Source organism: Methylobacterium haplocladii (assembly GCF_007992175.1).
GTDB classification, from domain to species: domain Bacteria; phylum Pseudomonadota; class Alphaproteobacteria; order Rhizobiales; family Beijerinckiaceae; genus Methylobacterium; species Methylobacterium haplocladii.
Genome location: NZ_BJZT01000025.1, coordinates 55,725 through 111,224, shown reverse-complemented (window position 1 = coordinate 111,224; position 55,500 = coordinate 55,725). Strand labels below are relative to the sequence as shown.

Annotated in this window: 56 protein-coding genes, 1 tRNA gene and 2 pseudogenes (1 of these 59 cut by a window edge); 37 read left to right on the top strand and 22 right to left on the bottom strand. The window is 66.3% G+C overall.

The genetic code is table 11. The annotated features are described in order from the left end of the window. Positions 1-55, bottom strand: the start of a protein-coding gene (locus MHA02_RS12125; protein ID WP_147078909.1) for a helix-turn-helix domain-containing protein. It extends 143 nt beyond the left edge of the window; the window shows 55 of its 198 coding nt (coding positions 1-55); it begins with the start codon at positions 53-55; the stop codon falls past the left edge of the window. Positions 56-165: 110 nt separating this feature from the next. Here MHA02_RS12125 and MHA02_RS12120 point away from each other — a divergent pair, with 110 nt between their 5' ends. The 3 genes from MHA02_RS12120 to MHA02_RS12110 all read left to right on the top strand — a co-directional run bounded on the left by MHA02_RS12120 (position 166) and on the right by MHA02_RS12110 (position 2,032). Beyond that, the gene (locus MHA02_RS12120) at positions 166-675 is read left to right on the top strand and encodes a hypothetical protein (protein WP_147078907.1); all 510 of its coding nucleotides are present in this window, start codon (positions 166-168) and stop codon (positions 673-675) included. Between the two features lie 31 nt (positions 676-706). After that, the gene (locus MHA02_RS12115) at positions 707-1,864 is read left to right on the top strand and encodes a tyrosine-type recombinase/integrase (RefSeq protein WP_147078905.1); all 1,158 of its coding nucleotides are present in this window, start codon (positions 707-709) and stop codon (positions 1,862-1,864) included. Positions 1,865-1,942: 78 nt separating this feature from the next. Then, positions 1,943-2,032: transfer RNA gene (locus tag MHA02_RS12110), tRNA-Ser, on the top strand. A 381-nt stretch (positions 2,033-2,413) separates the two neighbouring features. Here the strand turns inward: MHA02_RS12110 and MHA02_RS12105 are convergent. The 3 genes and pseudogenes from MHA02_RS12105 to MHA02_RS12095 form a co-directional block, all read right to left on the bottom strand. Continuing rightward, entirely contained in the window at positions 2,414-2,665 is a 252-nt protein-coding gene (locus MHA02_RS12105) for a hypothetical protein (protein ID WP_147078903.1), read from the bottom strand. 200 nt (positions 2,666-2,865) lie between these two features. Then, complete coding sequence (locus tag MHA02_RS12100; RefSeq protein WP_147078901.1) at positions 2,866-3,237, bottom strand: hypothetical protein; 372 nt, start codon at positions 3,235-3,237, stop codon at positions 2,866-2,868. A 151-nt stretch (positions 3,238-3,388) separates the two neighbouring features. Beyond that, positions 3,389-3,523 (bottom strand): annotated as a pseudogene (locus MHA02_RS12095) (IS3 family transposase); the annotation flags it as partial. A 146-nt stretch (positions 3,524-3,669) separates the two neighbouring features. Between MHA02_RS12095 and MHA02_RS12090 the strand changes: the two are divergent. The 13 genes from MHA02_RS12090 (at position 3,670) to MHA02_RS12030 (ending at position 13,171) form a co-directional block, all read left to right on the top strand. Continuing rightward, on the top strand, positions 3,670-4,401 hold the full coding sequence (locus MHA02_RS12090; protein ID WP_147078900.1) for a response regulator: 732 nt from the start codon (positions 3,670-3,672) through the stop codon (positions 4,399-4,401). Beyond that, complete coding sequence (locus MHA02_RS12085) at positions 4,401-5,774, top strand: ATP-binding protein (protein WP_147078963.1); 1,374 nt, start codon at positions 4,401-4,403, stop codon at positions 5,772-5,774. The genes MHA02_RS12090 and MHA02_RS12085 overlap by 1 nt, the downstream gene beginning before the upstream one ends. A gap of 155 nt (positions 5,775-5,929) precedes the next feature. Continuing rightward, positions 5,930-6,193: a GCG_CRPN prefix-to-repeats domain-containing protein gene (locus MHA02_RS12080; protein ID WP_147078961.1), complete on the top strand. Its 264-nt coding sequence runs from the start codon at positions 5,930-5,932 to the stop codon at positions 6,191-6,193. A gap of 63 nt (positions 6,194-6,256) precedes the next feature. Beyond that, on the top strand, positions 6,257-6,562 hold the full coding sequence (locus MHA02_RS12075) for a GCG_CRPN prefix-to-repeats domain-containing protein (protein WP_147078898.1): 306 nt from the start codon (positions 6,257-6,259) through the stop codon (positions 6,560-6,562). Between the two features lie 462 nt (positions 6,563-7,024). After that, positions 7,025-8,482, top strand: a complete 1,458-nt coding sequence (locus MHA02_RS12070; RefSeq protein ID WP_147078896.1) for a helix-turn-helix transcriptional regulator — start codon at positions 7,025-7,027, stop codon at positions 8,480-8,482. Between the two features lie 98 nt (positions 8,483-8,580). Further along, the gene (locus MHA02_RS12065; protein WP_147078894.1) at positions 8,581-8,742 is read left to right on the top strand and encodes a CsbD family protein; all 162 of its coding nucleotides are present in this window, start codon (positions 8,581-8,583) and stop codon (positions 8,740-8,742) included. Positions 8,743-8,794: 52 nt separating this feature from the next. After that, the gene (locus MHA02_RS12060) at positions 8,795-9,226 is read left to right on the top strand and encodes a CsbD family protein (RefSeq protein WP_147078959.1); all 432 of its coding nucleotides are present in this window, start codon (positions 8,795-8,797) and stop codon (positions 9,224-9,226) included. 40 nt (positions 9,227-9,266) lie between these two features. Beyond that, the gene (locus MHA02_RS12055) at positions 9,267-10,193 is read left to right on the top strand and encodes a PhnA-like protein (protein ID WP_147078892.1); all 927 of its coding nucleotides are present in this window, start codon (positions 9,267-9,269) and stop codon (positions 10,191-10,193) included. Between the two features lie 87 nt (positions 10,194-10,280). After that, positions 10,281-10,484, top strand: coding sequence for a CsbD family protein (locus MHA02_RS12050; RefSeq protein WP_147078889.1), 204 nt, complete (start codon positions 10,281-10,283; stop codon positions 10,482-10,484). A 73-nt stretch (positions 10,485-10,557) separates the two neighbouring features. Beyond that, the gene (locus MHA02_RS12045; RefSeq protein WP_147078887.1) at positions 10,558-10,941 is read left to right on the top strand and encodes a CsbD family protein; all 384 of its coding nucleotides are present in this window, start codon (positions 10,558-10,560) and stop codon (positions 10,939-10,941) included. 208 nt (positions 10,942-11,149) lie between these two features. Then, positions 11,150-11,623 carry a YidB family protein gene (locus MHA02_RS12040; RefSeq protein ID WP_147078885.1) on the top strand — a complete coding sequence of 158 codons (474 nt, stop codon included), beginning with the start codon at positions 11,150-11,152 and terminating at the stop codon, positions 11,621-11,623. 72 nt (positions 11,624-11,695) lie between these two features. Beyond that, entirely contained in the window at positions 11,696-12,007 is a 312-nt protein-coding gene (locus MHA02_RS12035) for a hypothetical protein (protein ID WP_147078883.1), read from the top strand. Positions 12,008-12,040: 33 nt separating this feature from the next. Further along, complete coding sequence (locus tag MHA02_RS12030; RefSeq protein ID WP_147078881.1) at positions 12,041-13,171, top strand: coiled-coil domain-containing protein; 1,131 nt, start codon at positions 12,041-12,043, stop codon at positions 13,169-13,171. Between the two features lie 190 nt (positions 13,172-13,361). Here the strand turns inward: MHA02_RS12030 and MHA02_RS12025 are convergent, their stop codons facing one another. The 3 genes from MHA02_RS12025 to mgtE form a co-directional block, all read right to left on the bottom strand. Further along, complete coding sequence (locus MHA02_RS12025) at positions 13,362-13,802, bottom strand: DUF1489 family protein (protein WP_147078879.1); 441 nt, start codon at positions 13,800-13,802, stop codon at positions 13,362-13,364. A 35-nt stretch (positions 13,803-13,837) separates the two neighbouring features. Continuing rightward, the gene (locus tag MHA02_RS12020; protein WP_147078877.1) at positions 13,838-14,638 is read right to left on the bottom strand and encodes a hypothetical protein; all 801 of its coding nucleotides are present in this window, start codon (positions 14,636-14,638) and stop codon (positions 13,838-13,840) included. 100 nt (positions 14,639-14,738) lie between these two features. After that, the gene (mgtE, locus tag MHA02_RS12015) at positions 14,739-16,109 is read right to left on the bottom strand and encodes a magnesium transporter (RefSeq protein WP_147078876.1); all 1,371 of its coding nucleotides are present in this window, start codon (positions 16,107-16,109) and stop codon (positions 14,739-14,741) included. A 413-nt stretch (positions 16,110-16,522) separates the two neighbouring features. Here mgtE and MHA02_RS12010 point away from each other — a divergent pair, with 413 nt between their 5' ends. The 7 genes from MHA02_RS12010 (at position 16,523) to MHA02_RS11975 (ending at position 26,254) form a co-directional block, all read left to right on the top strand. Continuing rightward, a complete protein-coding gene (locus MHA02_RS12010; RefSeq protein WP_147078957.1) occupies positions 16,523-18,808 on the top strand; it encodes an AAA family ATPase in 2,286 nt (761 codons plus the stop codon). Continuing rightward, complete coding sequence (locus tag MHA02_RS12005) at positions 18,745-20,709, top strand: UvrD-helicase domain-containing protein (protein ID WP_306424478.1); 1,965 nt, start codon at positions 18,745-18,747, stop codon at positions 20,707-20,709. Before MHA02_RS12010 ends, MHA02_RS12005 begins: the two co-directional genes overlap by 64 nt. Before the next feature lie 110 nt (positions 20,710-20,819). Next, complete coding sequence (locus tag MHA02_RS12000) at positions 20,820-22,016, top strand: MFS transporter (RefSeq protein WP_147078872.1); 1,197 nt, start codon at positions 20,820-20,822, stop codon at positions 22,014-22,016. A gap of 154 nt (positions 22,017-22,170) precedes the next feature. Continuing rightward, positions 22,171-23,295: an ABC transporter permease gene (locus MHA02_RS11995; RefSeq protein WP_373866685.1), complete on the top strand. Its 1,125-nt coding sequence runs from the start codon at positions 22,171-22,173 to the stop codon at positions 23,293-23,295. Positions 23,296-23,429: 134 nt separating this feature from the next. Then, positions 23,430-24,203 carry an ABC transporter ATP-binding protein gene (locus tag MHA02_RS11990; protein ID WP_373318352.1) on the top strand — a complete coding sequence of 258 codons (774 nt, stop codon included), beginning with the start codon at positions 23,430-23,432 and terminating at the stop codon, positions 24,201-24,203. A 226-nt stretch (positions 24,204-24,429) separates the two neighbouring features. Continuing rightward, positions 24,430-25,512 (top strand): MlaD family protein, encoded by a 1,083-nt coding sequence (locus MHA02_RS11980; protein ID WP_147078868.1) that lies wholly within the window; start codon positions 24,430-24,432, stop codon positions 25,510-25,512. 205 nt (positions 25,513-25,717) lie between these two features. After that, on the top strand, positions 25,718-26,254 hold the full coding sequence (locus MHA02_RS11975; RefSeq protein ID WP_238180276.1) for an ABC-type transport auxiliary lipoprotein family protein: 537 nt from the start codon (positions 25,718-25,720) through the stop codon (positions 26,252-26,254). Positions 26,255-26,537: 283 nt separating this feature from the next. On the opposite strand, the gene MHA02_RS11970 is transcribed toward MHA02_RS11975, so the two are convergent. From MHA02_RS11970 to MHA02_RS11955, 4 genes are all read right to left on the bottom strand, one after another. Further along, positions 26,538-26,762, bottom strand: a complete 225-nt coding sequence (locus tag MHA02_RS11970; protein WP_147078867.1) for a hypothetical protein — start codon at positions 26,760-26,762, stop codon at positions 26,538-26,540. Between the two features lie 95 nt (positions 26,763-26,857). Next, the gene (locus tag MHA02_RS11965) at positions 26,858-27,481 is read right to left on the bottom strand and encodes a helix-turn-helix domain-containing protein (RefSeq protein WP_147078865.1); all 624 of its coding nucleotides are present in this window, start codon (positions 27,479-27,481) and stop codon (positions 26,858-26,860) included. A 100-nt stretch (positions 27,482-27,581) separates the two neighbouring features. Further along, positions 27,582-28,394 carry a bifunctional hydroxymethylpyrimidine kinase/phosphomethylpyrimidine kinase gene (gene thiD / locus MHA02_RS11960; RefSeq protein ID WP_147078863.1) on the bottom strand — a complete coding sequence of 271 codons (813 nt, stop codon included), beginning with the start codon at positions 28,392-28,394 and terminating at the stop codon, positions 27,582-27,584. An 11-nt stretch (positions 28,395-28,405) separates the two neighbouring features. Further along, positions 28,406-29,119: a thiamine phosphate synthase gene (locus tag MHA02_RS11955; RefSeq protein WP_147078862.1), complete on the bottom strand. Its 714-nt coding sequence runs from the start codon at positions 29,117-29,119 to the stop codon at positions 28,406-28,408. A gap of 459 nt (positions 29,120-29,578) precedes the next feature. Here MHA02_RS11955 and MHA02_RS11950 point away from each other — a divergent pair, with 459 nt between their 5' ends. From MHA02_RS11950 to MHA02_RS11925, 5 genes and pseudogenes are all read left to right on the top strand, one after another. Then, positions 29,579-30,418, top strand: coding sequence for a hypothetical protein (locus MHA02_RS11950; protein ID WP_147078861.1), 840 nt, complete (start codon positions 29,579-29,581; stop codon positions 30,416-30,418). Then, positions 30,405-30,908 carry a hypothetical protein gene (locus tag MHA02_RS11945; RefSeq protein WP_147078860.1) on the top strand — a complete coding sequence of 168 codons (504 nt, stop codon included), beginning with the start codon at positions 30,405-30,407 and terminating at the stop codon, positions 30,906-30,908. Before MHA02_RS11950 ends, MHA02_RS11945 begins: the two co-directional genes overlap by 14 nt. An 11-nt stretch (positions 30,909-30,919) precedes the next feature. After that, a pseudogene (locus MHA02_RS11940) lies at positions 30,920-31,880 on the top strand (transposase). Positions 31,881-32,028: 148 nt separating this feature from the next. Beyond that, positions 32,029-32,361 (top strand): hypothetical protein, encoded by a 333-nt coding sequence (locus MHA02_RS11935; RefSeq protein ID WP_147078859.1) that lies wholly within the window; start codon positions 32,029-32,031, stop codon positions 32,359-32,361. A 1,151-nt stretch (positions 32,362-33,512) separates the two neighbouring features. After that, positions 33,513-34,508, top strand: coding sequence for an NUDIX hydrolase (locus tag MHA02_RS11925; RefSeq protein ID WP_147078857.1), 996 nt, complete (start codon positions 33,513-33,515; stop codon positions 34,506-34,508). A gap of 7 nt (positions 34,509-34,515) precedes the next feature. Here the strand turns inward: MHA02_RS11925 and MHA02_RS11920 are convergent, their stop codons facing one another. Next, positions 34,516-35,016 (bottom strand): Ros/MucR family transcriptional regulator, encoded by a 501-nt coding sequence (locus MHA02_RS11920; protein WP_147078856.1) that lies wholly within the window; start codon positions 35,014-35,016, stop codon positions 34,516-34,518. A 495-nt stretch (positions 35,017-35,511) separates the two neighbouring features. Beyond that, positions 35,512-36,462, bottom strand: a complete 951-nt coding sequence (gene argC / locus MHA02_RS11915; RefSeq protein ID WP_147078855.1) for an N-acetyl-gamma-glutamyl-phosphate reductase — start codon at positions 36,460-36,462, stop codon at positions 35,512-35,514. A 162-nt stretch (positions 36,463-36,624) separates the two neighbouring features. Here argC and MHA02_RS11910 point away from each other — a divergent pair, with 162 nt between their 5' ends. Together MHA02_RS11910 and MHA02_RS11900 are read left to right on the top strand one after the other, a co-directional pair. Continuing rightward, the gene (locus tag MHA02_RS11910) at positions 36,625-37,134 is read left to right on the top strand and encodes a hypothetical protein (RefSeq protein WP_147078854.1); all 510 of its coding nucleotides are present in this window, start codon (positions 36,625-36,627) and stop codon (positions 37,132-37,134) included. Positions 37,135-37,543: 409 nt separating this feature from the next. After that, positions 37,544-38,095 carry a GDSL-type esterase/lipase family protein gene (locus MHA02_RS11900; RefSeq protein WP_147078853.1) on the top strand — a complete coding sequence of 184 codons (552 nt, stop codon included), beginning with the start codon at positions 37,544-37,546 and terminating at the stop codon, positions 38,093-38,095. A gap of 97 nt (positions 38,096-38,192) precedes the next feature. On the opposite strand, the gene MHA02_RS11895 is transcribed toward MHA02_RS11900, so the two are convergent. Continuing rightward, a complete protein-coding gene (locus MHA02_RS11895) occupies positions 38,193-38,444 on the bottom strand; it encodes a hypothetical protein (protein ID WP_147078852.1) in 252 nt (83 codons plus the stop codon). A 353-nt stretch (positions 38,445-38,797) separates the two neighbouring features. On the opposite strand from MHA02_RS11895, the gene MHA02_RS11890 reads away from it, so the two are divergent. Then, a complete protein-coding gene (locus tag MHA02_RS11890; protein WP_147078851.1) occupies positions 38,798-39,481 on the top strand; it encodes a putative 2OG-Fe(II) oxygenase in 684 nt (227 codons plus the stop codon). Between the two features lie 315 nt (positions 39,482-39,796). On the opposite strand, the gene MHA02_RS11885 is transcribed toward MHA02_RS11890, so the two are convergent. Beyond that, positions 39,797-40,480 (bottom strand): GntR family transcriptional regulator, encoded by a 684-nt coding sequence (locus tag MHA02_RS11885; RefSeq protein ID WP_147078850.1) that lies wholly within the window; start codon positions 40,478-40,480, stop codon positions 39,797-39,799. Positions 40,481-40,832: 352 nt separating this feature from the next. Here MHA02_RS11885 and frc (MHA02_RS11880) point away from each other — a divergent pair, with 352 nt between their 5' ends. Continuing rightward, positions 40,833-42,113, top strand: coding sequence for a formyl-CoA transferase (frc, locus tag MHA02_RS11880; RefSeq protein WP_147078849.1), 1,281 nt, complete (start codon positions 40,833-40,835; stop codon positions 42,111-42,113). A 132-nt stretch (positions 42,114-42,245) separates the two neighbouring features. Beyond that, positions 42,246-42,410: a hypothetical protein gene (locus MHA02_RS22160; RefSeq protein ID WP_170249195.1), complete on the top strand. Its 165-nt coding sequence runs from the start codon at positions 42,246-42,248 to the stop codon at positions 42,408-42,410. Between the two features lie 14 nt (positions 42,411-42,424). Here the strand turns inward: MHA02_RS22160 and MHA02_RS22155 are convergent, their stop codons facing one another. The 4 genes from MHA02_RS22155 to MHA02_RS11865 form a co-directional block, all read right to left on the bottom strand. After that, positions 42,425-42,583: a hypothetical protein gene (locus MHA02_RS22155; RefSeq protein ID WP_170249185.1), complete on the bottom strand. Its 159-nt coding sequence runs from the start codon at positions 42,581-42,583 to the stop codon at positions 42,425-42,427. Between the two features lie 452 nt (positions 42,584-43,035). Next, on the bottom strand, positions 43,036-44,808 hold the full coding sequence (locus MHA02_RS11875; protein WP_147078848.1) for a DEAD/DEAH box helicase family protein: 1,773 nt from the start codon (positions 44,806-44,808) through the stop codon (positions 43,036-43,038). A gap of 25 nt (positions 44,809-44,833) precedes the next feature. After that, positions 44,834-45,115 carry a hypothetical protein gene (locus tag MHA02_RS11870; RefSeq protein ID WP_147078847.1) on the bottom strand — a complete coding sequence of 94 codons (282 nt, stop codon included), beginning with the start codon at positions 45,113-45,115 and terminating at the stop codon, positions 44,834-44,836. 127 nt (positions 45,116-45,242) lie between these two features. Continuing rightward, complete coding sequence (locus MHA02_RS11865) at positions 45,243-45,593, bottom strand: CBS domain-containing protein (RefSeq protein ID WP_147078846.1); 351 nt, start codon at positions 45,591-45,593, stop codon at positions 45,243-45,245. Between the two features lie 434 nt (positions 45,594-46,027). On the opposite strand from MHA02_RS11865, the gene oxlT (MHA02_RS11860) reads away from it, so the two are divergent. The 4 genes from oxlT (MHA02_RS11860) (at position 46,028) to MHA02_RS11845 (ending at position 52,009) form a co-directional block, all read left to right on the top strand. After that, positions 46,028-47,311, top strand: a complete 1,284-nt coding sequence (gene oxlT, locus MHA02_RS11860; protein ID WP_147078845.1) for an oxalate/formate MFS antiporter — start codon at positions 46,028-46,030, stop codon at positions 47,309-47,311. Positions 47,312-47,588: 277 nt separating this feature from the next. Next, positions 47,589-48,917, top strand: a complete 1,329-nt coding sequence (gene oxlT / locus MHA02_RS11855; RefSeq protein ID WP_147078844.1) for an oxalate/formate MFS antiporter — start codon at positions 47,589-47,591, stop codon at positions 48,915-48,917. A 174-nt stretch (positions 48,918-49,091) separates the two neighbouring features. Further along, complete coding sequence (gene oxc, locus MHA02_RS11850; protein ID WP_147078843.1) at positions 49,092-50,855, top strand: oxalyl-CoA decarboxylase; 1,764 nt, start codon at positions 49,092-49,094, stop codon at positions 50,853-50,855. Between the two features lie 458 nt (positions 50,856-51,313). After that, entirely contained in the window at positions 51,314-52,009 is a 696-nt protein-coding gene (locus MHA02_RS11845; protein WP_147078842.1) for an alpha/beta hydrolase, read from the top strand. Between the two features lie 4 nt (positions 52,010-52,013). Here MHA02_RS11845 and MHA02_RS11840 read toward each other — a convergent pair whose 3' ends face one another. The 3 genes from MHA02_RS11840 to MHA02_RS11830 form a co-directional block, all read right to left on the bottom strand. Continuing rightward, positions 52,014-53,201 carry an HPP family protein gene (locus tag MHA02_RS11840; RefSeq protein ID WP_147078949.1) on the bottom strand — a complete coding sequence of 396 codons (1,188 nt, stop codon included), beginning with the start codon at positions 53,199-53,201 and terminating at the stop codon, positions 52,014-52,016. Positions 53,202-53,583: 382 nt separating this feature from the next. Further along, complete coding sequence (gene frc / locus MHA02_RS11835; protein ID WP_147078841.1) at positions 53,584-54,834, bottom strand: formyl-CoA transferase; 1,251 nt, start codon at positions 54,832-54,834, stop codon at positions 53,584-53,586. 107 nt (positions 54,835-54,941) lie between these two features. Beyond that, complete coding sequence (locus MHA02_RS11830; RefSeq protein WP_147078947.1) at positions 54,942-55,385, bottom strand: PAS domain-containing protein; 444 nt, start codon at positions 55,383-55,385, stop codon at positions 54,942-54,944. Positions 55,386-55,500: the final 115 nt, after the last annotated feature.

Genomic DNA, 55,500 nt, shown 5'->3' with positions numbered 1-55,500 from the left:
GGCGCCGCCCAGCCTCCTCGACGGTGATGGTCCGGCACTCGCTGGAACCACTCATGGCACCACTCCTTTTGTGAATTTGATTTGCATCAGAAAACTAGGGGGGATCGAGAGGCTTGTAAAGATATCTGATGCGATTTAGGATCACAAAATACCAGAGAGGTTGAAATGAGCGAGCAGGAAGCACCCAAGAAGCGCGGCCGTCCGGCCAAATTTGCTGGTGAACGGACCCGTGGGCCACTTACCGTCCGCCTTCGCGACGAGGTCCGCAGCGATCTCGAACGTGGTGCTGTACAGAACGGCCGCTCGCTTTCTGAGGAGATCGAGACGCGGATGGAGATCTCGCTGGCGCAAAAGAACCAGCTGCGTTTTGAGTGGGGCAACGATGTCTTTCGGATTGCTACCGCAATGGCGGCAAGTCTTTCAGGAATTGAAGACTGGGCGGGTAAGCGGTGGGATGAAGACGAGCAGGCCTACGAGCTCTTCAAGGCCACTACGTGTGAGATCATCAAGAACTATAGGGATCACGTCTTGAAGCGTCAGCGCGCGGTGCCACACGGCAACATGGCGTCCATGTCGCATGACGAGCTAGCTCAAGTCTTCGCAGCCCGCGGGGGGCTCGGCCCCCCTCCGCCCAAGCGGGCGCCAGTCGAAATCGTCGTGATCGACGAGGACTGACTGTTCCAGCTATTTTATTTGGAGAGACACGATGAAGGGTCACATCCGCGAGCGCACGACCGGCAGTTGGGCGATCATCCTCGATCGGCGCGACGACGAGACCGGCAAGCGCAAGCGGAAGTGGCACTCCTTCAAAGGGACCAAGCGCGAGGCGCAGAAGGAGTGCGCCCGCCTCATCACGTCGATGCAGGGCGGCGACTACGTCGAGCCAGCCAAGGAGACGCTGGCTCAGTTCCTCGACCGTTGGCTGGAGCACATCCGATCGCAGGTCTCGCCGCGCAGCCACGAGCGCTACACTGAGATCGCTCGGAAGAACCTCGTCCCCCTGCTGGGTGGCGCGGTCCTCACCAAGCTCCGGCCCGAGCAAATCTCTGCGGCCTATGGCAAGGCACTCGTCAGTGGGCGCAGGGATGGCACTGGGGGGCTCGCGCCCCGGACCGTGCATCACATGCATCGGATCCTGCGGCAAGCGCTCGGCCAAGCCGTGAAGTGGTCCATCCTCGCCCGCAATCCGGCCGATGCCGTCGACCCGCCGAAGGTCGAACGCCAGAAGATGCGTGCCCTCGACGCGACCGAGTCGGCGATATTGTTCGCGCACTTCCGACCGACACGCGTCTTCGTTCCGGTGGTCCTGGGCGTCCTGTGTGGTCTCCGGCGGGGCGAGGTTACAGCGCTCAAATGGCGCTTGGTCGATTGGACCACGGGCCATCTGGAGATCGTCGAGAGTACCGAACAGACCAGGAAGGGTACGCGATCGAAGGAGACCAAGAGCGGTCGCGCGCGTCGCGTCGCCCTCCCCTCTTTCGCGCTGGAGGAATTGCGCACGCACCGAGTCCGCCAAGCCGAGGAGCTGCTGAAGCTCGGAGTGCGGGCGACCACAGACGATTACGTTTACGCGCAGGCTGATGGCGCGCCAGTTCAGCCGAACAGCCTCACCCACGAGTTCACGCGCATCCTGGCCCGATCGACCGGGCTGCCGCGGATCCGCTTTCACGACCTGCGGCACAGCCACGCGACGCAGATGCTGGCTGGCGGAGTGCACCCGAAGATCGCGCAGGAGCGGCTGGGGCACTCCAGCATCGCCATTACCCTCGATCTGTACTCCCACGTGCTGCCGGGGATGCAGGAGGACGCCGCAGCGAAGGTTGACGCTGCCCTCCGCGCAGCCATAGGTAAGGCCGCCGGATGAAATGGTAGCAAAACGGTAGCAAAAGCGGGTTTCGGCCCCCTGCCCTATCGGTAAGAAGCTCAATTTCACCAATGGCTTGGAAGGGTGGCCGAGTGGTTTAAGGCAGCGGTCTTGAAAACCGCCGTGGGGGCAACTCCACCGTGGGTTCGAATCCCACCCCTTCCGCCAACGCTTCGCTAAATGGTTGATCTGCCACTAATCTCGTCGAGATCAATGGCTTGCGACTTAGCGACTGCTACACACGGGTGTACGCAGGGAGCATGAAGGACGTGGGCCGCCATACCTATCTCGCGCGCCGCAAGGGCAGCGCCAACTAGCAGTTTCGAGCCAGGGTCCCCCTCGATCTCGTTGCCGATTTTGGTAAGCGAGAGATCACCAAGAGCTCGGAACTGCTGATCATGCGGAGGCTAAGAGGCGAGTACGTGACGAAGCAGATGCGTTCGACAAGCAGTGTTGCGCGCTGCGTGATCGGGCTGTGGTCCGCACCTCCTCAATCGTCAGCTTTCGACCCGCCTATCCCATCCGAGCCTTGCCGGCTGCGCAGCGTGTTCAGCCTTTAACCTTCATCGTCAGCGGCTCGCCCGACCGCACTTTGGTAGCAACGGCCTCGAGCATGGCCGCCAACTGCTGGTCGCCCACTTCGATACGCAAGGCTTGCAGCGCGACGAACAGCATCCCGGAGGCCGCGGGCATGCGGCCATTGCCTTCGGCGGCTGCAGCCAACGAGGCTCGCCACTGATCCATCATGGCGTTCCAGGCGGCTTCATCGCCTTTCGACATCTCCGTCTTCACGTCGGTCACCGCGGCATCCCCTAGTTCGATCCGAGTCGGCTCGGGCACATGGATCGGTGGCTTTCGGCAAAAACGCCAATTTGCTCGTGTCTCGTGTCGGAGAGTAGCGAGGTCCCGAACCGGTTTGTTCAAAAATTCGGCACCCCTCGCCCCTCTACTACCGACATCGTCAGAATGCTCTCGGCCGAGCCGGAGCTGGATCTTGCCTTCTATCGTTCCATAGACACGCGATCGCCGGGATCTCCATAACCCAGGCGCGCGGCTTCGCGGTTCACGATGCCGAAGCGCAGCACTGCCTGCTCGAGATAGTCGACAGCGTCTACGAGGTGACGGCGCGCGCTTTCGAGCTCTCGGGCGTCGGCGTCCGGTGGCGTCTCGGCCAAGTTCACGGCGGCGATCAGCACGCGGTCGCGCTCGTCTTCGATGCGTCGGTCACGCTCGACGTGCCCTCGCACATCGGCATCGAAGGCCTCGATGACCTTCCAAGGCAACTCGTCCTTTTTGGTCGAAGCGGGATACGCGGCTGCTAGACGGCGCCCCTTGCTCGCCGCGGCACGGACGATTTCGGCAAGTTTGCTCACGGGTGCCTTGCCTGTTGCTGCTGATCAGGGGTGCGGCCTGATATAGGGCCCATCGCTGTGGGCGACCGCGCACGCCCGGTGCTCGCACTGAAGGTCCGCATGTCGGGAGATCGGTGCATCGTGTTCACTCGTGCTGACCGAGACACGGCTATTCCTTACGCCAGCGATAGTCGCTTTGATCGGAGATCTCGGCCTCCTTGCAAGCCAGCGCCGAACTCTTGCCCTGTGCCGTCTGAACCGCGATCTGGCGCAGCTTCAGCACCCCCGTCTTCTGACTTCGCTTCATGTCCAGCTCCTTCGGTCCTGGCTGATCCTCTCGATCAGCCCGGACCAGAGCCAGCCGGTCGGGTCAGATGTTTCCTCGGATGTAACGTTTTGTGACAACGGCCTTTTCCACGTTGCCCGGGCCGTCCGGCCTCGTATGTTCGGGGTATGAGCGACTGCCCGACCATCGTCATCGTCGAGGATGACGGAGACATCCGCACCCAGCTCGCGAACTACCTGGAGGGCGAGGGCTTTCGCGTGGTCGGCCTCGACGGAGGGGCGAGCCTCGACCGGCATCTGTCGTCCGGCCCGGCCCCGGACCTGATCGTGCTGGACTGGATGCTGCCGGGCGAGGACGGCCTGTCCATCTGCCGGCGACTGCGTGAGGGGGGCGGGCCGCCCATCGTCATGCTCACGGCCAAGGACGAGGACATCGACCGGGTGCTCGGATTGGAGATGGGTGCGGACGACTACGTCTCGAAGCCCTTCAACCCGCGGGTGCTGCTCGCCCGCATCCGTGCAGTCCTGCGCCGCGCCCAGGGTCATGGCCTCCCTGCGGCCGACGCCGAGCCGGAGACGCTCGCCGTGGCCGACCTCGTGGTCGACCTCGCGGCGCGTCGCGTGACGACTGGGGAACCGGCCGCCGAGGTCTCGCTCACGAGCGCCGAGTACGATCTGCTGCACTGCTTCGTCACGCGCCCGCAGCGGGTGCTCTCGCGCGAGCAGCTCCTCGACTGGACACGGGGCCGCATGGCCGACGCCTTCGACCGCACCATCGACGTGCAGGTCAGCCGATTGCGGCACAAGCTCGATGCCGCAGGCAGTACTGCCGCTGCATTGCTCAAGACCGTTCGCAACGCCGGCTACATCCTCGCCGCGCCGGTGAGGCCGGCGCCGTGATGGCCCGCATCGGGCTGCTGGGGCGGATCATGCTGCTTCTGCTGGGGGCGCTCTCCCTTCTGGTTCTCGCCACCGTCGCCGTGGACACGTGGCAGCGTCGACAGGAGCGCTCGCCCTACGCCACGCGCTTCCCGCGCCTCGACCAAGCCGCGAGCATCATGACCCTCCTGCGCGATGCGGATCCGGCGCAGCGGCCGGCCATCCTGAAGGCGGTCAGTGGCGAGGCGTTGAAGGCGGAGATTGCCGATGCGCGACGGCCCGAGACCGGTCTGATCCGCGAGCCGCGTCTGGAGGCACGCCTTCGTCGGCTGACGGGGGATGCGGGGGACCGGGTCCGCGCCTTCACCGATGCCGAGATGCTCCATCGCGGGGTCGATCCGGCGAACGTCGCGGAGGCCGATCGACGACGCCCCCTGGGCCGGCTCGCGGCCGCGACTTACGACCTTCCGGACGGCCGTACGCTCGTCGTTTCCGCCATCGAGCGACACCACTCGCTGATGCCGTGGCTGCTCGGCCGGCCGTTGAGCCTGTGGGTGGCCGTGCTCGGCGCGATCGTCGCCGGATTGGTCCTCGTCGGCGCCCGTCACGAACTCGCACCGCTGCGCCGCCTGACCGCGGCGGTGACCCGCTTCGACGGGCGCGGCCTCGAACCCGTCGTGGACCCGCACGGCGCCCCCGAGATCCAGCGGCTCGCCCGCGCGGTGCAGGACATGCAGGAGCGCATCGTCGGACTCCTCGGCGAGCGCTCGCTGCTGATCGGCGCCATCTCGCACGACCTCAAGACCTACCTGACCCGCCTGCGGCTGCGAGCCGAGGGCGTGTCGGAACCGGAGCGCCGGGACAAGCTGGTCGAGGATCTCGATGCGATGACCGCCTTGATCGAGACGTCCCTCGGCTTCGCCCGGGGCACCGCGGTGGAGGTGGGCCGGACGGCGGTCGACCTCGGCGACCTCGTTGCCGTCGAGGTCGCCGAGCATGCCGCGTTGGGTGCCGACATCCGTCTGACCGGCGAGGACGTGCAGGACGCCGTGGTGGCCGGCGACGCCGTCGCCCTGCGGCGGGTCGTCGCCAACCTGATCGGGAATGCCGTCAAGTTCGGGCGGTCCACGGTGTCCGTCGCCGTGAGCCGGACCGGCACGGTGTGCCAGGTGATGGTCGAGGACGACGGTCCGGGCATCCCGGAGCAGGAGCGCACGGCCGTGTTCAGCCCGTTCTATCGCATCGAGCAATCCCGGAACCGCCGGACCGGCGGCACTGGCCTCGGCCTCGCCATCGCTCGCCAGATCGCCGAGGCACACGGGGGTACCGTCGTGGCTAACGTGGGCTCGCTTGGCGGCGCCCGTCTCGTGCTGACCTTGCAGGCTATCGCCTGACGGCGTCGCTTGGGCGCGACCTCCCGTTACAAAACGTTACGCCGACGCATCCGTCCGTCACATCTGGGAGGCAAGCGGGGACGAACCTGCCCTCATCGGCCGCGGCGCCGGGAACCGGCACCGAGACCGCCATGAGAACCCAGAAGGATTCCACCATGCCGAAGAGTCTCGCCACGTTCGCCGTCCTGGCTGGCCTCGCGGTCCCGGCCTCGGCGTCGCCGCTGACCCAGGATGCCGTGTCCGACGGATCGGATGGCGCGCAGATCATCCAGGTCTACGGCGGCTGCGGCCCGTACGCCCATCGCGGCCCCTACGGCGGTTGCCGGACCGGCGGGCAGTGGGGCGGCTACGTCCGCGGCGTTTCCTGCCCGGCCGGTTTCCACATCGGACCCTACGGCCGCCGCTGCTGGCCGAACTGAGCCCTCCCACCCCTTTCCCCAATTCCGCGTCCGGTCGCGCGCCGGACGCCCTTGGAGGCGAACATGATCCGTAAGATCGTCCTACCCCTCGCCCTCGCCGCGGGGCTCCTCACCGCCGGATCGGCCGCCGAGGCCCGGGACGGCTGCGGCCTCGGCTTCCACCGAGGCTTCTACGGCTGGTGTCGGCCGAACCTCGGCTACCGTCCGTACGCCTACGGCCCCGCGTACCGTCACTTCGGCTACCGCCGTTGGGGAGGCCCCCGCTGGCACTACGGCTACCGTTACGGCTGGCATCGCCGCTTCGCTTGGCACGGCGGGGGGCATCGCTGGGGCGGCTTTCGGCATGCGGGCTGGCATCATCGCTGGTGACGCGTCCCGCGTAGCGCCGGGGCCACCACGTCCCCGCGGCCTCGCACGCGTTAGGCAACCCCGCCGGAGACCGCGCATGGCTCCCGCCGACGGGACGGCATCGCCGCGGTTCGGCCGGCGTGACGCGATCGCCGGATCGGCACTCGGTCTTTCCGCCGCCGGCGTCGCCGCCCTGGCGACGATGGGGCGCGGGACGCCGGGGTCGTCCACGTCAGTGACCCGACCCGACCCGACCCTGGCCGGTCCGCTCGGCGATGTCCGGGTGAGATCGCCCGAGGCGTCCCCACCCTCGATGCGGCGTCAGCCTCCATGTCGTACCCGTCCTTGGGCGCAGGGGGCGAAGGATCGGGACCACAACCGTAGTGCGTAGCCACTAGGTTCATTTCAGCTGGGCCGGAACTTGTTTGCGCACAACCCGTTCATGGTGCGTCGCCGCATCGGGGACGAGGAGCGGCAACACCCGTGACGGCCACCGTCGACAGGCACGAACTCCGGCAGATCATCGCCGGCCTCAGCGAGGGCGTGATCCTGGTCGAACCGGATCAGTCCATTGCCTATGCAAACCAAGCTGCGCTGACGATGCACGGGGCTGCGTCGCTCAGCGATCTCGGCGAAACCGTCGATGCCTACCGCGCGCGCTTCGCCCTGCGCTACCGCAACAACCATGCGCCGAACCACTACCCGATCGAGCGCGTCGTCTCCGGCGAGTCCTTCCACGACGTCATCGTCGAGGTGAAGCGCACCGATCAGCCGGATGTCGACTTCGTTCACTCCCTCCGCAGCCTCGTGGCTCTGGATCACGGCGGCCAGCCGAGCTGCCTCGCCCTGATCCTCAAGGATGTCTCGGACCAGTTCGAGGCCGAGGAACGCTTCGAGAAGACCTTCAACGCCAATCCCGCACCGGCGGTGATCACGCGGCTCTCGGACCTGCGACACGTCAAGGTCAATGTCGGCTTTCTGGAAATGACCGGTTACACCCGCGACGCCGTGCTCGGGCGCAGCGTCTACGAGGTCGACGTCCTCGCCGGCGCCAGGAGCCGTGAGCTTGCGGTCTCTCGGCTTAACGAGGGCGGCACCATCCCGCAAATGGAGGCGTGCCTGGATCTGCCGGAAGGCGGAACCCGCTTCGTGATCGTGGCCGGCCAGCCGATGGATCTCGGCGACGAGCCCTGCATGCTCTTCACCTTCGCGGACCTCGAACTGCGCCGGAAGGCCGAGACGGCCCTTCGCCAGAGCGAGGAGCGCTTCGCAACGGCGTTCCGGCTCACGCCGGTGCCGACGATCCTGGCCCGCGCCGATGGCTTCGTCATCACCGGGATCAACGAGGCGTTCACCCGCGTCTTCGGGTCCGGCGAGGACAAGGTCGTTGGGCGGACACCTGAGGAAATCGGCCTCTGGGTCGAGGATGCAGCCCGCAAGAAATTCGAGGGCACGGTGAGCCGGACCGGCTTCGTGCTCGGGTTGGAGACCTGCCTGCGGCACGAGAATGGGACTGCGCTGGATTGCTTGGTCTCGGCCGAGCGGGTCGAGATCGGCGAGGAAACCTTCGCGCTCCTGGTCCTGCAGGACATCACCGAGCGGAAGCGGTCCGAACGGGACCTGTTCGCCGCCATCGAGGCGGTGATGGCCGATACATCCTGGTTCAGTCGTGGCCTGATCGAGAAACTCGCCAACCTGCGCCATCCGACCAGCGACGGGGACGACACGGCCAAGCCGAGCCTTACCCTGCGGGAGCGGCAGATCCTCGATCTGATCTGCTCCGGCCTCGACGACGAGGCGATCTCGAAAAGGCTCGGGGTCAGTCGCAACACAGTCCGCAACCATTCCGCAGCGCTCTACCGCAAGCTCGACGTTCACAAGCGTGCCGATGCCATCGTCTGGGGACGCGAGAATGGCTTCCCCACGAGCAAATTTCGCTGATTTTACTAGGACACTAGTGCAACTGTATTATTGAACCTCGCGCTTCGGATGCCACTTGAGGGCCGGCGAACCTTTCGCCCAGGAACTCAGAGACATCCATGAGCGATCAGTCCGCCAAGACGTCCACCGAGCAGCTCAAGGGCTCGGTGAAGGATGCCATCGGAAAGCTGACCGGCGACATCCGGGTGCAGGCCGAGGGCAAGGCGCAGAAGCAATCACCGAAGTTCGACGGGAAGCCCGGGACCGCGCATCGGTCGTAGCCCGGGTCGATCGGCGCACACGCACGAAACAGCATTGAACTGGACGAACGACATGGTCGATACGGATAGGGTAACGGGCGCCGTCAAGGAGCTTGCCGGCAAGGCGCGGGGCGCGGTGGGCGACCTCGTAGGCTCCGACAGGGACTCGGTCGAGGGTCGCGCCCGCCAGGCGCAGGGCACGGCGGAGCGGGTCTACGGCGAGGGCAAGGATGCCGTTCGCCAGACGGCAAATCGCGCCGCCGACGTCGGCGAGGATGTTCGCGACAATGCCGAGCGCTACTACGCCCGAGCCGAAGACTCCGTCCGCAACGCGGCCGACGAGGCGTACCACTATGCCGAGGACGCCTACGACAACAGCGGCCGCTACCTGAGCCAGGGCCGCCGCGCCGTGGCCCATCAGGTCGAAGAAAGCCCGCTGACCTCGCTTCTGATCGCCGGCGCCGTCGGCCTCGGCATCGGCCTCCTCATCAATTCCCGTCGCTAAGTCCCTTCGCCGTCGCGAAGCGTTTTCCCGGAGTACAACCGTGTCTTCTTCTCCCAGCATCGTCGCAGCACCCTCCGCTGCCACCACCGTCCACCTGCATCAGGTCTCGTGGGGCGCCATCTTCGCCGGCGCCGTGATCGCCCTGGTGGCCCAGGTCATCCTGAACATGGTCGGCGTCGGCATCGGCCTGTCGACCGTCGGCGGTCCGGCCGCCGACAACCCCGCCGCCTCGACCCTGTCGCTCGGCGCCGGCCTCTGGTTCGTGATCTCCGGCATCGTCGCGGCGCTCGTCGGCGGCATCCTCGCCGGACGCCTCTCGGGCAAGGCCAGCGGCAACAGCGCCGGCTCGCACGGCCTCGTGTCGTGGGCGGTGTCCACGCTCGTGGTGCTCTATCTGCTGACCTCGGCGGTCGGCGGCATCGTCGGCGGTGCCTTCAGCGGCGTGACCAGCACGCTCGGCGGCGCCGGCAACCTGATCGGCGGGACGGTGCAGACCGCCGCCCAGGCAGCCGCCCCGTCGCTGTCCAAGATCTCGAACCCGCTCGACGGTATCGAGCAGTCGGTCCGCCAGCAGAGCGCCGGCCAGGACCCGCAGGCGGCCAAGGACGCGGCCGTCGCCGCGATCCGCGCTGTCTTCTCGGGTGACCCGGCCCAGAAGGCCCAGGCCGAGAACCGCGCCGCCGACGCCCTCGCCAAGGCCCAGGGCATCCCGGTCGATCAGGCCAAGGCCCAGATCCAGGACTACGAGAAGCAGTACGAAGTCGCCGTCGCCGACGCCAAGAAGAAGGCGATTGCCGCCGCCGAAGCCACCCGCAGCGCCGCCACCCAGGCCGCCCTCTACGGTGCCCTCGCTCTGATCCTCGGCGCGCTGGCCGGCTTCCTCGGTGGCCGCCTCGGTGCCCCGAAGCTCGCCACGCTCGGCACCGCGGGCAACACCGGCACGACCTACGACACCCGTCGCGCCTGATCGCCATTCGGCCCCGGTTCGCCGGGGCCGATCCTCACCGGTCGGGTACGGCCGGTTCCCCTGAACCCTCGGACAGGAGCATTTTCGATGAGCAGCACCACCGACAAGATCAAGGGCCTGGCCAACGAGGCCGCCGGCAACGTCAAGCAGGGCGTCGGCAACGTCACCGGCAACGACAAGCTCGTCGCCGAGGGCAAGGCCCAGGAACTCAAGGGCGAAGCCCAGAAGACGGTCGGCGACGTCAAGGACGGCGCTTCCAACCTGGCCGACAAGGTCAAGAGCAAGATCTGATCCGTTCGACTTCGGGGCGGCCGGCAGGCCGTCCCGCCTCTACCTTTCTCTGCAGTCTCGACAGGAGCGGACCATGAACCGCGACGAATTCCGCGGCGCCAAGCGCCATCTCAAGGGCCGCGCCCAGACCGCCATCGGCGGCCTCACCGGAGATCCCCGCCGCCAGGTCCGCGGTGCGGTCGATCAGGTCGCCGGCGGCGCCCAATACGCCTACGGCCGCGCCCGCGATCGCGCCGAGGACCTGATCGAGGACGGCAGCCACCTCGCTCACGAAGCGCGCCGTCGCGGCGAGCGCATCATCGACGACGGCTCACGCTATGCGCGCCAGGCCCGCGACCGTGGCGAAGCCTACGGCCGTCGGGCCATCTCCCATGCCGATGACAATCGCGGCACCACCTTGGCTGCGGTCGCGGCCATCGCCCTCGCGCTCGGCTGGCTCGTGCGACGCTCGCGTTGATCCTTCCCTGAAACTGAAAGCCTCCCATGCTCCGCAAGCTTCTGACGGCCTTCCTGCTTCCCAAGGTCATCGCCTACGTCAGCCGGCGCTTCGGCGGTGGACGCCGGCCTCGCTGATCGACGGTCGGCGGCGAACGAAAACCGCATCGAAGGCGTTCGACGTCCGACCCTATGAAGTCTCCAACGACGATCACGCCAAGGAACCGACCATGAGCAAGGGCTATCCCTCGATGACCGCGCTGCTGGGCCTGCTGGCCGTGGCCGGCTACCAGAACCGCGACAAGATCGCCGAGCTGCTCAAGGGCGCCGGCGACAAGGCTCACGGCGCCGTTCCGGCCGTTCCGCACACCTCGGGTTCGACGGCGGAAGGGTCGGGTGGGTTGAGCGGCTTGCTCGGTGGCCTGGGCACGGCCGGCGTCGGCGGCCTGATCGCCAGCGGTCTGACGGAACTCGTCGACCACTTCACCAAGGGCGGCCACGGCGAAACCGCCCAGTCCTGGGTCAATCAGGGGGTGAACCGGGACGTTTCCGAGGCGGACCTGGAGAAGGCCATCGGATCGGAGACCCTCGACGGGCTCCAGAAGCAGACCGGCCTGAGCCGCGCCGACATTCTTTTACGCCTGTCGCGTGACCTGCCCTCGGCCATCGAACGTTACGCCCAGGACGGTCGCCAGCCGGCCTGACCAACGGACGAACGGTCGGGGCCCCCGGGTGCCGACCACGTCCGGTCTGTCGATGCGTCAGCGGAGTTTCTCATGACAACCGTCAGGACGCCGATCCATGCCAGTTCCAACGGCGATCGCTGGTTCCTCTGCCATGGCGGCGATCCAGCCGACGTGTTCGTATTCCACGAGCCGAACGAGGCCTCCGGCGGCACGGCGACTCGCATCGGCATCGTGGATTTCCTCTCGACCGATCTCGGTTCACCCGAGCGCCGTGAACTCCTTCGGATGATCGGCACACTGGTCGAAGCCGGGCACGCCTCGCCGGCCAATCGAGACACGGGTCCGGAGCCCGGTGCAGCCGCGGCCGAGCCGACGCCGGGGGAAGCCCTCCCGATCCCCTGACCCGCGCCGCCCCACGCAATCGCAGAGAGCACCATGGCCATCGACTATCGCGCGGAACTTCGCAGACCCCTCCCGTTCAGCCTCGCGGTCATCGCCACGGTGCTTCTGGTCTGGTTGGTGGTCGCTTCCATCGCCGGCTCGCGCCAGCGCAGTGCCCGTGACCATCGCATTCAGGACCTGCAGGCCCGGCAGGCGTCGATCCAGGGCGAGCTCGATCGCCAGGTCTCGACCGCCGGCACCCTGAGCGCGCTGCAGGCGAAGATCGCCACAGCCCAGCAGCAGGACCGCCAAGCTGCCCAGGAAGCGGAGCAGGCCACGGCCCGACTGGCCGCCCTGTCCAAGGAACGGCAGGACTCGGAAGCCAAGGCCTCCAAGGCGAAGGACGCGTCCGAAGCCGAGACGAAGCGCCTCGCCGACCTGCAGTCCCAGGTGACCGAGGCCGAGAAGAAGCTCGCGCCGATGCAGGAGGCCACCGACGCCGCGGAGAAGGCCGCCGTCGCGCGCACCCAGGAACTCGCCGATGTCGGCCGCAGGCTGGAGGAGACCCGGCAGCAGGAGGCGAAGCTGCGGGCCGATCTCTCGACCATGGCACAGGAAGCCACGAGCAAGACCGCCGACCTGGCCAAGGCCGAGGCGAGCCAGCAGAAGGCCCGCGAGGGCTCAGCTGCCGCGCAGAAGGAACTCGTCGATGCGCGGAACGCCGCCGAGGAGGCCGCCAAGCGCCGGTCCGAGGTCGAGCAGGCCGTCGCCGGCCTGTCCGCCAACCGCGAGAAGCTTGCCGCCGAGATCGAGCAGGCCGGGCGTGAGGTCCAGCAGGGTCGTGATGCGCTGGCCGCCACCCAGAAGGAACTGGCCGACGCCCGGGCCGAGCGCGACCGCGTCATCTCCGAGCGCGGCCAGGCCGAGCAGACGCTCCAGAAGCTGGCCGCCGACCGTGACGCCGGGACGGCTGCCCTCGAAGCGCTCCAGAAGCGTCAGACCGACGCCCAGGCCGAGTTGGCCACGCTGGCCGAGAGCCTGGCGGCGCGGAACAAGGAGACGGCGGCACTCGACGAGCGCCTCGCCGCCACCCGGCAGGAACTTGCCGCGGCGCAGGCGAAGCTGGCCGAGATCCGGCAACAGCTGTCGAGTCCGCCCGCTGGTGCAGCGCCCCAGGCAAAATGAACGCGCGACGACGTCGATGGCGGTCTCGATCGCCATCGCCCGAGATCTCGAGCGCGGCGTGACCCCGATCCGACGCTTCGGTGGGCCTGACTTCCGTGCGGAGGGCGGACCCTGTCCCGACAGGCGGGCGAGGTCTGCCCGTCGAAGCGGGCCGACACGGTCCAAACGCACCGCGAGCGGCCCCGCGCCCTCAGATCAGCCCCAGAGCCGCCAGCTCCCGCCGCAGGGCTTCGGGCATCTCGGCGAGGTCGCCGGCGGCGGCGTGGTCGAGGTCCTTCGGGGCGTCGCGCTGGCGGAGGTAGCGCCAGCCCTGGAAGGGGCGGCAGGGGCGCGGCGAGACGGGCTTCACCACCGGGTCGAGCACGAGTTCGCAGCGGCCGATGCCGTCGCTTCCGGTGAAGGGCTCGATGGCGGTAATCGCCTGGCGGCAGAGCAGCGTGCCCTTGATCACCCAGTAGATCGAGCCCCGGCCGGCGATCTCGCGCTTGCGCTTGGGCACCATGCGCGTGGTGTGGACCGTGCGCGGGGTCTGGCCCAGGCGCATCATCTCGGCGCGGTTGTGGGCGATGCGGTCTTCGAGCTCGCCGATCGTGGCGGGGCCGACGCAGAGCTTCAGCAGGTTCAGGGCCATGCCCGCCTATAGCAGGCGGAGCGCCGCCGGCGCGCTCACGAAAACAGCGCGATCTTCTCTTCGATGCTGAGGCTGTCGAGATCGGCGAAGGCCAGGGCGAGGTCGTCGCCACCCCCGGCTTCGGCGGTCACTTTGCGGGGCTGCGGACCGGCTGGCGGCGGCTCCGCCTCGGGCTCGGCCGGCGCGAAGTCGAGTTCGTCCGCCTCGGGCAGGGCGTCCGGGAGCGGGGGCGGCGTTGCGCTCGGCGGCTCGGCGACGGGGGGCGCCTCCCGGCCGAGCAGCGCGGCGATCCGGGTCTCCAGCTCGCGTAGGGTCGCGATGGCGCGGCCGGTGCGCTGGGCCGAGAGGTCCTGGAGCGAGCAGGCCGTGTAGATGGCGATGGCGTGCCGGTCGAGCACGTCGCAGAGCCCCGTATCGGCCCCCTTTTCCCGCAGGCTCCAGGCGGCTTCCTGCATCGCCTCGGCGGCGCCGAGGATCTCGGAGGTGGCCCGCTCGGCGCCCTGAACGAGGGTATCGAGGGTGGCCGGGGCGGCCGGGCTCTCGTGCCCGTCGGGCAGGGTCATGTTCGCGATGTCGTCGCGGGTGCGCGCGATGCTCCCGGCCATGGCGGCGAGGGTTTCGCGCACGGCGTCCGGCGGGGTGAGCACGGCGGCATCGCGGGTGACGACGCTCTCCAGCCGCGCGATCGCCTGCAGCAGCGTGTCGGTGTCGGCGCCGCGGTGGCGGCGGGCGAACTCGGCCAGGAAGCGGCGGCCGCGCTCGGTCTCGGCCACGGCCGCCTCGATGACGTCGTACGCGGAGGCGTCGAACGGACTCTGCGAACCGGAACCCAGCATGACCCCAACGTCCTCGTCGGCCGACGCTCCGCGCACGGATCCGTGACTTCGGCCGAAAGAGCTATGCCGGAACGTCTTTAACGGCGGCTTACGGGGGTGTTCACAGCAGCGTCCCCCGCAGGATGATCGCAGCCACCCCGAAATAGATCACCAGCCCCGAGACGTCGACGAGGGTCGCCACGGCCGGGGCCGAGGCGCTGGCCGGGTCGAAGCCGAGGCGGCGCAGCAGGAAGGGCAGCATCGAGCCGGTCATCGAGCCGAAGGTGACGATGCCGACGAGCGCGGTGCCGACGGTGAGCGCCACGAGCCCCCAATGCGCGCCGTAATCGTGCAGGCCGAGCCATTGCCACGCGGCGATGCGGGCCATGCCCAGCGCCCCGAGGATCGCGCCGAGCGCCAGCCCCGTGGGCAACTCGCGCAGCGCCACGCGCCACCAGTCGCGCAGGCGCACCTCGTCGAGCGCCAGGGCGCGGATGATCAGCGAGGTCGCCTGCGAGCCGGAATTGCCGCCCGAGCTCATGATGAGCGGGATGAACAGGGTGAGCACCAGCGCCTTCTCGAGCTCGTTCTCGAAGCCCTGCATGGCGGAGGCCGTCATCATCTCGCCGAGGAAGAGCACGGCGAGCCAGCCGGCGCGCTTCCTCAGCATCTCGCCGAAGCTGATGCGCAGATAGGGCTCGTCGAGCGCCTCCATGCCGCCGAAGCGCTGGACCTGCTCGGTCTGGCGCTGGACCATGGCGTCGATCACGTCGTCGACGGTGACGATGCCGATCGGGCGCCCGATCCCGTCGACCACGGGCACGGCGAGCAGGTCGTATTTCGAGATCAGCCGGGCCGCGTCGTCGCGGCTCGCGAGCCCTGAGACCGTCACCGGCCGCTTGCCCGGCGCGGCCGCGAGCACGCTCGCCCCCGGCTCGGCCGAGATCAGCCGCCGCAGGGGCACGGCGGTGAGGAGCACGCCGCTCGCGGGGTCGAGCACATAGACCGAATAGACCGTCTCGCGGGTGTGCTCGACCCGGCGGATGTGGTCGAGGGTCTGCCCGACGGTCCAGGTGGCCGGCACGCTGACGAACTCCGTCGTCATGATCGAGCCGGCGCTCTCCTCCGGGTAGGCGAGCAGCGCCCGGATGGTGTCCCGCGTCTCCGGGTCGACCCGCTCCAGGAGGTCGGAGCGCGCCGGCTCCGCCAGCAGGCGAAACACGTCGGCGAGGCGGTCGGCGGCCATGCCGACGAGGAGCGGCCCGGCCCGGTCGCGCGGCAGCGCCTCGACGATCTCGACGACCGCATCGAGCCCGGGCTGGTCGAGCACCTCGACGGCCCGCTCCGGCGGCAGCCCGAGCAGGATCGCCGCTGCCACCTCGGGCCGCTGCGCGTTCAGCGCCTCGACGATGTCGGGCGCGCGCTCGTCCCTGAGCCGGGCCGCGAGCACGGCCGGATCGGTCACCGGATCGATCGTGACGAGGTCGTTCATGGGCTCACCTTGTTGCCGGCCGCCGCGGGCGGCCGGGGTGAGCCGATCCGCGTGGGTCAGGCCCCGGCAGCCGGAGACGGCATGGTCGATCGACTGCGACTGTCGCTGGGCATGATGGGGATGGGTTGCGGACGGGATGCGACGCCGTCGTGACGGCGCGCGCGGGGGGGACGGATGGGCTGATTGGTGGGGGGCGTCAAGCGTGGGTTTGCAGCCCGTCCGGTCCAAACACCCATTTTTACGTCAAGGATCTCACGGGATCAACATTGCTGGCCAAGATAGATAGCGACCCGAGCTTATAGATTGTTTTACCGATGCTAGTCTCTATCTTTTTGCTGACAGGTATGGTTCTCTGTCGGCCGACCTTCAATAGAGATTGTTGGCGCATCTCTAGAAAATTGAAATGCTATTCAATGAAAATAACATGCATCGAAGTTATAAATTTTAGAAAACTCAAATCGACTCATATAGATATCGACGGATCGACCACAATATTTGTAGGAGCCAACAATAGTGGGAAAACGTCTGCTATGGTCGCGTTGAGATATTTTTTGCTTGCGCCTAATAAGCTCTCTTTGCGTGACATAACGATTGCCAACTGGGTTGGAATCGACGCCGTTGGCTCAGCGTGGGAGGCTGAAGAGGACGCTACGTCCTCGCTCGCGGATCAATTGCCGTCAATGGACGTCTGGCTGGACGTTCCGGTCCAAGAAATTCAGCACGTCGTTCATCTGATACCAACGCTTGGATGGAGGGGCGGGGCGCTTGGAGTCCGGTTAGCGTACACATTGATCGATCAGGATAAGCTGAAAGCCGATTATCTGCGAGAGCATGCGGCCGCCGGTCTTATCGTCAAGGCACAATCTGGAACGTCAGACGCTATCAAGGTTTGGCCAAGCTGCCTCACGGAGTTTTTGGAGCGGCGGTTAAACGCGTACGTATCGCTACAAACTTATACTCTTGATCCGGCCGCACGTGTTGCGCCCGTCAAAGGTTTAGCGACGCCCCAACCGCTTCCGCCGACCGCTGTTGCGCTTGGCGCTAATCCGTTCAAAGGGCTTATCAAGATCGACGAGATTGCCGCGCAGCGAGATTTTGCCGACGCTGGCGAACGCGTGGATCGATCTACCGAACGGGCGGGCGAACACCAGCAGAATAGCCGCCGATTTAAGCGCCGGCTATCTGATCAACTGAGATCCTATTACGACCGACACATCGATCCGACTAGAACACCCTCACCCGAAGACTACGACGCGCTTGGAGCAATTCAGAGTGCGGAAAAAAACTTCGACAAGCGGCTGAAGCACGGATTCTCCGCGGCATTTAAAGAACTTGAGGATCTCGGCTATCCGGGTATTGCAAACCCAAAGCTCAAGATAAGTACCATGCTCAAGGCAACGGACGGGCTAAAACATGGCTCTGCCGTGCAATATCAAGTCGGAGACCCTTCAGGAGATGGCACGAAGACCCTGCAACTTCCTGAGGACTATTCTGGTCTTGGCTATCAAAACCTCATTGCGATGATCTTTATGTTAATGAGCTACCGTGACGAGTGGATGCGCGTTGGCAAAGCGAGCCTTGAAGGCGATCTTACAAGAGAAGAGAAGATCGAGCCACTGCACCTTGTCATAGTAGAAGAGCCTGAAGCGCACCTACATGCGCAAGTTCAGCAAGTTTTTATTAAAAAGGCGTATGGCTTGCTCCGCAAGCATAGTGATCTTGGCGCCAACACGACGTTCTCAACCCAGTTAGTGGTCAGCACGCATTCGAGCCATGTCGCGCATGAAGCTGATTTTTCGAGCCTTCGCTATTTCCGGCGACGGCCGGCCGTATCGTTGGCCGAAACTGCAACTACGACTGTTGCAAATCTTTCCTATGTTTTCGGTGAAGGAGACGCCACGCAACGTTTTGTAAAGCGCTACTTAAAAGCGACTCATTGCGATCTATTTTTCGCCGATGGCATTATTTTTGTCGAAGGTCAGGCAGAACGGATTCTCATCCCGCACTTTATCAGGCATCATTTTGAGTCATTGGCGCGCCGATACGTTACGATACTTGACATCGGCGGAGCGCATACACATAAATTCAAAGCTTTGGTTGATGAGCTCGGTCTTGCGACACTAATTATTGCAGATCTTGACGCTTGCGCCTTGTCGCAGACTCCAGGTAAGCCTTCACGCTGGAAAAGTGCAAAACCTACAATCGGCGCGAAGCAGAGAACTACGAATCCAGTGTTAAAAGACTGGCATCCGCAAATGGAAGAGATTGACTCGCTGTGCAGTCTAAATTCGGACGAACATAGCCTTCCAAATGCCGACGGTTACGAGCTTTACGTGGCGTATCAGAAGCCTACAACGGTCACGCTTCCAGGCAAGGGCTCTGATACAGTCATTCCGCGGACATTTGAAGACGCATTGATATTTGAAAATCACGAGGTGACTAAAAAAATTACTGGCTCAGCGGTGGCCGAAAAGATTAAAAATGTCGTCGCAGCTGCGGAAACTGGCGAAAATCTAGCCGACGAGCTGCACGAGCTTCTGAAAAGCGCTGAGAAGGCGGCCTTTGCCATCGACTGTCTGATGATCAATGATGCCAAAGCAATAAAGCCGCCAGCTTATGTGGCCGACGGCCTTAAATGGTTCGAGGCAGCAATCGGGCGAGATCTTATCGAAAGCGACCCTGTGGCGGCTGCAGCATGACATCGATATTACACGAAACTGGCCCAGCGGATACTGACGCTTCAGCCGACATCGAAATCTCCCAATGCCTGGATCCAGCGGCGCCGAGAAGCTTTTTCCTCTACGCAGGTGCTGGTTCAGGCAAAACCCGATCGCTCGACGCGGCACTGCGAACCTTCCGAGAGGCTTACGGGGTAGCTTTTCGCCGGTCTGGTAGAAAGATCGCCGTGATCACCTTTACCAATGCGGCGGCTAAAGAGATTGCTGAGCGCGTCGGCCAAGACCCTCTGTTCCCAATTTCGACGATCCATAGTTTCTGCTGGTCGCTTATAGGCGGGCACGCAGTCGATATCCAGCAGTGGTTGCTCACCAATCTGCCGCTTGACCTGGACGATCTACATGAGAAGCAAAGGAAAGGGCGGGCGGGCAGAGCATCAGAAGATCGTCTTCGGGCAATTACTGCGATTGAGGCTCGCCTCGAATGGCTTAGGGAGCCACGCGCCTTCACTTACAATCCGAACGGCGATAATTTCGGAAAGGACTCCCTCTCGCACACAGAAGTCATCAAGATCGCCTCCGGCTTCATCGCGGACAAGCCTTCGATGCAAGACATTATTGTAGGAAAATACCCCTTCCTGCTGATCGATGAGAGTCAAGACACAAACAAGAACTTAATGGATGCGCTAATCGCTTTGTCTGAAGCGAAAAAGGGCCAGTTCGCAGTTGGGCTGTTTGGCGACGTGATGCAGCGGATCTATCTCGACGGACACCTCGACCTCGCGACGTACGTGCCGGACGACTGGGCTAAGCCCGTTAAGCGAATGAACCACCGGGCTCCAAAGCGTGTGGTGCGCCTCGGAAACGCCCTCAGAGCGGCTTCCGACGGGCAGAGTCAGCTCGCGCGAGAGGATAAGGACGAAGGCTTCGTGCGTTTGTTCGTGATGCCAGCCGATACGAAGAACAAGAACGCGGTTGAGGAAGAGATCCGCTTGCGAATGGCCGAACTCACCGGTGACGAGCAGTGGGGAGAAGCGACCAAGGTTAAGACGCTTACACTCGAACATCACATGGCAGCCTCGCGATGCGGCTTCCAGAAAATGTTTGAAGCGCTGCGACAAAACTCGAAACTGTCGACTGGTCTGATTAGGGGGGATCTGCCGGGCCTGCGCGTCTTCACGGAGGGAGTGTTACCACTTCTAGCGTATCGTCAGGCCGGCGACGAGTTCAACGTCATGTCTCATCTTCGGCGCCTGTCTCCGCTTGTCAGTCGTCAAGCGCTCACGGAGGCAAGCGATAAACAAGATCCACTCGCCGGCGCACGAGATGCGGTCGATGACCTCATGGAGATTGATTTCAAACAGGCTTCGAATTTGCAGGTTTTGGAGCGCGTCGCTAAGACTGGCCTGTTCGATATCCCGTCAAGTTTACAGCCCTTCATTGAACCGGAACAGCTCTCCGTAGTGACGCCACAGGTGGCTTCCGGGGATGACGAGGGAGAGGAGGAAGACGGATCAACTTCGAGTCTTGCCGCTTGGCGTCAGTTTCTGGAGTCGCCCTTCAGCCAGATGGCAGCCTATGCCGAGTATGTTTCTGACAAGGGGCCCTTCGGCACCCACCAAGGCGTGAAGGGCCTCGAATTCGAGCGCGTTTTCGTCATCTTAGATGACAGTGAAGCGCGGGGCTTCCTGTTCTCCTATGAGCGGCTCTTCGGAGCGAAGCTGCCGCCTGCTAGCCGGCGTGCCAGCTCAACCGAGCCCGCGGAATCCAGCGAAGACCGAACACGGCGCCTGCTTTACGTGACGTGCACGCGGACGACCAAAAGCCTTGCACTGGCCGCCTATAGCGAAAACCCCGAGGCACTTGCGCGGGGCGCTGACGCTTGGTTCGAGAAAGATGAGGTCGCTCGGATCGATAATCGCTAGCTAGAGTTCGTCTGAAGACTCTTTGAGTTATCGCCCGCATAGCCCCACCATAGCCAAACCCACCCCCCACGTGCACACCCCCGGCGTCCCCCCGCCGCCCCCGCCCCTCCGTGCCCCCTCCCCCCTCCCCGCCCGCTCCAAGCGGCGAGCCCCCCGCCATCCGGCTCGCCCTGCTCTACACCGTGGTCTTCGTCGAGATCGGCATCGCGATGCCGTTCATGCCGGTCTGGCTGAACGCGCTGCAGCTCGATGCCGGGCTGATCGGCGGGCTGCTGGCGTTGCCGATCGCGATCCGCATCGTGGCCACCGCGCCGCTGATGGGGCTGATCGACCGGGGGGTGAGCGCCCGGGCCCTGCTGCTCGCCGGGAGCCTCGTCCTGGCCGCGACCTACGCGCTGATGCCGGCGGCGGCGGGGCTCGGCTGGGGGCTGCTCGCCGGGCTGATCGCGATCAATGCGGTGGCGGCGGCGCCCCTGGTGCCGAGCATCGACTACCTGACGCTCGCGGCCGTGCGCCGCTCCAAAAAACTCGACTATGCCCGGATCCGGCTCTGCGGCTCGGTGGGCTTTTTGGCGGCGAACCTCGCCGGCGGGGCGATACTCGGGGCGCTGGGCGAGGCCTTCGCCGTGCCGCTGCTGCTGACGGCGCTGGCGCTGGTCGCGGCCGGCGTCGCCTTCGCCAGCCGCGGCGTGGCTCCGGCCGCCGCGCCGCGGCCGCGGAGCGCGGCGCGCCCGCGCCTGCCGCGGGTGCTGTGGCTGGCGATCGGGGCGGGCGCGCTGGTCCAGTCGAGCCACGCCGCGATCTACGCCTTCGGGAGCATCAGCTGGAGCAGCGCCGGGGTGCCGGGGGCCTGGATCGGCGCGCTCTGGGCGATCGGCGTCGCCGCCGAGATCCTCCTGTTCGCGGTGATCGGGCGGCTGCCGGCGCCCTGGCGCTCGCCGTTCCGGCTGCTCGGGCTCGGGGCGGCGGCGGCCCTCGTCCGGGCGCTCGGCATGGCGCTCGCCGGAGACAGCCTGCCCGCCCTCGTCGCCCTGCAGATGCTGCACGGCTTCAGCTTCGGGGCCACCCATTTCGGGGTGATGAACGCGGTCTCGGGCCTGGCGCCGGACGGGGCGCGGGGCCGGGCGCAGGGCACGGTGAGCTCCGCCACCGCCCTGGCCTCGGCGCTCGCAACCCTCGGCTGTGGCGTGGTCTACCGGAGCGCGGGGCCGGCGGCGACCTTCCTGGCGATGGCGCCGCTGGCGCTGACGGGCCTCTGCCTCGTCGGCGTCGCGGCGCGCGCGGCGCGTGGGACAGGGGTGGAATGAGCGGGACGCCGGCGGGGCGTCCCACGCCACGACATGCTTTGGTCACCATGATGCCCTCAGATAGGCACGCCTCCGCGTCCTGCGGGACGGAATCGGAGACCTTCCCGTGCTGATCGAAGCCGGCACAGCCAACCCCGACATGGCCAATTCCGACATGGCCGGTGCCGAAATGGCCGGCGCCGACATGGCCGGCGAGCGCGTGGCCCTGCGCGGCCGCTGGACCGCGGACCAGGGTCCCGCCGTGGAGCGGAGCGCGGCGGCGATCCTGGCGCACGGCGCGGCGCAGCCGGTCCTGATCGACCTCTCCGGCGTGATCCGCCTCGACACCCTCGGCGCCTGGGTGCTGGAGCGGACCCGCGCCGAGATCGAGGCCGCGGGCGGCCGTCTCGCCTATGCCGGGGCGAGCCCGGAGCACCGCATCCTCCTCGGCGAGGTGGCGCTCCGCCCGGCCGATCCGCCGGCCACCGTGCGCGTCGGCCGCGTCGTCGGCGCCCTCGACGCCGTCGGCCGCAGCGTCGTCTCCACCGGCCGCGAGATCCTCGCCGGCCTGTCTTTCCTGGGCGAGGTCATCGCCGCCATCGGCCGGGTGGCGGCGCGGCCCTCGAGCTTCCGTTTCACGGCGCTGATCAATCAGCTCGAGGCCATCGCCTTCCGCGGCGTGCCGATCATCGCACTGATCTCCTTCCTCGTCGGCGGCATCGTCGCGCAGCAGGGCATCATCCAGCTGCAGCGCTTTGGCGCGCAGAGCTTCGTGGTGAACCTGATCGGCATCCTGGTGCTGCGCGAACTCGGCGTGCTGCTCACGTCGATCATGGTGGCCGGCCGCTCCGGCTCGGCCTTCACCGCCGAAATCGGCTCGATGCGCATGCGCGAGGAGGTCGACGCGCTGCGCGTCATGGGCCTCGACCCGATCGAAATCCTGATCGTTCCCCGTATCTTGGCGCTGATGATCGGCCTGCCGATCCTCGCCTTCCTCGCCAACCTCGCGGCGCTGGCCGGCGGCGGCGTCACGGCGCTGATCTACGGCGGCCTGACGGTCGACGGCTTCCTCTCGCGCCTGCAGGCGGCGGTATCCGAGCACCACCTTTGGGTCGGCCTCCTCAAGGCGCCGTTCATGGCGCTGACCATCGGCATCATCGCGACGATCGAGGGCTTCGCGGTGGAGGGCTCCGCCGAGTCCCTCGGACGCCACGTCACCGCCTCAGTCGTCAAGTCAATCTTCATGGTCATCGTGCTTGATGGACTCTTCGCGGTGTTTTTCGCGGCGGTGGAATTCTGAGCGAGTCCAGCACCTTCGCCGGACGGGCCGGCACGACAGCTTCACCCGAGGCTGCCCTCCGGGGCGCCTCGCCGGGATCGGGACACGACTTGACGCTTTCGCCTCGCCAACCGGGCCGGGACGCCATCATCCGCGTGCGCGAGCTCGTGGTGGGATTCGGCGCGCGCGACGTCATGAAGGGGCTCGACCTCGACATCTGGCGCGGCGAGATCTTGGGATTTGTCGGCCCGTCGGGCCAGGGAAAATCCGTTCTGACGCGAACCATCCTGGGTCTCGTCACCAAGCGTTCCGGCACCATCGAGATCTTCGGCGAGAACGTCGACGGGCTGACGCTCGCCCGTCGGCGCGAGCTGGAAAAACGCTGGGGCGTGCTGTTTCAGCAGGGCGCGCTGTTCTCGGGCCTCACCGTCAAGCAGAACATCCAGATGCCGATGCGCGAGCATCTCGACCTCTCGGAGCGCCTGCTCGACGAGTTCGCCCGGCTCAAGATCGAGATGGTCGGCCTCAAGCCGGACGCCGCCGACAAGCTGCCCTCCGAACTCTCCGGCGGCATGATCAAGCGCGCGGCCCTCGCCCGCTCCCTCGCCCTCGATCCCGAAATCCTCTTTCTCGACGAGCCGACCTCCGGCCTCGACCCGATCGGCGCGGGCGAGTTCGACGAGCTCGTCGCCACCCTGAAGCAGACGCTGGGCCTCACCGTCTTCATGGTCACGCACGACCTCGACAGTCTTTACACCGCCTGCGACCGCATCGCGGCTTTGGGCGACGGCAAGATCATCGCCGAGGGTCCGATCGAGGCCATGCTCGAGAGCGATCACCCCTGGCTGCGCTCGTATTTCCACGGCAAGCGCGCGCGGGCGATCGTGCCGAGCCCGGCCAGGCAGAACCGGGGAGCGGTTCATGCGTGAGCGATCATCCACCATGCGCAGAACCCTCTCCCCGCTGCGGGCGAGGGCGGCCCCTGCGTCAGCAGGGGTCGGGAGAAGGGAGCTCCCTGTCCGAAAGAACCTGAGCCGGCCCCTCTCCCGCCTGCTCCGCAGGTACTCTCCCCCTCGGAGTGGGGAGGGTTCGCTTGCAATCCCTGGTGCCGCCGCGCACGGCACGACTGCCGCCCATCGTGAAAAGGCCTGATCGATGGAGACCCGTGCCAACTACGCCCTGATCGGCGCCTTCACCATTGCCGTCGTGCTTGCGGGCTTCGGCTTTGCGTTCTGGCTGCACGGCGGCTCGCGCGGCGATGCAGCCCAAGCGATCCGCATCGTGTTCTCCGGTAGCGTCGGCGGGCTCGCCAAGGGCTCGACCGTGTCGTTCAACGGCATCAAGGTCGGCGAGGCCACCGACGTGCGCCTGCTGCCGCAGGATCCGCGCCGCGTCGTGGCCCTCGTCGAGGTGCTGCCGACGACGCCGTTGCGGGCCGACACCCGCGCCCGGCTCGATTCCGCGATGCTCACAGGCGTCTCGCAGATCTCGCTCTCGGGCGGCAGCGCCGACGCCCCGCCGCTCAAGGCGGGCTCCGGCGATTCCATGCCGACGATCTTCGCCGATTCCAGCGACATACAGGACATGATGGCCGCCGCCCGCCAGATCGCGCAGCGGGCCGACGACATGCTGCAGCGCCTCGACAAGGTCATCGCCGGCAACGAGGGCGCCATTAACCGCACGCTGGCCAACGTCGAGACCTTTTCGAAGACGTTGGCCGATGCCGGCCCGGCGATCGGCTCGCTGGTCAAGGCGATCGACGGCGAGAAGCTCAACCGCGTGATCGACAACGCCGACCGCTTCTCGGCGGCGCTCGCGAATTCCAGCCCGAACATCGAGGCCGGCCTCGGCGACGCCCGCACGATGATGGCCAAGCTCAATGCCTCGGCCGACAAGATCGACGCCGTGCTTGCCGGCGCCCAGGGCTTCCTCGGCTCGGCCTCGGGCCAACAGGGCTCCTCGACCTTTACGGAGATTCGCGAGGCCGCGATTTCGGTGCGCGATGCCGGCAAGGCCTTCCGCCTGCTCTCCGAGAACCTCGACAAGCGCACGGCCAACATCTCGACGAGCGTGACGCGGCTGAGCGGGTCGAGCCGCCGTGAAGTCGAGGCGCTGGCGAGCGATGGGCAGCGTACGCTGAACACGCTGAGCCGCGCCGCCAAGAGCCTGGAGCGCGACCCGTCCCAGGTCATCTTCGGCGGAAAGCCGACGTTGCCGGAATACAACGGTGGACGCTGAATACGACCTGGGCGGGCGAATGTGCCGTCACGCACGGGCACCTGCAGAGCTTTGCCGTAGTTTGAACCCGGTGGGCCACCTTCCGGCCCGGAGATCTGGCGTGTTTCCGCTGATGACGACGGCCTCGACTCCCGGCACAGCCGCGACCCGACGCGCCCTCGCGCGGTTTCGGCCGGCCGGCCTCGCCCTTGCGGCCGTCCTAAGCATGGGTCTGACCGGCTGTGGCGGCGCCACGCCGCTGACCTTCGATCTCGCGGCCCTGCCGGGCAACCCGCGCCCCGGTGGTGCCACCCGCGCCATCGTGGTCGCCGAGCCCATCGGCCTCCAGCCGATGGAGGCCGACCGCATCCTGGTTCGCGAGCCGAACGGATCCCTTTCTTTCGTCGGCGGCGGGCAATGGTCCGACCGGCTGCCTCGCCTGATCCAGACGCGCATCATCCAGAGCCTCGAGAATTCCGGCCGACTGCGCTCGGTCACGCGCCCCGGCGACAAGGTGGTCTCCGACTACCAGCTCGTCAGCGAGATCCGCGAATTCGACATCGCGGCCGGCTCCCGCGAGGCGGTGGTCGACATCTCCGCCAAGATCATCGCCGAGGGCACCGGCAAGGTCGTCAACGCCCGCGTCTTCTCGGCTCGCGTGCCCGTCCCCGCCGTCGACGCCGCCAGCGCCGCCGCCGGCCTCGACGCGGCCCTGCGTCAGGTGCTCGGCGACGTAGTGCGCTGGGTGAACTCCGGCCGCTGATCTTCTTGGGTCGCTGCTGGCGCGTGTCCCTCGCCGGTTGGGAAGGTCCGACGGATGGGCTCGCGGGGCCTTTCCCGGACGCTGGAGAGCCAGCGGGAGGTAATCCACGCAGGGGGCAGCCAGCGAACGAGGGCCGTGTCCGCGGCTCGCACCGACCGGCTCTGACGTTTCGATGCTTCGCGCAGTCGTTATGCCGGCTCCCGGATCGGCTTCCGTTGACGCTCACCCCATCCGGGGAAAGGTGCGTGGGGAACGGGAGCCATGAGCTGAGTTTTCTCAGAACTCACCCCGCCGGTTCGTGCCGGCAGATCATGCAGAGCGCGTCCCAGAGTTCGAAGGCGAGGGCGCCGGCGATGGCCTTGGCGCGGGTCAGCGCTTCCTCATCGTCGGCCGCATCGATCTCGACGACGTTGGCGCCCTGCCCCTCGCGATCGAACACGATGGCCCGGTAGCCGGGGATCCAGCGCCGGGGATCATCGGTCTCGGAGCGTGGAGTGTCGCGCGTCATGCATCTGGCCGGACTGGCGCCGAGCTCGTCGCCGGGAATGCTTCACGCTAGCAAACAGTATGATTTCGTACAATCGAGGGGCTGTCGTGGAGTGCCTATTCCATCACTGCAGCCTTCATGATCACCACCATGGTGGCGCGGCCGGGGGCGTTGCCGATGCAGCGTACGGCGTGCGGGCGGTCGCAGCGGTAGCGCAGGGTCTCGCCGGCGCGTGCCCGAAGGGTCTCGCCCGAGACGTCGACCTCGAAGGCGCCCTCGATCACCGAGAGCGACTCCACCGAGCCGCGCTGATGCGGATCAGAATCGAGTACGCCGCCGGAATCGGCGGTGACGTCGTACCATTGCAACCATTCGACGGTTTTGATCCAGCCGATGATGGCGAGCCTGACCTTGCCGTCCTCGGAGACCAGGATCGGCGTGTCCGCCCGCGAGGTCTTCTCGATAAAAGGCTCCTCGTCGGAGGTGGCGAGCACCCGCTCGATCGAGACGTCGAGGGCCTGGGACAGGCGCCAGATCGTGGCGAGCGTCGGGTTGGTCTCGTTGCGCTCGATCTGGCTGATGATCGACTTCGCTACCCCTGATTGCTCGGCGAGCTCGGACAGTGAGAGGTTATAGGCCTTGCGCAGCCGCTGTATGGTCTTGCCGAGCTGCCCCGACAGCACCTGTGCGCCGAGGTCCCTCGCACGCGCCTTGTCCGGGCTCGTCGCCGTATCCTGCATGGTCCCCGTCCGCCGCAGCCCATCCGGTAATCCGAACGAGCGTTTGGTCCATCAAACGCAAACGGGGGGCGGACGCAACCCGGGAGGGGGGAATCGCGCCCTATCTCCAGAGGGCGTGGAAGTGGTGGACGGGGCCGTGGCCCTGCCCCACCGAGACGCTGTCGGCGGCGCGGATCGCGGCGGTGACGTAGGTCTTCGCGCGCGCGACGGCGTCTGCCAGTTCGAGCCGGCCGGCGAGGCCCGCGGCCACTGCCGCCGAGAGCGTGCAGCCGGTGCCGTGGCTGTTGGTCGAGACGACCCGCGGGGCGGCGAAGCGGCGGAGCGTCCCGTCGGAGACGACGAGATGGTCGACGCTCTCGTCGCCCTCGGCATGACCGCCCTTGATCAGCACGGCCCGCGCCCCGAGCGCCAGGATCTTGCGGGCTTGGGCGACCGCCTCGTTCTCGGTCTTCGCCGCGTCTTCGCCGAGGAGCGCGGCGGCTTCGGGCAGGTTCGGCGTGATGAGCGTGGCGAGCGGCATGAGCGCGTCGCGCAGCGCCGCCACCGCCTCCTCCGAGATCAGCCGGTCGCCGCTCGTGGCGACCATCACCGGATCGAGCACCACCGGCAGGTTTTTCGCATGACGGCGCAGGCCGTCGGCGACGGCGCGGATCGTGGCCGGCTGCGAGAGCATGCCGATCTTCACCGCCGCCACGTCGAGATCGGAAAACACCGAGTCGATCTGCGCGGCGACGAAGTCCGGCGGCACGTCGTGGATGCCCTGCACGCCGCGCGTGTTCTGCGCGGTGAGTGCGGTGATCACGCTGGCGCCGTAGACGCGGAGCGCCGCGAAGGTCTTGAGATCGCCCTGGATGCCCGCGCCGCCGCTCGAATCCGAGCCGGCGATGGTGAGGGCGATCGGGGTCGTGGCCATCGGGCGTTTCCTCAGTTCTTGTTCCCGCGCGCATTGAGCGCCGTATCGATGCGCGCGCGCAAGTCGCGGGCGCATGTCTCGGTGGAGCCCCCCTTGAACAAGGCCGAGATCAGCGCCACGCCATCGGCGCCGGCGGCGATCACTGCGGCGAGGTTGCCGGCATCGATCCCGGCGATGGCGCCGAGCGGAAGCCCCGGCCCGCGGGCGAGGCGGGCGCGGAAGACGAGGCGCTGCAGCCCGTCGAGGCCGATCGGCGCGTCCGGGTTGTCCTTGCTCGTCGTCGCGAACACGCCGCCGATGCAGGCATAGTCCACCGGCAACCGGTAGAGCTCGTCGGCCTGCGCCCCGGTCTTCACCGTGAGTCCGACGATGGCCTTCGGCCCGAGGAGGCGCCGCGCCTCCTCCGGATGCAGGTCGCCCTGGCCGAGATGCACGCCTTCGGTGCCGGCCGCCAGCGCCAGGTCGACCCGGTCGTTGACGAGCAGCGGCACCCTCCCCCCGACCGCCGCGTGGATCGCGCGGATGCGCGCCAGCGCGGCGCGCGCATCGTCCAAGAGCTTGTCGCGGTATTGCAGCAGCGTGCAGCCGCCGGCCACCGCCTGCGCGGCGAGGTCGGCCAGCCGCGCGCCGTCGTCTCCGAGCACGCCGACGTCGAGGAGGCCGTAGAGGCGCAGATCGACCGGGCTCGCGCCGCCCGGACGCGTCCCGCTGGGGCCGCCGATCACGCGCGACCCCGCCGAACCCCGGCGGGCCTGAATGTCGTCATGAGGCGTTCCGTTCGCTCTTTCAGTCCGAATGCGCCGAGAGCGGCCGTGTGGGACGTGCGTCCCGCCCGTCCCAGGCCGTCCCAGGCGGCGTTCTGATTACGCGCAGCGGATCGGTTCGTCGATGATCCGATCCTGTGGCGATCCGCAGGGTCGGCTGCGAGATCTGTGGGGCCGACATGACATGAATGCGGACCCAATCGCGTCCAGGGCGCCCTCCCGGCCTTACGGAGCAAATGCACCAATCGTCATCGTCCATGGAGGCATATAAAATTATACGAGCCGCTTTGTGCCGGCGACTGCCTCCTGCCCTTGTTCACTGCTTGTTCTCGCCATAAATATGCATTGATAGGTAGGCAATGACTCTTCCGCTGCGCCATCTGGTTGTGCAATCTTAGCAATAACCAAAGGGCGGGGAACATGGATAAGAACGTTACAGTGAAGCTGTTTAGGATAGAGCGCGAGAACGATAGCGTGCCGAGGCTCGTCGATGTCTTGAGGCGGATTGATTCTATCCCAGGTTATGTCAATAGAGAGAAGCATATCGCGCCAAATTTTGCGGTGAGACTGGAGCTTCTAGAAGAAGAAAATCAGCATGTAATTTGTTGCGAACTTACGCGAATTCAGTCAACTAACTTGCCATCTGAGGTGACGCCGGCGGGGCGAACGGCCTTGACTACAAGCAATAGGCTCGGGCACAGCGTGGTATTTCGGGTCAACCATCACCTCGGGCTGCTCGGAATGGAGTTCAACAATCGGGTTTGCAGTCCTGGTCGGCTCCTGAATTACCTCCATGAATTTGATTCGACGGCTTCGTATCGGATGCTTCCTGTCGTCAGAGAGGATGCGTGGGAGCGATACAACCAATCGGCCCCCCGTAAGATCGAGGTCAAGGTGGCCAGTCCAACCGACCTTTCCGTGCTTGACGGCGACGGCCGAGCCGTTGGCGAGGCATTCTCTGCGATGGGAGATGCGTACAACGCCCCGCAGATCACCGTTGAGATTTCGATGGGTCATTCACCTGGTCATCTTGGTAGGCGGATCACGGGCGCCGTTCGAGAGCTTCTTTCCAGGTCTGCGAGAGATCAAATTCAGCTTGAAAAACTTAAAGTCTATAATCCTGATTATCCACTTGGGATTGATTTTCTAAGCGAATTGCTTATTTTTCATGAAGAGCTTAATCTTCATGATCGAGATCCAGATGTAAATTTCGCAACAAAAAGGGATTATCTTCGAAGAGTAATGTATGGCAGAGCTTAAAAACAAGAAAAGCTTTTTAGCTTATTTTGAGTCGTGGTCTCCGTTTGTGCTGGCGGCGACTGCCTTCTGTACGCTCATCTTTTTTCGTGTCGAGATTACTCAAGATTTTGTCACCTATAAATTGTCGCTTCCGCAGTTGTATACGGCAATATTTGGCTGGGCTTCCGTAATGACAGGGTTTCAGTTTGGTGTTTACAGTCTGATTTTCAGTAAAACAGACGGATTTATTTCTAGAATAAGCTCAACAAAAGCATTAGAAAAATTCATGTCTTATACTAAGCGCGCTGTAACGCTCGGATTTGCGCTAACTATTTTCGGAATACCGCTGTTAATTATAAATGCTGATATGGACGGTTTGAGTGTTATAATGTATTGTATAGGTACGCTTTATGTTTCCTTGTTTATATACAGTTTTGCCGCCACGGTGCGCGTAGCAAAGCTTTTTGCTATAATGGCAAAAATAAAGACGAAAATATCCTTACCGGCTTAGTCGATCTTGACTTGTCGAACGCCAGTAGCGCTCGGAGCTTAAGCAAAAACTTAGCTGTGAGCTTATCGCACACGAGCTTGTATCGTATATTCGGCTCGCCGAGGATAAGGCGCCAAACCTTCAAGCATCTTCGCTGGCCCAAGACGGATGGCGAGCCCGTGTGACCGCCTTGCGGTTGCCTCGACCACTACGAGATCTCGACCCGCCGTCGCTTCAAGTGTGCCGATTGCGGCAAGCAGTTCAGCGTGACGAGCACGACAATCGTTGCCTCGCGCAAGCTGTCCTTCACAAAGCTCTGCGGCGTTGTCGTCCCTTCGTGAGCGCGGTGAAGAGCCTCTCGGCCCCGATCTCCTCGTCTCCTACAAGATCGCCTTCGTGCTGGCTCGCAAACTGAGCGGCGGCCTTGCGGCTGGGATGAAGAGTTCGGCCTCGACGGCGAGGTCAAGATCGACGGCGCGTACCTCGGGGGGCTCGGTTCGTCCGCGAGAACCGCAAAGACCGCCGCCCTAAGGAGCTTCAGACCGGCGAGCGCTGCATCGTCATCGTCATGCGTTAACGCAAAGGACGCACCCCAACGGTCGTGGCCTCAGCGAGGCCGAGGGCTTCGCCCTAGCCCAGGCCGCGAATGCCAAGGGCTCCAAGTTCTATTCCGACGAGGCGAGTCACTGGGACGCCTTGCGCGCCACGTTCCCCGCCGCCAGCCGCATTACACTCCAACTGCCTACTCAGCTGACGGTGCCAACACCAATCTCGGCGAGAGCTACTTCGCGCGCCTGCGTTGCATGGTGAGCGGACAGCATCACTTTGTCACGGCCTGCTACCTCTACCAATACGCCACCGAGGCCGCAGGGAAGGAGGATCACCGTCGTCTGCCGGAATGGCTCGGCCTTCGCCCGTACCGTGCGCCTCTCCCTCGTCTCGCCCATTGGCCGGGCCTTCAAGGGCTACTGGCAGCGGCATGAGAAGGCTTAGCTTCCGCAGTGCTGATGCCGTGACTGCATAAGCATCCGATTCAGGGCTCACGCGCAGGGAATCCAGCGCATGGTCGCAATGCGATTTATATGGACTCTCAGAGTTGCGGATGCTTTTTAGTCTCCGGAACAAAAATGGGAGGTTATGCATGGCACGGGGCAACGTCAGCGGTTTTCGCCTCGCTACAAACGACATTCCAATCGTGCTCGGGATGATAAAGCGCGGTGATCGCAGGCATGACATTGCTGCTTGGTTTGGAGTCAATCAAGGCAGGATCAAAAGCGCCGAAGATGGGAAGTACGGTTTGCCACCTGCCGCACCTGTCTCAAGTCTTCCTCCTCAAGGAGCGCCAGGTGTGAAGGGTAGAAGGATGAGAGATGCTGCCAATCAAGTCGAATCTCTGCTGAAAAAGGGCGATATTGACGGTGCAAAAACAGCCCTTAAGGCGGCTGGTGCGACCTATGATGCTAACGAGCCTTAGCCGAGCGCGAGGTGACCAAATGGGAGTTGTCGTAGTCCCCTGGACGTTCGAGCTTCCGCCTGCAAGGCGGGACCCACATTAGCCGAGGATGCGCGATGCTTGCTTTTTTTTCCCACACGAGCCACGCGTATCCAGTTGCAGTTGTCGCCTTCGCGTCCAAGCGACCCCTAACCATTGGAACACGCTCGACAAACTGTGCAAAGCGTGACGGTGGATTTAAGAGAAATATTGCCTCGTGTCGCCCTACGCTTTCCAAGAAGACTGTTCTTGCAAGTATGGCTACCCCATGCCTAGCTATATCAAGAGCGCGCAATACGAACTCCTCGGCCAAACGAAACGGCGGATTGGTGATTACCCAATCAGCTCCGTTTTTTTCGTAGGGGTAAGTTAAAAAATCTCGTACATGACTGTATCCGTATGGATAGGCATCCGAAGAGCGGACTTCACGGAAGTATTCAGACAAGACCTTTGCCATATGTCCTGCTCCGCAAGCGGGTTCAAGACATGTCATAGACTTAAGCCTCTCTTTTTCTGGAAGAATATATTCGATAAGGCCTCGCGTGGCCCAGGGCGGCGTAGGAAAATCGTCAGGGCTATTCAATGGCTCAACGCGTTGAGCCATAACAGCGTGCGACGTGTTCTGCATGGGTTCAGCCGATCCGCGAATTAAGCTGACGGTGTAGCGGTAAGGTTAGCAAAACGTTAGCGTGCAGAGGGTATGAGAGGCATCCGAGCCATGTCGGACTCAAATCCTATAAAGAGCGCCTTATGCCTGGTAAACGGCTCCGCTCCTGGCCAATCTGATTTAACTCATCACCGCTTAGAAAGCGGCCATTATCGCGCAAGCTGCTACACCCGCCTCGCTTGCGTCGGCTCATTCTCAACCATCCGCTTGCGCACGCCATCCTTAGAGCGCGAGCGTCCAGAGCTTCGCCTCCCCCTCTTGTTGGCCAACGCCCGTCGAAAGAAAGTGCGTCATAACAAGAACCTGTAGCGATCGCGTCGGCCCCCCCCAATGAAAGACCACCTGCCGTTGACGATGGGGTGCCGGCTGCCGCACTAGCAGCGGAGCGTTTTGGAGGCCGTCCAAAGCGATTCCAGGGCGCGGGCGCTGTCGGCGCTCGCCACCGCGACAGGAGCCCTCCGGCCCCATGACGGGCGCGATCATGAGCGCGGATCCGCGCGCGGTCTCCAGCACCTCCTCGGTCGGCCTCGTGGCGGTGATCGTCGCGGCGACCGACGGCGAGCCGCGCGCGCTCACCGTACCCGTCCCGTCCCAGGCCATGGGCCGCGGGACCGGCCTGCCGGCGGGACCCCTCGTTCCGGAGCACGCCACCCTGGAGCGGGGCCTGCGCGCCTGGGTCGAGCGCCAGACGCAGGCGCGGCTGGGCTATGTCGAGCAGCTCTACACCTTCGGCGACCGCGATCGGAAGGCGGCGGGGCCGGAGGCGGTGCACCTGCTCTCCGTGGCCTACCTCGCCCTGGTGCGCGAGGCGCGGGCCACGGGCGAGGCCGCGCCCGACGCCGACCCGACCTGGCGCAACTGGTACCGCTTCCTGCCCTGGGAGGATTTTCGCGAGGGGCGGCCGCCGGCGCTCGCCGAGATCGAGCCGCGCCTCGCCGCCTGGATCGCGCAGGGGCCGGACGCGAAGCTGCGGCGGCTGCGCGAGGATCGCGTCGGCCTGAACTTCGGCGGCACCTGGAACGAGGAGCGGGTGCTGGAGCGCTACGAGCTGCTGTTCGAGGCCGGGCTGATCCCCGAGGCGAAGGGGCAGGCCGGCGCCGCCATCCCCGCCGACCGGGGCGTCACCGGCCAGCCCATGGCGCTGGACCACCGCCGCGTGCTCGCCACCGCGATCGGGCGCCTGCGCGGCAAGATCAAGTATCGCCCGGTGGTGTTCGAGCTGATGCCGCCGGCCTTCACGCTGCTGCAGCTGCAGAAGACTGTCGAGGCGCTCTCGGGCACCCGCCTGCACAAGCAGAATTTTCGCCGGCTCGTGGCGCAGCAGGGATTGGTAGAGGAGACCGACGGCATCACCAGCGGTGCGGCCGGCCGCCCGGCCCGGCTCGTGCGCTTCCGCCGCGAGGTGCTGCTGGAGCGTCCTGCCCCGGGCGTGCGGCTGACGCCCTCGCGGCGGTCCGTCTGAGGCCGGCTCAGGCGTCCTTCTTCTTGCGCGGGGCGCGCGTCTTCTTGGCGGGCGGCTCTTCGACCGGGGCGGCCTCCGGCGCCGGTGCCGCGCCGGCCTTGCGGCGCTGCTGGCCGAGGCCGAGGGCGCGGGCCAGTTCGGAACGCTGCTCGGAATAGCTCGCGGAGGTCATCGGGTAATCGGGGTTGAGGCCCCACTTCGCGCGGTACTGCTCCGGCGTGAACCCGCGCAAGGTCAGGTGCCGGCGCAGGGTCTTGTAGGGTTTTCCGTCCTCGAAGCTGATCAGGAATTCGTGCGAGATCGAACGCTTGATCTCCTGTGCGGTCGCCTTGGCCGGGGCCGCCTCGGCGGCCAGGGGGGCGGCCGAGACGCTGCAGATCGCCAAGTGTACGTCGCCGAGCAACTTGGCGAGGTCGGCACTCTGCACATGGTTGTTGCTGACATATGCGGACACGATGTCGGCAGTGAGTGTGACGAGTCGGTCCGTTTCGGCGCTGGATTCGCTCATGTGTGACCTGCCATCGCTGTCCGTCGGTATGCTCGATTGGACGGTAGGCTCGGGTCGGCTCATGAGCAAGATCGGTGATTTGTAAAATCAAGCACTCGGATGAAAAACTGCGCTTCGTCTGCTCATATGTTTGGATTTTGCACAACTAGAACCGCCGGTCATGCTCCAAGACAAAGTGTCTACGATAGGTTGAACCGCCTGCCGCACGATGTTGAACGAACAGTGACATCCACGTGCTGCGATTTCGCAATCCGTCGAAATTGCACGGCTTTGCAACATCTTGAGAAGGGTCCGAACCCCACAATGCATGCATGCGCACGGACCGCCCTGCAGGCGCGCCGATGACGGCCGCTCGCGGGCGGTGCAGGCCGTCGCACCGCAGATCGGTGCGGCAACGGCGCGCGACGATATCCTGTGGATTCTACGCAGTTCCTGCGGAGGTTCCGGATGTCTAGCCTTCGGCGGACGTGCGTTGCCGGTTCCGGCGCGTGTTTCTCAGTCGAGACCGAGCATCAGTCCGATGTTCTGCACGGCGGCGCCCGACGCACCCTTGCCGAGATTGTCGAGGCGGGCGACGAGAACGGCCTGAGCATGCTCGCCCGAGCCGAACACCCGGAGTTCGAGCCGGTCGCTGTCGTTGAGGGCCTCGGGCTCGATGCGCTCGCGATGCGCACCCTCGCCGGCTCCGGTCACCACGTCGACGAGGCCGGCGCCGCCGTAATGCGCCAGCAGCGCCGCCTCGAGATCGGTGGCGGAGGGCCGCCCCGGCAGAGTGTCGAGGTGGAGCGGAATGCTCACCAGCATGCCCTGCCGGAAGTTGCCGACGGAGGGGATGAAGATCGGCCGGCGCGTCAGGCCGCTATAGACTTGCGTCTCCGGCAGATGCTTGTGACCGAAGCCGAGCCCGTAGAGCTGGAAGGGCGCCCCCTCCCCGCGTTCATAGCTCTCGATCATCGTGCGGCCGCCGCCGCTATAGCCGCTGACCGCGTTGATGCTGACGGGATGATCGGCCGGGATCAGGCCGGCCGCGATCAGGGGCCGCAACAGGGCGATGGCCCCGGTCGGGTAACAGCCGGGATTGGCCACGCGCTGCGCGGCGCGGATCGCGTCGGCTTGCGCCCTGTCCATCTCCGGAAAGCCGTAGGCCCAGCCGGGCGCGATCCGGTGCGCCGTGCTGGCATCGAGGATCTTCGGGCCGCCCCCGGGCAGGCCGTCGGCGAGCGCTACGGTCTCGCGGGCCGCGTCGTCCGGCAGGCAGAGCACGACGAGGTCGACCCCGGCCAACAGCGCGCGTTTGGCCTCCGCGTCCTTGCGGCTCTCGTGCGGGATGCTGACGAGCGCGACGCGCCCCTCGCCCTCCAGGCGTTCGCGGATGCCGAGCCCCGTGGTGCCGGCCTCGCCGTCGATGAAGACCTTTGGCATCTGCGAAGCGCTCGTCTCGGACATCGTCACCCTCGGCGAGCACGTGGAATCTCGGCCGCCGCGAGTCAATGACGCAGCGGGTATGACGGGACCGTGACGCGACCGCTGTGGATGTGGCGATCCGCTCCGGAACGCCCACCCGGCACTTCGGTTGTCGATCCGAAAAAATGCCTTCGGAGACATGCCATGGCAGCGACAGCGAAGAAGACCGACCCGAAGCTCTGGGACAAGGTGAAGGACGAAGTCACGAAATCCGACAAGGGCGGCAAGCCCGGCCAGTGGTCGGCCCGCAAGGCTCAGATGGCCACCGCCGAATACAAGAAACAGGGCGGCGGCTACGCCGGGGCCAAGTCCAAGGACAACCACCTCCAGCAATGGACCGAGGAGAAGTGGGACACGAAGTCGGGCAAGGAGAGCGGCGAGACCGGCGAGCGTTACCTGCCCGAGAAGGCCCGCGAAAAGCTCTCCGACGACGAATACGCCCGCTCCACCGCCAAGAAGCGCGCGGATGGCGCCAAGGGCAAACAGCACTCCCGCCAGCCGAAGGACGTCGCCCGCAAGGCGGCTTCCGCCCGCCGCTCCGCGAGCGGGAGCAGTCCGACCAAGGCCGAGCTCCTCGAGCGCGCCAAGGCGAAGGACATCAAGGGGCGCTCGGCCATGAGCAAGGGCGAGCTGGAGCGGGTGCTGGGGGTGTAGAGGGCCGATCGCCCCGGAGCCCTCTACCTTCTTGCGAGCGTAGCGAAGCAACCCAGGGCCACACGTCGAATCGGTCGTGCGCATCCCCCTCTCCCCGCGCGCGGGGAGAGGCTTTCATGGACCTTGTCGTCCATGAAGGAAGCGGAGGCGAAGCCGGAGCGACGGTGAGGGGGCGACTCCGGAAGAGTCTCATCCGGTGCGCCCCCCTCACCGTCGGCTGCCGCCTCGCCGCGCCGACGGCGAGGTCGTCGCGGCCCTCTCCCCGCAAGCGGGGCGAGGGGATGCGCGCAGCCCGAGCGGGTCAACCGGAAACCATCTGAGCCCCGAGGTTTCGGTCGTCCGGCGTCCGGCGTAACAGGGTGCCGGAGGACGGGGGCGAGGCGGCGCCCGCGACGATGGAATCGGGACCATGAACCGACTGCGCGCGACGCTGAAAGCCCTCGTCCCGGCCCTCGCTCTGGCGGGCGCGGCCCCTCCCGCGGCGCAGGCCGCCACGCTCACGGTCGTCGCAGTCGGGGCGAGCAACACCTCCGGCTGGGGCGTCGGCGAGGCGGCCGCCTATCCGGCCAAGCTCGAAGTCCTGTTGCGCGAGCGCGGGCTCGACGTGCGCGTGATCAATGCCGGCCGGGCCTTCGATACGACGTCGGGCATGCTCGGGAGGCTCGACGCCGCCGTGCCGGACGGGACGCAGCTCGTGGTGCTTCAGCCCGGCGCCAACGACCTGAGGTTCTTCGGGACGCGGGAGCGGCGGGCGACGAACATCGACGCGATGGTGGCGCGGCTGACCGGGCGCGGCATCCGCGCGATCGTTTACGACCCGGTGTTTCCCCGCGAGATCTACCAGTGGGACGGGATCCACATCTCACGGGACGGCCATGCCCGGATCGCGGAGGAACTGGCTCCGCAGGTGATCGCGGCGCTGACGCCACCGGGCAGGACGCGGGCACCGGCCCGGCGCTAAGCAGGTTTCGGAAAGGTGCCCTGCGGCTTTCCGACCAAAACCTGCGACACCATAAAAACCTAAGCAGACTCGCGTTGGCTTGCCAACGCGAGTCTGCTTAGGCCGCCTGCGAAAGATCCTCGTTGGCGCAGGCATCGACGCGCACGGCGCCGTCGGCCGTCAGCGAACAGATGAACTCGGTCCCGTCGTCCAGCGCGAAGGCATGGAAGAAGTGCTTTTCCAGTTCTTCGAGGCCTTCGCCGGGAAGATCCGCGATTTCGTCCCGGGTGCGTTCTTCCAAGGTCGGAAGATCACCATGGTCGGCCGCCACGCTCTGTGCCGAGCGGGTGAAAACGACATCGAACGACATTGTTGCCTCCTTGCATCTACCAAGGCGTGAGGGTGTGAGGACACCCCTCAGTTGAGGCGATTTTGGGGCAGGCGTGTCTTGGCGGTCTCGGCCAGGGCAATCGGGTGAAGCCCGATTGTCGATGCTCCGGGCGCGAAGAGCGCCCCGCGCAGCGGGCTGTGCAGGATGCAAGTCCTGCAAAGCGTCGAGCGGAGCGACAGCCAAGGCCGCGGATGCGGCCGCCGGCGCCTGAGGCCGAGCAATAAACCAGGACAATCGGGTTCACCCGATTGTCCTGCGGTCTCGGCCGACCGGTCGCGCCATGGGGCTTGCCCGTGTATCTCATCGGAGGATCACCCCTGCAGGGAGCCCGTATGACCGGCGAGACCGACGCCCTGCGCAGCCGCGACGTCGCGCAGAAGACCCGCGCCTTGCGCAAATACGAGGCCGGTGCGGCGGCGATGGCGCGCGATGCCGGTGATCCGCCGCTGGAGATGCTGTCGCCGTTCGGGCCGCTGATCGGGCGGACGCGGGTCTCGCCCGAGCTCCTGGCGCGCCTCGACGCCTTCGCCGACCGGCATGTCCTGTCCGGCGATCGGGAGTTCCTCGTGCCGCCGGAGGTGGCTTGCGCCGGTGGCAGGGATTCCCTCGTGGCCGCCATCGAAGACCGGCTCCTGCGCTACGTGCTGGCGGCGGAGGGTGTCGCGCCGAAGCATATCGAGATCGACCGGATCTGGATCGTCAGCCAGCATGCCGGGACGCCGAGTCCGGTGCATTTCCATTCCGGCGATCTCTCGGGCGTGCTCTACCTCAAGGCCCCCGCGCCGCCCGCAGAGTCCGAGCTGGGCAAGACCTACATCTCCGGGCGCAAGGCCGGCTACCTGAACTTCCTCACCGGCGGCAAGCAACGCTTCGCCAAGACGCTGCTGAGCGTGCCGCCCGAGGTCGGCGTGCTCTACACGTTTCCGGCCTGGCTGTTGCACGGCGTCGAGCCGTTCGACGGCCCCGGCGAGCGCCGCTCGCTGTCCTTCAACGCCCGCGCCGAGGTCGAGGACTGAGACGGATTCTGGTTGAATCCTTCGGCTCGGTTCGCGTCTCTCCTCCAGCTTTGGGGGGCGACGATGCCGGAATGGTCCCGGTGCTGCCCGCTCCACCGCGCTACGCCGGTCCTCCTCGCACAGGGGGCGAGGAAAGGCATGTCGACGCCTTCGACGGCGCCCCCTCACCGTCGCTTCGGCTTCGCCTCCGCTTCCCGCATGGACGACGACGTCCATGCGGGCCTCTCCCCGCACGCGGGGAGAGGTGGCACGCGCACCAATCGAATCGATCAACCGGAGACGGTACGAAACGGCCCCTGGCCAGCGCCCGGCCGGTCAGTCGAGGTGGTCGCCGTAGCGTTCGACGTGGACGGCCAAGCCGAGCCCATGGTCGCGCACGAGGCGCTCGGCCTTCTCCGCATCGCGCGCCTCGAGCGCTTCAATGATCTGGATGTGCTCCGCGATCGACGTCTCGGCGCGGTCACCCTGGCGCAGCGAGATGTTGCGGATGCCCTTCACGTGCATCAGCAGGTTGCTGCAGAGATCCTGGATCACCTCGCAATGGCCGAGCGAGATGATCTTCTGGTGGAAGCGGATGTTGGCTTCCGAATATTCGGCGAGATGGTCGGCCGGCGTTCCCTCGAAGAATTCGGGGAACATCGTGCGCATGCATTTCAGGTCGTCGTCCGAGGCGCGCTCGCAGGCGAGGCGCGCGGCCATGCTCTCCAAGGCCGCCCAGGCCTGGATCATGCCGACGATCTCCTTGCGGGTCTTGCGGACGACGAAGACGCCGCGCCGCGGCTCGTTGCGCACGAAGCCTTCCTGCTCCAGCACCGTCAGCGCCTCGCGGATCGGCGTGCGGCTGACACCGAGCGTCTGCGACAGGCCGCGCTCGTCGAGACGGACGTCCCCGGTCTGGCCGTAGATGTCCATGTTGGTGATCGCGGATTTCAGCGCTTCATACGCCAGCGTCCGCAAACTCGTCGCCGGGACGATCGGCTTTATGGTAAAAGTCTGCATCACGTCAGTATCAGTCCAGTACTGGCTTCGGTTCGAGCGCGCCGAGGCCTCGCGAACCGCCCGGACCATGGCGGCTCACCGCTGGAAACACAAGGCGGCGGTTCCGCTTGGCAGGGCATGGTCCGAAACGGTCGCACCACCTGGACGCAGGCCAAATTGACCGTTGGTATTTGGTATGCCAATATCGCGCGAGTCGTCGAACCACGAAGCTTTCGCCCCCGCTGCGCCCCCGTTCCGGTCGGCACGCAGTCGAACCGGGCTTCCCGCTTCCGGGCGGCGCCTGTCTCGGTACGGGACCGCTAGAGGCCCGGCCGGGACCCGCGACAGAAAAGCAGCTCCCCGGGAGGAGACGATGACGGGCACGCCACTCGACGGGGTGAGAATCCTGGACTTCACGCATGTCCAGTCCGGCCCGACCTGCACGCAACTCCTCGCCTGGTTCGGTGCCGACGTGATCAAGGTCGAGCGGCCCGGCACCGGCGACGCCACGCGGCAGCAACTGCAGGACATCCCGGGCGTCGACAGCCTCTATTTCACGATGCTGAACCACAACAAGCGCTCGATCACCATCGACGCCAAGAACGCCGCGGGCCGCGAGGTCCTCTGGCGGCTGATCCGCGAATGCGACGTCCTCGTCGAGAACTTCGCGCCGGGCGCCCTCGACCGCATGGGCCTGACCTGGGAGGCCTTGCAGGCGGCCAATCCGGGCCTGATCCTCGCCTCCGTGAAAGGGTTCGGGCCGGGCCGCTACCAGGATTGCAAGGTCTACGAGAACGTCGCGCAATGCGCGGGCGGGGCCGCCTCCACCACCGGCTGGCGCGACGGCCTGCCGACGGTCTCCGGCGCCCAGATCGGCGATTCCGGCACCGGGCTGCACCTCGCGCTCGGCATCGTCACGGCGCTGTACCACCGCACGCAGACCGGCCGGGGCCAGCGCGTCGACTGCGCCATGCAGGACGGGGTGCTCAACCTCTGCCGGGTGAAGCTGCGCGACCAGCAGCGCCTCGCGCACGGGCCGCTCCCGGAATACAGCCAGTTCGGCGAGGGCGTGGAATTCGGCGAATCCGTGCCGCGCGCCGGCAACGATTCAGGCGGTGGCCAGCCCGGGCGCATCCTCAAATGCAAGGGCTGGGAGCAGGACCCCAACGCCTACATCTACTTCATCACGCAAGGGGCGGTCTGGGAGCCGATCTGCGACATCATCGGCGAGCCCGGCTGGAAGACCGACCCGGACTACGTGACTCCGAAAGCCCGGCTGCCGCATCTCAACGAGATCTTCACGCGCATCGAGGCGTGGACGATGAAGCACGACAAGCTCGAGGCGATGGAGATCCTCAACGCCTACGACATCCCGTGCGGGCCGATCCTGTCCATGAAGGAGATCGCCGAGGACGAGGCGCTACGCGCCAGTGGGACGGTGGTCGAAGTCGAGCACCCGACGCGCGGCCCGTATCTGACAGTCGGCAACCCGATCAAGCTCTCGGCGAACTCCGTGTCGATCACGCGCTCGCCGCTCCTCGGCGAGCATACCGACGAGATTCTTCGCGACGTGCTCGGCTGCTCGGACACCGAGATCGCAAAAATTCTGGGCTCGGGGGCCACCGGGGCCGTTCAGAGGGTGGCTGCAGAATAGTGGCAGGCGCAATCCGACGCAGGCGCGAGCCTGCAATATATTGACAGACCCGAGATTGGTATGCCAAATACCAATACAGGATTCGTGCAGGCGCTTCGCTCTTGCGACGGGCGGCGGTCCGGGAGGAACGCGATGATCGATGAACCCCTGGCCCTCCTCGCGGAAGCCTTCGGGCAGGACGCGGAACCCCCGATCCCATCGCATGCCGACGGCGGGATGTCGGCCGAGCTGGCCGACCTCACCGTCATCGCCGCAGCCTCTTCAGGACAGGCCGAACGCGCGGTCCGGAGCCTCTGACGGTTCGACGCGGTTCAGGCGAGCTGCGCGTACCGGCCGGCGTCCTGAAGGTTTCCGTTGCGGCCGTCACGGCTGGTCGCGGCGTTGGCGGTCAGCTTGTCGGCGAGCTTGACGACGAGCAGGCCCTGAAGGGCGAAGAGAAGGACGAGAGCGACGAGGGCGGTAGCGAGCATGGCGGCCTCTTGAACCGATGTTGCGGTGCGACAAGCGGGTGATAGCCCATGCCATTTTGGATATGAAGTACAAAATACCAGATGCAGTTATGCGCATAGTGCATGCTGAGGCGCGCTTTCGCCGCGATTTTCTCCGTCTCGTGTCGTTTCGTCCGACACCGATGCTGCCACGCGGTATTTCCCCACGGCCTCCGATAGATCTTTTCGGATCGCGCGCACTTCCTCTCCCCGCGCGCGGGGAGAGGGCTTCGGCGACCTTGTCGTCGCCGAAGCGAGGCGGCAGCCGAAGGTGAGGGGGCTTCACCGGAGGAGACTCTTCCGGCACCGCCCCCTCACCTTCGCTTCGGCTTCGCTCCCTTCATGGACGACGAGGTCCATGAAGGCCCCTCCCCGCGTGCCGGGAGAGGGGAATGCGCACCGCCGAACCGACCGAGCGGACACGGTGTCGGCCGCTACAGGCTTCCTCCCCAGGCGCCGAGGGTCGAGCTCTCCTCGGGGCGTAGCGTTTCCGTGATCCCCGCCACCTCCGGAAGATCTCCCGACAGGCCTGCAGCCAGCAGCGCGTCCCGCATCCCGTCATCCGCGCAGACACGCTCGAGCACCGTGCGATCGAGGCCGACGAGGCGCGCTCGCGCGAACTGGGCGAAGACGCGGCCGGTGTCGCGCTCGGCGAAGTGGACGCTCGCAAGCCGGCCGAGGCAGTCCCGCAGGAAGCCGGCATTGCGCTCCGGGGCCAGGTCGACGCCCGCATAGACCTCCCTGGGGGTGCGCGCGTGGATGTCGATCCTGCGGAAGCGGTCGATGTCGAGAAGCGCCCGCGCGTCGAGGATGGTCATGGCGCCGTTGCTGCCGAAGGCAATGGTGCGCGGTGTCTCGCCCTCCGGCACGGTGTTGTCGAGGAACTCGAACGCCACCGCCTTGTCGGTGCGCAGCGCCCACAGGAAGAACAGCCGCGGCATGCCGGCGAAGGCCTCGACGTTGTGGGCGAGGAGATCCTCCACCGCCTTGTAGCGCCCGAATTCCTCGCCGCGTTTCCAGGCCCGCTCCACCGTCGCCTCGGGCGGGGTGACCATGAACTGCAGGTAGATCCGGTGCCCGAACCGGGTGAGCAGCTGGCTGGTGCCGTCGCCCCGGGCGTCGGCGGAAAAACTGTCGAAGCGGAAGCGGTCGATCAGCAGGTGCGAGATCCGGCCCTCCGCCGCCTTGCGGGCCATGTAGCGGTCGAGCTTGGCGTCGATGATCTCGACCTCGTGGCCGGTCAGCGGCCCGGCATAGCGCCGGGCCGGCCCGAGACTGTCGTAGTCGAGCAGGAACTTCCGCCAGACGTCCGGCGTGATCACCGCGAAATCCGACCAGTCGGCGCCGGTGCGCTCGACGAGGGCGCGCTGGTAGGGGCGGATGGTGCTCTTGCCCGAGGCCGAGGCGCCCTTGACGTTCATGACCACCGGCCGGTCCTGCGCGCCGACCCGGCGATAGCCGTTTCGCGCGACGACTTCCGCGATCCAGGGCTCGATGGTCGCGCCGATCCGCCGGCTGCCATGGGCGTTCGAGACGAGGATGGCGGCGAGGCGGCGCAGCAGCGCCCTGTCGCGGATCAGGAAACCCTGGCGGCCGACGACGCTCGCCACGACGGTCCGCAGGGAGTCCCGCGTGCAGCGTTCCAGGCTGTCGGGCTCGCCCACCGGGTCGTCGAGGCGGCGCAGGGCGCGCGCCTGACAGTCCTCGGCGGGGATCGGCTGAGGGCGTCGCCCGAAGAACGGCAGGCCGAACGGCTTTTTTTCGCGGCTGCGTTCCGGCGCCGGGTCGTCGAACAGGGCCGCGAGTTCGCCGTCGATCAGGTCCTCCGCCCGGGCGCGGATCGACGCCAGGAGCTCCGCGATCTCCGGGAGACGCGCCGCGATTCCCTCGTGAAAGATCGTCGCCGCGATGCGGCGGGTGTTGACGCCGAGATCGGCGTAGACCGCGCCGAGCGGAACCGAGAGATCGGCCATCACCCGGATCAGCACCTCGTGGACGACGAGGCGTTCGGGGCGAAACAGGGCAAGCTGCGTCGCCGGCAGCCCGCTGAGATCGCTGAGTTCCTGAATCTCCGCGAAGGGCGTCTCGACGTTCTCGGGCCGGAAGACGGTGGCGAGCGGCCGGACATGGCGCGGCAGGCCCGAGACGAGGCCCGGATTCCAGGCGTGGAAGCCGGTGTCTTCGCTGGTCGGGAGGGGCTCCGGCATGGTCGCGACGCCCCCGGCGGATCGGTCAGGCGGCCGAGGCGCTGTCGATCGCCTCGAACCGGGTCTGGTATTCATCGCCCCAGATCGCGGCGGCCTTGTCGTGCCAGTCCCTGTCGAAGAACCGCTTGGCGCTGGCCTCGCTCGTCCAGATGCAGACCGCGGTGATGCGGTTGTCCAGGACCCGTACGTGACGGCTCTCGAGCCCGCCGGTCACGCCGGCGCGGGGCAGCATGTCCTTGCTCGACAGGCCGTGGTCGTTCTCGGCCGGAAACGCCACCGGGCATTCGACGACGGTCAGGTATTTCATCGGGTGTCTTTCTGGCTAGGCAGATTTCGGAAAAGTGTCCTGCGGTCTTCCGACGACAATCTGCGATCAGAGGAGAATTTCAGCAGAGGAGGCGGGGACAGGTCAACGCTTCGTCTGCCGAAAGCGGTCATGCGTGCGCGGCGCCTGCGGCACCGGAGCAATCCCAGAAGCTGAGGATCGCGCCGACCCGGAAGCCGTCCATCGAGGCGATGTGGTCGACGTCGATCGCGGGAAAGTCCTGCTCGGTGACGACCCGGATGCAAGGGCCGTAGACGTCCGGCCCGTGCGCGCCGAGCGCACGGACAACGTCGCGCTCGCTCAACAGCCCGACGACCGTGGCATCCGCCGGATGACCGTCGACGACCAGCAGCGCTCCGGCGCCCGGTCGCGACAGCCGCCGCGCCTCGCCGACCGCGCCGTCCCGGTGGACGCGCGCTGCGCTGGCAGTGTCGTGCGCTCGGCCGGTCTCTCGGTCCAAGGCGATCCTCCTGTCGGACGTCCCCTTTTGGTGGGGACGATCCTTGGTCTCCAAACTGGTATACAACATACCTGTTGTCAATTCTGAATTTTGAATTATGGTGCCGGGGTCGGTCGGTGAGGCGGAATCATACATCCACCTGCTCCGACCGAAACATTCGCAGGATTTCGGCCCGGCCGGGATCGTGACGAGACACACTTCCTTCGCTTCTCGTCGATTCGACGAAGGAGATGTTTGATGAACGAAGGACGGCTCCGCCAGATCCATTTCAATACGGCTTCTCGCGCACGGCGTTCGTGCGCGCAGGAGACTCCAATTCTCGCTCGCCGACATCCGAGCGATGCGGGCCGGGCGAAGACGCAAGCAAGAACAACAATCAGCAAACCGGTCGAATAGCGCCAAGCATCCCAAAGACCCCCTATCGGAGGAACGCCATGCTCACCCCATCAGTGACAGCAAGCTCGCCACCCGCCAGCCGATGGCTGCAACTGGTCTTCGGCGTCGTCTGCATGTGCATGATCGCCAACATGCAATACGGCTGGACCTTCTTCGTGAACCCGATCCAGGAGCGTCACGGCTGGGATCGCGCCGCGATCCAGGTCGCCTTCACGATGTTCGTCGTCACCGAGACCTGGCTCGTTCCGATCGAGGGCTGGTTCGTCGACAAGTACGGCCCGCGCATCGTCGCGCTGGTGGGCGGCCTGCTCTGCGCCGTCGGCTGGGTAATGAACTCCTATGCCGATTCGCTGACGACGCTCTACATCGCCGCCGCCGTCGGCGGCACGGGCGCCGGCGCCGTCTACGGCACCTGCGTCGGCAACTCGCTGAAGTGGTTCCCGGATCGCCGCGGCCTCGCCGCCGGCATCACCGCCATGGGGTTCGGCGCGGGTTCGGCGCTGACCGTCGTGCCGATCCAGGCGATGATCAAGAACTACGGCTACGAGTCGGCCTTCTTCTACTTCGGCATCGGCCAGGGCGTCATCGTCATGATCCTGGCGCTGTTCCTGATCGCGCCGAAGAAGGGCGACGTGCCGGAGGTGGCCAAGGTCAGCCAGAGCAAGCGCGACTTCACCCCCGGCGAGATGGTGCGCACGCCGATCTTCTGGATCATGTACGCGATGTTCGTGATGATGGCGGCCGGCGGCCTGATGGCCACCGCGCAGCTCGGGCCGATCGCCAAGGACTTCCACATCATCGACACCCCCGTGAGCCTGCTCGGCATCACCCTGCCGGCCCTGACGTTCGCGGCGACGATCGACCGGGTGCTCAACGGCGTCACCCGACCGTTCTTCGGCTGGGTCTCCGACCATATCGGCCGCGAGAACACGATGTTCCTCTCCTTCGGCATCGAAGGCGTCGGCATCTACCTCCTGAGCGTGTTCGGGCAGGACCCGTTCATGTTCGTGATCCTCACCGGTCTCGTGTTCTTCGCCTGGGGCGAGATCTACTCGCTGTTCCCGGCGACCTGCGGCGACACCTTCGGCTCGAAATACGCCGCGACCAATGCCGGCCTGCTCTACACGGCCAAGGGCACGGCCGCGCTGATCGTGCCCTTCTCCAGCGTCCTGACCACGATGACCGGAAGCTGGCACGCGGTGTTCCTGGCGGCCGCCGGGTTGAACATCCTGGCCGCGCTGATGGCCCTGTTCGTGCTCAAGCCGATGCGGGCCGCCTATACGAAGCCGGCGCTCGGCCTCCACGCCGTCCCGGCGGAGTAGCCGCCCCAGGCATCCCCGGCGGCCGGTCCGAACGACCGGCCGCCCTCTACGCGAAAATCGACGCGCGCCGTGGCGGAGACGCCCGGCGCGCGTCGTCGTTTCGGCATCTCGTCCCCCCTCGGGAGGGCCGGTCGATCCGCCTCGCCCCCGCACGCCACGGATCATAAGCCATACGTCCGTCGCGCATTTTTAATCCTGGTATATTGCATACCTAGAATTATCGTGCTTGATGGTCTGCGTACGGAATCAAGAAAACCCGCAACGGGAGGAATCCGGGATGGAAAGCCAGGCCGCGCCGAACCCCGCCGCACGACGTGGGGACGCACCGCAGGATGCGCCCTCTGCCAAATGGTGGCAGCTCGCCTTCGGCGTGCTCTGCATGGCGATGATCGCCAACCTCCAATACGGCTGGACGCTGTTCGTCGATCCCATCGACGCCAAGTTCCACTGGGGCCGCGCGGCCATCCAGTTCGCCTTCACGATCTTCGTCGCCACCGAGACCTGGCTGGTGCCGATCGAGACCTGGTTCGTCGACCGCTACGGCCCGCGCGTCGTGGTCGGCTTCGGCGGCGTGATGATCGGCCTCGCCTGGTTCCTCAATGCCCATGCCGAATCGCTGCCGGTGCTCTACACGGCGGCCGTCATCGGCGGGATCGGGGCCGGGTCGGTCTACGGCACGTGCGTCGGCAACGCGCTGAAGTGGTTCCCGCACCGCCGCGGCCTCGCGGCCGGCGCCACCGCCGCGGGCTTCGGCGCGGGGGCGGCCATCACGGTGGTCCCGATCGCCAAGATGATCGCGACGAGCGGCTACCAGGACGCATTCCTGTATTTCGGCCTCGGTCAGGGCCTCGTCGTCGTCGCCCTGTCGTTCCTGCTGCGCAAGCCGCGCTCGGCCGGCCCGGTCCAGCGCAAGAGCCTGCGCCTACCCCAGACCAGCATCGACCGCAGCCCCAAGGAGGCGGTGCGCACCCCCGTGTTCTGGGTGATGTATGCCATGTTCGTCATGGTGGCCGCGGGCGGCCTGATGGCGGCGGCGCAGATCGCGCCGATCGCCCGCGACTTCAAGGTCGCCGACGTGCCCGTGAGCCTGTTCGGCCTGCAGATGGCCGCCCTCACCTTCGCGATCTCGCTGGACCGGATCTTCGACGGCTTCGGCCGGCCGTTCTTCGGCTGGGTCTCGGACAATATCGGCCGCGAGAACACGATGTTCATCGCCTTCAGCATCGCGGCGACGGCGATCATCATCCTGCTCAACCTCGGCTCCAACCCCTACGTCTTCGTCTTCGCGACGGCGGTCTATTTCGGTGTGTTCGGCGAGATCTACTCGCTGTTCCCGGCGACCTGCGGCGACACGTTCGGCTCGAAATTCGCGGCGAGCAATGCCGGGCTCCTCTACACCGCCAAGGGCTCGGCCGCCTTCCTCGTGCCCTTCGGCAGCATGCTGTCGGCGGCCTATGGCTGGTCGGCGGTGTTCGCGCTGATCATCGGCCTCAACATCGTCGCGGCCTCCCTGGCGATGTTCGTGCTGAAGCCCCTGCGCCGGCGCTATCTCGCCGAGGAGCCCGGGCCGGCCAAGCCCGAAACACACTCCCTGACGCTCGCCTGAGCTCCCTCGACAGCGCCGGCCGGACCCGATTCCGGCCGGCGTTTTCGTTGACCCTCTATTTGGTATTTGGTATACCAAGATCAGGGTCGCAGCCGGATCCCACCCGTCCGCCGATTCGGTCGAGCCCGATCGGACAAGGACGGCGCCAACCAAAATCTCACGGGAGGGAACGACATGTCCGCAGTCGCAAAGCTCATCGATACGTCGACGGCCGACGTCAGCACCGCCGAAGCCGACGCTCCTATGGAGCTGACGGACGGCTTCCACCTCGTCATCGACGCGCTGAAGCTCAACGGCATCAAGACGATCTACGGCGTGCCCGGCATCCCGATCACCGATCTCGGCCGGATGGCCCAGGCCGAGGGCATGCGCGTCATCTCCTTCCGCCACGAGCAGCATGCCGGCAACGCCGCCGCCATCGCGGGCTTCCTCACCAAGGCACCGGGCATCTGCCTGACCGTGTCGGCGCCCGGCTTCCTCAACGGCCTGACGGCGCTCGCCAACGCCACCACCAACTGCTTCCCGATGATCCTGATCTCGGGCTCCTCCGAGCGCGAGATCGTCGACCTGCAGCAGGGCGACTACGAGGAGATGGACCAGCTCGCCATCGCCAAGCCGCTCTGCAAGGCCGCCTTCCGCGTGCTGCACGCGGCCGATATCGGCATCGCCGTCGCCCGTGCCATCCGCGCCGCCGTCTCGGGCCGTCCGGGCGGCGTCTACCTCGACCTCCCCGCCAAGCTGTTCAGCCAGGTGATGGATGCCGAGGCCGGTGCGGCCTCGCTGGTCAAGGTGATCGACGCGGCCCCCGCACAGATCCCGGCGCCCTCGGCCATCGCCCGCGCCCTCGAAGAGCTCAAGAACGCCAAGCGGCCCCTCATCGTGCTCGGCAAGGGCGCGGCCTACGCCCAGGCCGACGAGCTCGTGCGCGAACTCGTCGAGACCAGCGGCATCCCCTACGTGCCGATGAGCATGGCCAAGGGCCTGCTGCCGGACACGCATCCGCTCTCGGCCGGTGCCGCGCGTTCCACCGCCCTGAAGGATTCGGACGTCGTCCTCCTCGTCGGCGCCCGCCTCAACTGGCTGCTCTCGCACGGCAAGGGCAAGACCTGGGGCGCGCCCGGCTCCAAGCGCTTCATCCAGATCGACATCGAACCGCGCGAGATGGACTCGAACGTCGAGATCGTCGCGCCGGTGGTCGGCGATATCGGCTCCTGCCTCGCCGCGCTCCTCGAAGGCATGGGCCAGGGCTGGAAGACCGCCCCGGCCGACTGGATCGAGACGCTGCGATCGAAGCGTGAGGCCAACGTCGCCAAGATGGCGCCGAAGCTCATGAAGAACACGGCGCCGATGGACTTCCACTCGGCCCTCGGGGCGCTGCGCACCGTGATCAAGGAGCGGCCCGACGCCATCCTCGTCAACGAGGGCGCCAACACCCTCGATCTCGCCCGCGGGATCATCGACATGTACCAGCCGCGCAAGCGCCTGGACGTCGGCACCTGGGGCATCATGGGCATCGGCATGGGCTTCGCCGTCGCCGCCGCCGTCGAGACCGGCAAGCCGGTCCTGTGCGTCGAGGGCGACAGCGCCTTCGGGTTCTCCGGCATGGAGGTCGAGACCATCTGCCGGTACAACCTGCCGGTCTGCATCGTGGTGTTCAACAACAACGGCATCTACCGCGGCACCGACACCGACCCGACCGGACGCGATCCGGCCACCACGGTCTTCGTGCCGGAGGCTCGCTACGACCGCATGATGGAGGCCTTCGGCGGCGTCGGCGCCCATGTCACGACGCCGGACGAGCTGAAGCGCGCGGTGGACGCGGCGATGGACTCCGGAAAGCCTACCCTCATCAACGCGGCGATCGACCCGGCCGCCGGCAGCGAGAGCGGCAACATCGGCAGCCTCAACCCGCAGAGCGTGGTCAAGAAGAAGAAGTGAAGCGGATTCCGACCTGATCGCTTCGGTGTCGCGCATCCCCCCTCTCCCCGCGCGCGGGGAGAGGCCTTCATGGACCTCGTCGTCCATGAAGGAAGCGGAGGCGAAGCCGAAGCGGCGGTGAGGGGGCCTCACCGGAAGTGGCTCTTCCGATGAGGCCCCCTCACCTTCGGCTGCCGCCTCGCCGCGCCGACGACAAGGTCGTCGCGGCCCTCTCCCCGCGTGCGGGGCGAGGGGATGCGCACGATCCGAACGGATCTGCTGGAAACGGTGCGGACCGACCGGTTGCTCTTCTCGTCCCATCCCCAACCTCATCCTAAGGCGCCGCGAAGCGGCCACGAAGGGTCCTCCAGATCGCTCGGCGACATCTGGAGGTTCTTCTAGGCCTCCGCTGCGCTCCGGCACCTCAGGATGAGGGACTGGGTGGGATCTTCCCGTCGAACGCTCCCGAAGGTGACGCCATGATCGACCCCCACCTCGCGGGCCGGTTGAGCTTCCTCCACCGGTTGCCGACCGAAGCCCCCCTCCCCCCGGGTCGCCACGAGCTCGGGTTGTTTGCGGAGCGCGACGCGGTGCTGTTCGTGCCGCAGGCGATTCGTCCGCGCCGGCCGGTGCCGCTGGTGGTGCTGTTCCATGGCGGCGGCGGCAGCGCCCAAAAGATCCTGCCGATGCTGGAGACCCATGCGGAGGCGCGCGGCTTCCTGCTGCTGGCGCCGCAATCGCTGCATCCGACCTGGGATCTCGTGATCGCCGGCAACGGCCCCGACCGCGAGCGGCTGGACCTGACGCTGGCCGCGGTCGCCGCGCACTTCCTGCTCGATCCCGGCCGGCTCGCCTTCGCCGGGCATTCCGACGGCGGCAGCTACGCGATGTCCGTCGGCCTCACCAACGGCGACATCGTCAGCCACGTCATCGTGTCCTCGGCCGGGTTCCTGTCCGTCCAGGCCCAGGCCGGCGCGCCGCGGGTGTTCCTCTCGCACGGCACGCGCGACGAGCAGATCCCGATCGACCGCAGCGCCCGCGTGCATGCCCGGCTGCTGACCGAGGCCGGCTACGACCTGACCTACGTCGAATATGACGGGCCGCACGCCTACGACCCGGCCGTCGTGCGGCAGGCGGTCGACTTCTTCTTCCGAGAGTATCCGGCCGCCGACTGACCGATCAGGACACGGCGGCCGTCGCTCGGCGCACAGCCGGGCTCTCGACGCCGCGGCTCGCCATGTCGGCGAGCATGGCGCCGACGAGATCGGTCTGGGCGACGACCCCGACCAGCCGCCCGTCCCCGTCCGTCACCGGCGCATGGTGGAGGCCGGCCTGGGTCATCAGCAGGGCGGCCTCGCCCGCCACCGTGTCCGGGTGCAGCGTCGTGATGTCCGTGGTCATGACGTCGGCGACCGTGCCGTGCGGCGCGCGGCCCCGGTCGCGCGTCAGCCGGAGCCGGCGGCCGAGGCCGAGGCGCGGTCCGCGCCGGTCCCAGACCGTCTTGTCGATGAGATCGCTCTGGGTGACGACGCCGAGCACCCGCGCGCCCTCGTCGGTGACCGGCAGCATGGTGACGCGGTGGCCGCGCAGCATCTCGAGGGCCTCGCGCAGGGGCGTCTCCGGCGCGATGGCGCGCACCTCCCGCGACAGCAGCGCGGCGCAGGTCGTCTGGCCCGAGAGGCGCAGCGACGCATGGATCTGCGCCCGGCGCAGGATCGCCTGGAGGTCGCCGCGGCCGATGTCGAGGATCTCGTCGACGTCCCGGAGCGCCGCATCGAGATCGGCGGCGGTGAGTCCGCTGCCCGAGGCCGGGACCGGATCGCTGCCGCGCGCCGGCCGGCCCGGCGCCACATGCGGGTATGAGCGCCCCGTCAGGTTGTTGAACAGCAGGGCGCAGAGAAGCAGCAGGGCCGAGTTCAGGCCGACCGGCCAGATCACGAAGCCGTAGCCGAGATCGCGGATCGCCGGGCCTCCGAGCACGGCGGTCAGCGCGACGGCGCCGCTCGGCGGATGCAGGCAGCCGAGCAGCATCATCAGCGCGATGGCGAGTCCCGCCGCGACGGAAGCGGCCAGAACCGGGTCCGCGATGCTCGCGGCCACCGTGACGCCGACGAGCGCCGCCACCAGGTTGCCGCCGAGGATCGACCAGGGCTGCGCCAGGGGACTCGACGGCACGGCGAAGAGCAGGACGGCCGAGGCGCCCATCGGCGCGATCAGGGCCGGCAGAGCGGCCTCCGATCCGACGGCGCTCCGCGCGACCAATCCGGTGACGAGGATTCCGACCACTGCGCCGCAGGCCGAGCGGACGCGCTCCCGTGGGCTGACGGCGAGGAGTTCCGGAACGAACCGGCGCAGGAGCGGGCTCAGCATCGGCACGGGCCTCGGCGCTGACGGGATCGGGGCGACGAGCCAAAGGCCGCCGCCTCCGGCTCCCGAATAAGAAAAGCCGGACCGAGGGATCGGCCCGGAATCGTCGCAAGAGCGGTTCGGCGGCGCGTCACCGCCGGTGCGGCCTTTACGGATCCTGTCCGCGTCCTACCCACCACCTCAGGGTGAGGTGGTGGGTAGGACGACGGAAGACGACGGCTTCGATTCGGATCCGCCCGGCCCACGGTCCTTGCGGGGAAGGCGTTGGCGGTGGTGCGGACGGCACCACGGCGCACCGTCCTCGACCACCGCCGTCCCCGACCCCTCCCCGCGACGGGGAGGGGAAGCGATGCGCCATCTGATCCGGTCGACCGGAAAGCTCTCAGACCGCCTTGGCGTCGTGGAGCTCGGCGATCTGCTGCTGGTTGTAGCCGAGGCCGGCCAGGACCTCGTTGGTGTGCTCGCCGAGCAGCGGCGAGGCCTTGATGTCGACCTGGAGGTCCGAGAATTTGATCGGGCTTCCGACGGTCAGGTACGAACCGAGCTTGGGGTGCTGCACCTCGGTGATGGTGCCGCTCTCGCGCAGGGACTTGTCGACCGAGATTTCCTTCATCGACAGCACCGGCGAGCACGGGATGTCGAACTTGCGCAGGATGTCGACGGCCTCGAACTTGGTCTTGTCGGCGAGCCACGCTTCGATCGTGCCGAAGATGTCCATGATCTTGTCCTGGCGGGCACGGGCGGTGTTGTAGGCCGGATCGTCGATCCATTCCTCCTTGCCGAGCGCCTTGCAGATCGGGGCCCAGGCATGGCCCTGGATCGTGAAGTAGATGTAGGCGTTCGGGTCGGTCTCCCAGCCCTTGCACTTCAGCACCCAGCCCGGCTGGCCGCCGCCGCCCGCATTGCCGCCGCGCGGCACCACGTCCGTGAACTCGCCGTGCGGATATTGCGGGTATTCCTCCAGGTAGCCGATGGCGTCGAGGCGCTGCTGGTCGCGGAGCTTCACGCGGCAGAGGTTGATCACCGCGTCCTGCATCGAGACGGCGACCTTCTGGCCCCGGCCGGTCTTGTCCTTGTGGCGCAGCGCCGTGAGGATGCCGATGGCGAGGTGCATGCCGGTGTTGGAATCGCCGAGGGCGGCGGCCGACACGGTGGGCGGGCCGTCCCAGAAGCCGGTGGTGGAGGCCGCGCCGCCCGCGCATTGCGCGACGTTCTCGTAGACCTTCAGGTCCTCGTAATGGTGGCCGTCGGAGAAGCCCTTCACCGAGGCGAGGACCATGCCGGGGTTGAGTTCCTGGATCTTCTCCCAGGAGAAGCCCATGCGGTCGAGGGCGCCGGGGCCGAAATTCTCGACCATGACGTCCGACTCTTTGATGAGCTTCTCGAGGACTTCCTTGCCCTGCTTGGTCTTGGTGTCGAGGGTCAGCGAACGCTTGTTCGAATTCAGCATCGTGAAGTAGAGCGCGTCCGCCCCTTCGACGTGGCGCAGCTGGTTGCGGGTGACGTCGCCGGCGCCGGGGCGCTCGACCTTGATCACGTCAGCGCCGAACCAGGCGAGGAGCTGCGTGCAGGCCGGTCCGGCCTGAACGTGGGTGAAGTCGATGATCTTGATGCCTTCGAGCGGCTGGCTCATGGTCGTTGTCTCCCTGTAGTCTGTGGCGTTGCGGGGTCGAAGTCTTCTTTAAGAATTTCTAAATCTAAAAATTGGTCGTTCGACGTCAAATCGGGTTCGTCTTCAAATCACGCTGAAATGGATGCCTGCACCCCGGCCTCGAGATCCGAGACCCGGCGACGGAGCTGCCGTTCGTCTTCCCAGCGCGCGGTCTCGTCGCGGATGATCGCGGCGATGCCGGTGACCGCGCCGTCGGCGCCGTGGAGCATACCGACGGTGAAGGCGATGGAGAGTGAGCGGCCGTCCTTGTGCAGGGCCGGCACGCGAAGCACGTCGGCGCCGTACTTGGTTACGCCCGTGCGCATGGTCTTGTGGTAGCCGTCCCAGTGCCGCCTGCGGTGGCGGTCGGGCGTGATCAGGTCGAGGGGCTGGCCCAGGGCCTCAGCTTCCGAGAACCCGAAGATCCGTTCGGCGGCCGGATTCCAGACCACGATCAGCCCCTCCGGATCGGAGACGACCACCGCGTCGCCGATGGCGGCGACCAGCCCGGAAACGTCGAAGCCCGGTGCCATGATCACACCGACGCCGCGTGCCGGATGGCGGTGCAGGGATCGGTCATGGCGTCTCATCCTCCCGTTTTCCGGACCGAGAGGCTCGCCCCCTCGCTCCAGTGACTCGGTGATTGGC

Bases quoted from the DNA above. Each gene is read 5' to 3' on its own strand.
- MHA02_RS11965 (WP_147078865.1), bottom strand. From the start codon at position 27,481: ATGCAGGATACGGCGACGAGCCCGGACAAGGCGCGTGCGAGGGACCTC.
- MHA02_RS12115 (WP_147078905.1), top strand. From the start codon at position 707: ATGAAGGGTCACATCCGCGAGCGCACGACCGGCAGTTGGGCGATCATC.
- MHA02_RS11920 (WP_147078856.1), bottom strand. From the start codon at position 35,016: ATGAGCGAATCCAGCGCCGAAACGGACCGACTCGTCACACTCACTGCC.
- MHA02_RS12085 (WP_147078963.1), top strand. From the start codon at position 4,401: ATGGCCCGCATCGGGCTGCTGGGGCGGATCATGCTGCTTCTGCTGGGG.
- MHA02_RS12120 (WP_147078907.1), top strand. From the start codon at position 166: ATGAGCGAGCAGGAAGCACCCAAGAAGCGCGGCCGTCCGGCCAAATTT.
- oxlT (WP_147078845.1), top strand. From the start codon at position 46,028: ATGCTCACCCCATCAGTGACAGCAAGCTCGCCACCCGCCAGCCGATGG.
- MHA02_RS11935 (WP_147078859.1), top strand. From the start codon at position 32,029: ATGGCACGGGGCAACGTCAGCGGTTTTCGCCTCGCTACAAACGACATT.
- mgtE (WP_147078876.1), bottom strand. From the start codon at position 16,109: ATGAACGACCTCGTCACGATCGATCCGGTGACCGATCCGGCCGTGCTC.
- MHA02_RS12060 (WP_147078959.1), top strand. From the start codon at position 8,795: ATGGTCGATACGGATAGGGTAACGGGCGCCGTCAAGGAGCTTGCCGGC.
- MHA02_RS12025 (WP_147078879.1), bottom strand. From the start codon at position 13,802: ATGGCCCTGAACCTGCTGAAGCTCTGCGTCGGCCCCGCCACGATCGGC.
- MHA02_RS12090 (WP_147078900.1), top strand. From the start codon at position 3,670: ATGAGCGACTGCCCGACCATCGTCATCGTCGAGGATGACGGAGACATC.
- MHA02_RS12050 (WP_147078889.1), top strand. From the start codon at position 10,281: ATGAGCAGCACCACCGACAAGATCAAGGGCCTGGCCAACGAGGCCGCC.
- MHA02_RS11895 (WP_147078852.1), bottom strand. From the start codon at position 38,444: ATGTCGTTCGATGTCGTTTTCACCCGCTCGGCACAGAGCGTGGCGGCC.
- MHA02_RS12065 (WP_147078894.1), top strand. From the start codon at position 8,581: ATGAGCGATCAGTCCGCCAAGACGTCCACCGAGCAGCTCAAGGGCTCG.
- frc (WP_147078849.1), top strand. From the start codon at position 40,833: ATGACGGGCACGCCACTCGACGGGGTGAGAATCCTGGACTTCACGCAT.
- MHA02_RS12030 (WP_147078881.1), top strand. From the start codon at position 12,041: ATGGCCATCGACTATCGCGCGGAACTTCGCAGACCCCTCCCGTTCAGC.
- MHA02_RS11970 (WP_147078867.1), bottom strand. From the start codon at position 26,762: ATGACGCGCGACACTCCACGCTCCGAGACCGATGATCCCCGGCGCTGG.
- MHA02_RS12010 (WP_147078957.1), top strand. From the start codon at position 16,523: ATGAAAATAACATGCATCGAAGTTATAAATTTTAGAAAACTCAAATCG.
- MHA02_RS11890 (WP_147078851.1), top strand. From the start codon at position 38,798: ATGACCGGCGAGACCGACGCCCTGCGCAGCCGCGACGTCGCGCAGAAG.
- MHA02_RS22155 (WP_170249185.1), bottom strand. From the start codon at position 42,583: ATGCTCGCTACCGCCCTCGTCGCTCTCGTCCTTCTCTTCGCCCTTCAG.
- MHA02_RS11995 (WP_373866685.1), top strand. From the start codon at position 22,171: ATGGCCGGTGCCGAAATGGCCGGCGCCGACATGGCCGGCGAGCGCGTG.
- MHA02_RS11975 (WP_238180276.1), top strand. From the start codon at position 25,718: ATGGGTCTGACCGGCTGTGGCGGCGCCACGCCGCTGACCTTCGATCTC.
- MHA02_RS11845 (WP_147078842.1), top strand. From the start codon at position 51,314: ATGATCGACCCCCACCTCGCGGGCCGGTTGAGCTTCCTCCACCGGTTG.
- thiD (WP_147078863.1), bottom strand. From the start codon at position 28,394: ATGGCCACGACCCCGATCGCCCTCACCATCGCCGGCTCGGATTCGAGC.
- MHA02_RS11980 (WP_147078868.1), top strand. From the start codon at position 24,430: ATGGAGACCCGTGCCAACTACGCCCTGATCGGCGCCTTCACCATTGCC.
- frc (WP_147078841.1), bottom strand. From the start codon at position 54,834: ATGAGCCAGCCGCTCGAAGGCATCAAGATCATCGACTTCACCCACGTT.
- MHA02_RS12035 (WP_147078883.1), top strand. From the start codon at position 11,696: ATGACAACCGTCAGGACGCCGATCCATGCCAGTTCCAACGGCGATCGC.
- MHA02_RS11885 (WP_147078850.1), bottom strand. From the start codon at position 40,480: ATGCAGACTTTTACCATAAAGCCGATCGTCCCGGCGACGAGTTTGCGG.
- MHA02_RS11925 (WP_147078857.1), top strand. From the start codon at position 33,513: ATGACGGGCGCGATCATGAGCGCGGATCCGCGCGCGGTCTCCAGCACC.
- MHA02_RS12005 (WP_306424478.1), top strand. From the start codon at position 18,745: ATGGTTCGAGGCAGCAATCGGGCGAGATCTTATCGAAAGCGACCCTGT.
- MHA02_RS12040 (WP_147078885.1), top strand. From the start codon at position 11,150: ATGAGCAAGGGCTATCCCTCGATGACCGCGCTGCTGGGCCTGCTGGCC.
- MHA02_RS12020 (WP_147078877.1), bottom strand. From the start codon at position 14,638: ATGCTGGGTTCCGGTTCGCAGAGTCCGTTCGACGCCTCCGCGTACGAC.
- MHA02_RS11830 (WP_147078947.1), bottom strand. From the start codon at position 55,385: ATGGCACCGGGCTTCGACGTTTCCGGGCTGGTCGCCGCCATCGGCGAC.
- MHA02_RS11900 (WP_147078853.1), top strand. From the start codon at position 37,544: ATGAACCGACTGCGCGCGACGCTGAAAGCCCTCGTCCCGGCCCTCGCT.
- MHA02_RS11945 (WP_147078860.1), top strand. From the start codon at position 30,405: ATGGCAGAGCTTAAAAACAAGAAAAGCTTTTTAGCTTATTTTGAGTCG.
- oxc (WP_147078843.1), top strand. From the start codon at position 49,092: ATGTCCGCAGTCGCAAAGCTCATCGATACGTCGACGGCCGACGTCAGC.
- MHA02_RS11875 (WP_147078848.1), bottom strand. From the start codon at position 44,808: ATGCCGGAGCCCCTCCCGACCAGCGAAGACACCGGCTTCCACGCCTGG.
- MHA02_RS12045 (WP_147078887.1), top strand. From the start codon at position 10,558: ATGAACCGCGACGAATTCCGCGGCGCCAAGCGCCATCTCAAGGGCCGC.
- oxlT (WP_147078844.1), top strand. From the start codon at position 47,589: ATGGAAAGCCAGGCCGCGCCGAACCCCGCCGCACGACGTGGGGACGCA.
- MHA02_RS11950 (WP_147078861.1), top strand. From the start codon at position 29,579: ATGGATAAGAACGTTACAGTGAAGCTGTTTAGGATAGAGCGCGAGAAC.
- MHA02_RS11910 (WP_147078854.1), top strand. From the start codon at position 36,625: ATGGCAGCGACAGCGAAGAAGACCGACCCGAAGCTCTGGGACAAGGTG.
- MHA02_RS22160 (WP_170249195.1), top strand. From the start codon at position 42,246: ATGATCGATGAACCCCTGGCCCTCCTCGCGGAAGCCTTCGGGCAGGAC.
- MHA02_RS12080 (WP_147078961.1), top strand. From the start codon at position 5,930: ATGCCGAAGAGTCTCGCCACGTTCGCCGTCCTGGCTGGCCTCGCGGTC.
- argC (WP_147078855.1), bottom strand. From the start codon at position 36,462: ATGTCCGAGACGAGCGCTTCGCAGATGCCAAAGGTCTTCATCGACGGC.
- MHA02_RS11870 (WP_147078847.1), bottom strand. From the start codon at position 45,115: ATGAAATACCTGACCGTCGTCGAATGCCCGGTGGCGTTTCCGGCCGAG.
- MHA02_RS12075 (WP_147078898.1), top strand. From the start codon at position 6,257: ATGATCCGTAAGATCGTCCTACCCCTCGCCCTCGCCGCGGGGCTCCTC.